The organism is Pseudomonas sp. FIP_A4 (assembly GCF_036701605.1).
GTDB lineage: Bacteria > Pseudomonadota > Gammaproteobacteria > Pseudomonadales > Pseudomonadaceae > Stutzerimonas > Stutzerimonas phenolilytica.
In genome coordinates, this window is the sequence record NZ_JAYDXP010000116.1 from 165544 (window position 1) to 221702 (window position 56159).

Sequence of the window (56159 nt, forward strand, 5' to 3'; positions counted from 1 at the left end):
GCTTCCACCACCGTAGTGCTTCTAGCGTCCTGCTGGCGGAGTATCTGCTCAGTCGAGCGCGTCTTCCGCCTGATTACGGCGTGCTTCGCGCTGCAATTGATAGACAAAACGCTCGACATTTCGCTGGGTAAGACCGTTGATGCGATAGAAGCTCAATCCGCAGAATGTCAGGTCAAGTTTTTCGTCGTATGCGACGTGCCGAAGTTCCGCAGCAGACTGCACGGTGCCGCTCGGGAGGCGTACGGAGAACTGTTCGTATACCTGACCAGTCTGCAGTCGACTTTGCATATCGCCTTTGAAACTCACCTTGCAGCCGGTGGCGGAGATGTCGAGAAGCTTGCCTTCCAGGCTGTTGCGTAGCCTATTACCGCCCAGAGTGGTGGCGATGGGGGCACCTTGCAGTGGTGCGCGATATGCGTTGCGGCGCTGGTGATAGGACAGTTCTGTGGGAATCGGTACCCAATAACAGCGTGCGCCGTCCATCTCGCTCGGGTGGACGGGCTGGGAATTGCTCCAGGCTATTCTCACGCCTTCGTCGAACGCTTCCAGATGAAAGGTTTCGCCCTGAAGCAGTAGGCGCTCGCCGTCATTGGGGATCAGTTCATCCAGCGCAAGCCAGCCTTTCCCACGGTCCAGTTCGATCAAAAAGCTTTGGTAGCGTTGGTTGCGCTCGTCGAAGCGAATCATCACCGGGCTGCGGTTATCGAGCAGCGGTTTGAGGCTCGCATGAATTTCCAGAGGCGAGGTCAGCAGCTTGGGTGGTTGTGGGCCAGCTTCTTCAAGGAAAGGATTTGCCACGTTCCGGGTCTCTCAGCGCAGCTGCATCGCGAACGGTAATGCCCGCGTGTCCGTGTGGGGGGTCAGGCCTGGCTGAGAGGCCTTTGTTGAGTGGTCTTGGCCGTGCCGCCCCGGTTGTCGTACAGATCCGGCGTCGCGTTACTGCCTTGCAGAATCTCCAGCATGCTGCCGACCGCTGCGCGATTGGCGCGAATCAGTCGGCCGTTACGCTCGTTGGCTGCGCGGCAGGCACTCAATGCGGTCTCGAGTGAATCGGCCTGCTCAAGAATGCGGGTGCCCAGCGCGCTCTTCGCGGCGAGTTGTTGCAGGCCGGCGCGATCCGAGCTCAGCCCTTGTTCGCTCAGCCACTGGCTGCGCAGGCCGCCATGCTGTCCGAGCAGTGCAAGCAGAGGTTGCGTCTGCGAGAGGATGCCTTCCAGTTTCGCCAGATCGCGATCACTCAGCGCCTCGAATTCCTGCTCGGCGAGCTCAAGTAATTGATGGGCGATGTCGATATCGCCATTGAGTTGCTGGAGCAGGGCTTCGTCTTGCATGTCTGGCTCGGAAAGGGGCGCTGAGTCGCCTTAGCGCTGGGTTTCAAACGCCAGCAGCTTGGAGGCGACGCGCTGGCTGTCGACCTGATAGCTGCCGTCGGCGATGGCTTGCCGCAGTTTGGCCACGCGCTCCTGATCTACGGACGGCTGTTCATTGAGCTTGTCCATGGCCTGCTGCAGGCGCTGGGCTTCGGGGCTCAGTTGTACGGATTCGCCAGCCGGAGCCGTAGTACTGCTGCTGACTGGTGCGGTATCGCCGCTCGCCGGCTGCGCCGTGGGGCGCTCGTTGCCTTGAACGCTGCCGCTACGCGTAGCGGTCGACCCGAGAGCGCTGTTGGGCCGGTTGAAGTCGATGACCATGATACAAACCTCGAAGGAATCAGGACGCTTGCCCGGTTTTCGGCTGCGTCCGGAAGAACTTTAGCTTTTTTATCCATCATCGTCATGGCCGCGTCTCGCACACGTAGCGGGAGGCTGCGCTACATCGCGACCTCAACCTGTCCGGGGCCGGCGACGCGAGCTTTCACGACTCGTCCCGAGCGCAGGTTCTTTACGCGGATCTGCGTGCCGGGCGCACCGTCGGACATCGCTTCGCCTGGCATGCGGACATTGATTCCTCCGCTGCGCGCGATGATGACTACCTGATCGCCCTTGCGTACCACCTCGGCGAGCTGCAGAAGTGGGGGCGCGAGCACCTGATCGAGTTGAACCGGGCGCGTCAGCTTGTTGCCCAATACCTGGTCGAGCGACGTCAGATAGCCCTGGGTGAGCAACGACACATCTCGTTCGGCCAGGGAGACATCGGCCGCACTGAGGGAGCTGTCCCGCTTGAGCGGGCGGGTGGCGATGATGACATCCCGATACAGACGAACCTGGCCAGGAACGAACAGCGACCACGGCGAGCTGCCTTCGCAGCTGACACGAACCGTGACGCGGCCGATCGGTTGCGCGGGACTCTCGAGCTTGACGGTGAGTGGCTTGTCGCAACTGGCCAGGCGCAGGCGAGGGTCGAGGCGGTTCACTTCGATTTCGTGACGGCCTGCGATGTCGCTACGTCGCAGATAGTCTGTCGTCGCCTGCTCAAGAAACTTTCGAGTCTCGTCGATAAGCTGGTCGGGATGTGACAGAGTTGGCGTCTGCTGCCCCAGAGCAGGGGCGCTAAGCAAGGCCAGACACGCGAAGACGATGAGGCGGCTGTGCGTCGTGTTTGCGGCGTGTCGAAATAATGTCGGTTGAGCATTCATGGCTCGATCCGAAGCAAGGGGCGTGCCCATTGACCCGTTTGGCTTTAGGCAGCGCTGCTGCTAACGCAAGAGGATGACGGCATGGCCGGAGTATTGGATTCGGTTAACCAGAGAACCCAGCTGGTGGGGCAGAACCGTCTGGAGCTGCTGTTGTTTCGCCTCGACGGAGCGCAGCTATACGGCATTAACGTGTTCAAGGTGAAAGAAGTGCTGCAGTGCCCGCGCCTGACCGTCATGCCGCGCTCGACTGCTGTCGTCCGAGGTGTCGCCAATATCCGCGGCAATACGTTGCCGATCCTCGATCTGGCATTGGCCATCGGCAAGCCCGCGCTCGACGATCTGCAGAGCTGCTTTACCATCATCACCGAGTACAACAACCGGACCCTTGGTTTCCTGGTGCGATCAGTCGAGCGCATCGTGAACATGAACTGGGAGGAAATCCTCCCTCCGCCCAAGGGCGCCGGGCGCGACCATTACCTCACGGCAGTGACGCATTTCGACGGGCAGATGGTCGAGATCATCGACGTGGAAAAAGTTCTGGCCGAAGCCGCGCCGGTTTCGGAGACGGTTTCGGCCGCTGTCATCGATGCCGATGTGCAGGCCCGTGCCGGCTCGTGCCGCGTGCTGATCGTCGACGACTCGTCGGTTGCGCGGAGGCAGATCATCCGCTGTCTGCAGAATCTTGGCGTAGAGGTTGTGGCTCTCAATGACGGGCGCCAGGCGCTGAACTATCTGAAGGCAATGGCCGATGAGGGGCGACGTCCGGCCGATGAATTCATGATGATGATTTCCGATATTGAAATGCCGGAAATGGATGGCTATACCCTGACTACTGAGGTGCGTCACGACCCGCGTATGCAGGACATGCATATCCTTTTGCATACCTCGCTTTCCGGGGTGTTCAACCAGAACATGGTCAAGCGGGTCGGCGCGGACGATTTTCTTGCCAAATTCCAGCCGGACGATCTGGCCACTCGGGTGGCGGAGCGGATAAAGCGTGCGGACCGAAACTGAGGCCATGACCTCTCATTACCAGGGCGGGAGCAATTAGTGTCAGGCGATCAGGATTTCGAGCAGTTCCGGATATTTCTTGAAAAGACGTGCGGCATCCTGCTGGGCAGTAACAAGCAGTATCTGGTCTCCAGTCGACTGAACAAGCTGATGGAGCAGCAGCGCATCACTTCGCTTGGTGAATTGGTCAGGAAGATTCAGAGCATGCCGCGCTCGGGCCTGCGCGAGCAGGTCGTCGATGCCATGACGACCAACGAAACCCTGTGGTTTCGCGACACCTATCCTTTCGAGGTTCTCAAGAACCGGGTGCTGCCCGAGCTGCTCAAGAGCGGCGCGGGCCAGCGGCTGCGAATCTGGTCGGCTGCCTGTTCATCGGGGCAGGAACCTTATTCGCTGTCGATGAGTATCGATGAGTTCGAGCGGGCAAACCCGAGCCAGCCGCGACTGGGTGTGCAGATCGTCGCCACCGAATTGTCCGGGACCATGCTGGCGGCCAGCAAAGCGGCCGAGTATGACGGCCTGGCCATCGCCCGCGGCTTGTCCAGCGAGCGACTGCAGCGCTACTTCGATGTAGCCGCGCCGGGGCGTTGGGTGGTCAAGCCGCCTATTCGCGCACGCGTCGAGTTCCGCACTCAGAATCTGCTCGACAGCTATGCCGCGCTGGGCAAGTTCGACATCGTGTTCTGCCGTAACGTACTGATCTACTTCTCCGCCGACGTGAAGAAGGACATCCTTCGCCGTATCCATGCGACGCTCAAGCCAGGCGGCTATCTGTTCCTCGGCGCTTCCGAGGCGCTCAACGGCTTGCCCGAGCTGTATCAGATGGTCCAGTGCAGCCCGGGCATCATTTATCAGGCGCGGTAGCCCTTATCGGCGGCAGAAAACCGTCGTACATCATGACGATACGCGGCAACGCAGCGGTAAAGCCTTGCCGCTTTTGACGCCTAAGCGAATGATGCTCAGAATAAATCCTTTAAAATCAATTGCTTGAATAGATGGCATGGGCTTTGCTCAAGTTTGCGCCAGCAGACTTGTATCCGGCAGAGGTCCAGATCCATGAGCATCAGTTTCGACAAGGCGCTCGGCATTCACGAGAAGGCGCTTGGTTTTCGCGCCCAGCGTGCCGAAGTGCTGGCCAACAACATCGCCAACGCCGATACGCCCAACTACAAGGCGCGTGATCTGGACTTCGGCGCCGTGCTGGCAGCGCAGGCCGCACGCGGTGAGGGTAGCTTCGCCACGCGTACTACCGACGCCCGGCATATCGCCGCCGAGGGGCTGGAGATCGCCGATCCTTCGTTGCGCTTTCGCACGCCGGCGCATGCCTCGCTCGATCAGAACACCGTCGATCTACAGATCGAACAATCCAACTACGCGCAGAACGCCGTGGATTTTCAGGCTAGTTTCACGCTGCTCAACAGCAAGTTTCGCGGGCTGATGAGCGCCCTGCGTGGCGAATAAGGAGCCCAGCCATGTCCCTGAGTAATGTCTTCAACATCGCTGGTAGCGGCATGAGCGCGCAAAGCACGCGCCTCAACACCATCTCCAGCAATATTGCCAACGCCGAAACGGTGTCCTCCAGCGTCGATGAGACCTACCGGGCCCGTCACCCAGTGTTTGCCACCATGCTGCAGCAGGCCAGCGGCGCGCCGAACGAGTCACTGTTCGCGGATCAGGACCAGGCCGGCGTCGGCGTGCAGGTGCTCGGTGTGGTCGAGGACCAGAGCGAGTTGCAGGCCCGTTACGAGCCCAATCACCCGGCGGCCGACGATAAGGGCTACGTCTACTACCCGAACGTGAATGTGGTGGAGGAAATGGCCGACATGATTTCCGCCAGCCGCGCGTTCCAGACCAACGCCGAGCTGATGAACACGGCCAAGACCATGCTGCAGAAAGTGCTGACGCTGGGTCAGTAAGGGAGCCTTTTGATGAGCACAACAAGCGGCGTTGGCGGTACCGGCTCGATACTGGACCAGTACCAGTTCGGCAAGGACCGTGAGGTCAAGGGCGAAGAACTCGGCAAGAACGAGTTTCTCGAGCTGCTGGTCGCGCAGATGAACAACCAGAATCCGCTGGAGCCACAGGAGAACGGCGAGTTCATCGGTCAGCTTGCGCAGTTCAGCACTGTCGAGGGTGTCGAGAAGCTGAACTCCAGCATGGAGACCATCCTGTCCGGCTACCAGTCGTCACAGGCGTTGCAGGCTTCGTCGCTGGTCGGACGCAAGGTCATCGTGCCGACCGACAAGGCGGTGGTCGACACCAGCGAAACCTTCAAAGCCAGCCTGGTGCTGCCAACGTCGAGCAGCAACGTGTTCGTCAACATCTACGACAGCACCGGCGCTTCGGTCGGACGCGTCAATCTCGGGCAGCAGCAGGCCGGCAACGTCTCCTTCATGTGGGACGGCAAGGATGCGAGCGGCAAAACCTTGCCGCCCGGCACCTACAAGTTCGAGGCGCAGGCTACCTACGACGGCGAAACGAAGGGGCTGTACACCCTGCTTCCGGCCAATGTGGACAGCGTCACGCTCGGGCAGAACGGCGGGGAGCTGATGCTCAACCTGGCCGGTATCGGCAGCATCGGGCTTTCCCAAGTCCAGGTCATCGGACAATAACCGCCGGCACCCGGCGAAAGGAGCGATTCAATGTCCTTCAATATCGGTCTCAGCGGCCTGCGTGCCGCGAGCAAGGACCTCAACGTCACCGGCAACAACATCGCCAACGCCGGGACGGTCGGCTTCAAGCAGTCGCGCGCGGAGTTTTCCGATGTGTATGCCGCGTCCGTCATGGGCACTGGCAAGAACCCGCAAGGCAGCGGGGTGCTGATGTCGAACATTTCCCAGCAGTTCAACCAGGGCAACATCAACTACACACAGAACGCGCTGGACCTGGCGATCAACGGCAACGGCTTCTTCCAAGTCAGTAACAACGGCGCCATGAGCTATACCCGCGCGGGCTACTTCGGCACCGACCGCACCGGTTTCCTGGTCGATAACTTCGGCTACAAGCTGCAGGGCTATCCGGTCGATGCGAACGGCAATCTGCAGAGCGGCGTGGTTGGCGACCTGCAGGTGCAGACCACCAACCAGGCGCCGAAGGCGACCAGCCAGATCACCACGGCGTTCAACCTGAATTCGACGCAGAAATCGCCGACGACTTGGCAGGCTGCCTATGATGCCGAGGTGCAGCCGTTCTATGACACGGCCTATAACAACTCGCTGACAGCGGCCGGACAGGCTGCCTACGATGCCGAGCTCGCCGCATCGGGCGACACAACGGCAGCCGATGCCGCTCGCGCTGCAGCACTGGTCGACGCGACGAATATTGCTAATGCCCAAGCCGCGGGGGATGCCGCGAAAGCGCTGCCGGCGAACGTGACAGCGGCGTTGACCGCGGCGAATGCGACGTTCGATCCAACCGACCCCACCACCTACAACAGCTCGACCTCGCTGAACATCTACGATTCGCAGGGTAATGCGCATGTCATGACGCAGTATTTCGTCAAGACGAGTGCGAACACCTGGGACATGAAGGTGCTGATCGATGGGCGCAATCCTGCCAACCCGGCGCAGCAGCCGCCGCAGCCTTACGTCATGGGGCTGTCGTTCAATTCCTCCGGTGCTCTGACGGGCATCGATAATGGTGGCTCAGGGCTGTTCAGCGTCTCGCCGGACCTGAAGGTGACGCTGAATTCCGCCACGGGCAACCCCCCGGCGGGTGGCTGGATTCCGGCGATATCCGACGGTGGTAGCCCAGCCACCTGGTCGGCCAACGGCGCCCTGGCCAACCCGGGTGGCATCGTCCTCGACTTCTCCAAGTCCTCGCAGTACGCCAGTACCTTTGCGGTAAACAGCGTGGCTCAGGACGGTTACACCACCGGCGAGCTGGCCGGCCTGGAAATCGACGACACCGGCGTGATCTTCGCGCGTTACACCAACGGCCAGTCCAAGGTGCAGGGGCAGATTGTGCTGGCCAACTTTGCCAACGTGCAGGGCCTGACTCCGGTGGGCAAGACGCAGTGGGTGCAGTCGTTCGAATCCGGTGAGCCGGTGGTGGGCACGCCGATGTCCGGCACCCTCGGGGCGCTGCAGGCCGGTGCGCTGGAAGACTCCAACGTCGAACTGTCCGACCAGCTGGTCAACCTGATCGTCGCCCAGCGCAACTATCAGGCGAACGCCAAGACCATCGAGACGGAAAGCGCGATCACTCAGACCATCATCAACCTGCGCTGAGGTTGAGAGGCAAGCGGCTTGCCGCCACCGGCAGGATTCCGCCGCTTCCTCGATCGAAGGCCCGCAAGGGCCTTCGTCGTTTCTGAAAAGCGCTTCTGATTCAATGGCTTGGGCGGTTATGGTCGCGGTGGCACGCGCCTTGCTATCTCGATGTCAACAGAATGGCGAGTGTCAATCTCGCGTCTTGGAGTTTGCTGATGGACAAGATGCTCTACGTGGCCATGACCGGCGCCAGCCAGAACGCGCGGGCACAGCAGGCCCATGCGAACAACCTGGCGAACATCTCCACCACCGGATTTCGGCGGGACTTCGAGCAGGCGCGTTCGATGCAAGTGTTCGGCGACAGTTTCCCGGCGCGCGTCTACGCGATGACCGAGCGCCCGGGGACGGACTTTACCGCCGGCGCGCTGCAGGAAACCGGGCGCGATCTGGACGTCGCCATCGAGGGCGAGGGCTGGATTGCGGTGCAGGCGCCCGATGGTGGTGAAGCCTACGTGCGCACCGGCAGCCTGAACATCGATGTGCTCGGCGTGCTGCGTACCGCCGATGGCATGCCGGTGATGGGCAACGGCGGGCCGATCGCCATTCCGCCCGAGGAAAAGGTCGACATCGGTCAGGACGGCACCATCAGCATCCGCGCGTTGGGCGAAGACCCGAACGTAGTCGTCACCGTCGATCGCCTGAAGCTGGTCAATCCCGATCCGCAGCAGCTGGAGAAGGGCACCGATGGCCTGATTCGCATGAAGGGCGGCCAGCCCGTGGAGGCTGACGCAGGCGTGCGCGTGACCTCGGGCTTCCTCGAGGCGAGCAACGTGAATGCGGTGGCCGAAATGACATCCATGCTGGCGCTGTCGCGCCAGTTCGAACTGCACGTGAAAATGATGCGCACCGCCGAGGATGATGCGGCTGCGATGGCTCGCGTCCTGCAGATCAGCTAACACCAGCGCGTCGCGTCCGCTCGACGCACGAGGAGAAAGCACATGCTTCCAGCACTTTGGGTCAGCAAGACCGGTTTGTCCGCCCAGGACATGAACCTGACGACCATCTCGAACAACCTGGCCAACGTCTCGACCACCGGCTTCAAGCGTGATCGTGCCGAATTCCAGGACCTGCTCTATCAGATTCGTCGCCAGCCCGGCGGGCAGTCCAGCCAGGACAGCGAGCTGCCGTCCGGCCTGCAACTGGGTACCGGGGTACGCATCACCGGCACGCAGAAGATCTTTACCACCGGCAGCCTGCAGACCACCGAACAGCCGCTCGACATGGCGATCAACGGGCGCGGCTTCTTCCAGGTGCTGCTGCCTGACGGCACCGTGTCTTACACCCGCGACGGTAGCTTCCACCTGAGCTCCGACGGCCAGATCGTCACCTCCAACGGCTATTCGCTGGAACCTGCCATTGTCGTGCCGCCGGAAACCCAGACTTTCACCGTCGGCGAAGACGGCACCGTCTCGGTGACTATGCTGGGCAATGCGCAGCCGCAGATCATCGGCAATATCCAGACGGCTGACTTCATCAACCCGGCCGGCCTGCAGGCGATGGGCAGCAACCTGTTCCTGGAGACCGCGGCCAGCGGCGCGCCGCAGATCAGTACGCCGGGCCTCAACGGCCTGGGTACGGTGCTGCAAAACACCCTTGAAAACTCCAACGTCAGCGTGGTGGAGGAGCTGGTCAACATGATCACCACCCAGCGCGCCTACGAGATGAACTCCAAGGTCATCTCCACCGCCGACCAGATGCTGTCGTTCGTTACCCAGCAGTTGTAAGTCGCGTTAACCGTTGTTGCAGGGCATGGATAGCTCGCTGTGTCCGAAGTCGTTTCAATGGCCCCGTCCGGGCTGAGGTGTGTATGAGCCGCTTGTTGACCGTTGTTGTTTCGATATCGTCCGCGCTGGCCCTGGCCGGCTGCGTGGCGCCGGCGCCCAAGCCGAACGATCCGTACTACGCGCCGGTGCTGCCGCGTACGCCGCTGCCGGCGGCGCAGAACAACGGTGCGATCTATCAGGCCGGTTTCGAGACCAACCTCTACGACGACCGCAAGGCCTTCCGGGTGGGCGACATCATCACCATCACCCTCAACGAGCGGACCCAGGCGAGCAAGAACGCCTCGTCGCAGATTTCCAAGGACAGCAGCGCCAACATCGGCCTGGGCTCGCTGTTCGGCGGTGGCGTTTCGATGGGCAATCCGCTGACCGGCAACAAGATGACGCTCGGCGCCGAATACGAGGCTGAGCGTGACACCTCCGGCTCCGGTCAGGCGGGGCAGAGCAACAGCCTGTCCGGCTCGATCACGGTGACCGTCTCGGAGGTGCTGCCCAACGGTATCCTCGCGGTGCGCGGTGAGAAGTGGATGACGCTCAACACCGGCGACGAGCTGGTGCGCATCGCCGGCCTGGTGCGGGCCGACGACATCACCACGGACAACACCGTGCCTTCGACACGGATTGCCGACGCGCGCATCACCTATTCGGGCACGGGTGCCTTCGCCGACGCGAGCCAGCCGGGTTGGCTGGATCGCTTCTTCATCAGCCCGCTGTGGCCGTTCTGACCGGAGGCTGTTCCATGATGCGCAAAATCTTCGTGCTGCTCGGCCTGCTCGGCCTGGCCATGACCGCCCAGGCCGAGCGCCTAAAAGACGTCGCCACCATCAACGGCGTGCGCGCCAACCAGCTGGTCGGCTACGGACTGGTGGTCGGCCTGAACGGCAGCGGCGACCAGACTACACAGACGCCGTTCACCGTGCAGACGTTCAACAACATGCTGGCGCAGTTCGGCATCAAAGTGCCGGCCGGCGGCAACGTGCAGCTGAAGAACGTCGCGGCGGTTTCCATTCACGCCGAGTTGCCGCCATTCGCCAAGCCTGGGCAGACCATCGACATCACCGTGTCCTCTATCGGTAACGCCAAGAGCCTGCGCGGCGGCAGCCTGCTGATGGCGCCGCTCAAGGGCATCGACGGCAACGTCTACGCCATCGCCCAGGGCAACCTGGTGGTCGGCGGTTTCGATGCCAGCGGCGCCGACGGCTCACGGGTCACCGTCAACGTACCGTCGGCCGGGCGAATTCCGGGAGGGGCGACCGTCGAACGGCAGGTGCCGAGTGCCTTCAACCAAGGCAACACGCTGACGCTCAACCTCAATCGACCGGACTTCACCACGGCGAAGAATATCGTCGACCAGATCAATGACCTACTCGGCCCAGGCGTGGCGCAGGCGCTGGATGGCGGCTCCATCAGCGTCAGCGCGCCGCTGGACCCGAGCCAGCGCGTGGATTACCTGTCGATCCTGGAGAATCTCGAGGTTGACGTCGGCCAGGCGGTGGCCAAGGTCATCATCAATTCGCGCACCGGCACCATCGTCATCGGTCAGAACGTGCGCGTGCAGCCAGCCGCCGTCACCCACGGCAGCCTGACGGTGACCATTACCGAGGATCCGCAGGTTAGCCAGCCGGAGGCGTTCTCCGCTGGGCAGACCGCGGTGGTGCCCAACTCCCGGGTGCAGGCCGAAGAGGAAGCCAAGCCGATGTTCAAGTTTGGTCCCGGCACCACGCTGGACGAGATCGTGCGTGCGGTGAACCAGGTCGGCGCGGCGCCCAGCGACCTCATGGCCATTCTCGAGGCGCTCAAGCAGGCTGGTGCGTTGCAGGCCGATCTGATCGTGATCTAAGGGTTTAACGGATATGGATACTCGTCTGGGCGCCGGCGGGCGCGGTCTCGACAGCGGCAGCTACACCGATCTCAATCGCCTCAACCAGCTGAAGGTGGGCAAGGATCGTGATGGCGAAGAAAACGTGCGCAAGGTTGCGCAGGAGTTCGAGTCGCTGTTTCTCAACGAGATGCTCAAGTCCATGCGCTCGGCCAATGCCGTGCTGGCCGAAGACAACCCGCTGAACAGCCAGGCCGCCAAGCAGTATCAGGAAATGTACGACCAGCAGCTGTCGGTCAGTCTGTCAAAAGACGGTGGCGGCATTGGCTTGGCCGACGTGCTGGTGCGCCAGCTGAGCAAGCAGACCGAAACCGCCAGCCGTTCGAATCCCTTCGCCCAGGTCGCTGCTACCGAAGGCGCGAGCTGGCCGAGCAAGCCGGCAGCCGCGACCGACGCCGTGCGCGACGATTCGCGACTGCTCAACCAGCGTCGCCTGGCGCTGCCAGGCAAGCTCAGCGAGCGGCAGGTCGCCAATGTTTCGGCTACCAATCCTGCCGCGCCGCAGGCGCTGGTATCCGATGGCAAGCCGCTGGTCGAACTGGACTGGAAGCCCGCCACCGCCTTCGCCGCCCCGCAGGACAAGTCGCTGATCGTCAACGGGGTGCCGGCGAATGCAGCCGCAGCGCCGAGCAAGACGCGCTTCAGCTCGCGCGAGGAATTCATCACCACCATGCTGCCGATGGCCGAGAAGGCCGCCGAGCGCCTGGGCGTCGAGCCACGCTACCTGGTGGCGCAGGCCGCGCTGGAAACCGGCTGGGGCAAGTCCATGATCCGCCACCGCGACGGCAGCAACAGCCACAACCTGTTCGGCATCAAGGCTACCGGCTGGCAGGGCGAGTCGGCCTCGGCGACCACCACCGAGTACGTCAATGGCAAGGCCACCCGCGAGGTGGCGGGCTTCCGTGCCTACGACTCCTTCGAGCAGAGCTTCAACGACTTCGTCAGCCTGCTGGAGAACAACGACCGTTACCGCACCGCCATTCAGGTCGCCAGCAATTCCGGTGATTCCGAGCGCTTCGTCAAGGAGCTGCAGAAGGCGGGCTACGCCACCGATCCGCAGTACGCGCGCAAGATCAGCCAGATCGCGCGCAAGATGCAGACCTATCAGACCGTCGCCGACGCAGGTTCGGCGCCCGCCATGCGGACCAGAGGCTAATTCATGGCTGACCTACTCAATATTGGCCTGTCCGGGCTTTCCGCCAGCAAGACGCAGCTGTCGATCACCGGCCACAACATCAGCAACGTCAACACGCCGGGCTACACGCGCCAGGATGCGACCCAGGCGACACGGCTGGCACAGTTCAGCGGCGCGGGTTATATCGGCTCCGGCACCACGCTGGTCGATGTGCGCCGCAGCTATAGCGAGTTCCTGACCAGTCAGTTGCGCAGCAGCACGGCGCTCAATAGCGACGTCGCGGCCTACAAGAGTCAGATTGATCAGCTCGACTCGCTGCTTGCCGGTACTACCACGGGAATCACCCCGGCATTGCAGAGCTTCTTTTCCGCATTGCAGACCGCGGCCGAGGACCCGGCCAACATTCCGGCGCGGCAGCTGGTGCTGGCCGAGTCCGAAGGTCTGGCACGGCGTTTCAATACCGTCTACGACCGGCTAGCCGAGCAGAATGCCTTCACCAACAAGCAGATGTCCGCAGTCACCGATCAGGTCAACCGACTGGCCAGCAGCATCGGCAGCCTGAACGAAGCCATCGCCGTCGCTGCCGCCAATGGCAAGCAGCCGAACGATCTGCTTGATGCTCGCGAAGAGGCGGTGCGCCAGCTGTCCACCTACATCGGCGTAACGGTGGTTCCGCAGGACGACAGCAGCTTTAACATCTTCATCGGCAGCGGCCAGCCGCTGGTGGTGGGCAGCAGCGTGGCGCGCCTGGAAGTGGTGCCGGGGCAGGGCGACCCTAACCGCCACGAGGTACAGTTCATCAGCGGCGGCTCGCGCCAGGGCATCACCTCGCAGATCAGCGGTGGCGAGCTGGGCGGGCTGATTCGCTATCGCAGCGAGGTGCTGGACTCGACCATGAACTCCTTGGGCCGTCTGGCACTGGCGGTGAGCGATCAGGTCAACAGCCAGCTCGGACAAGGGCTGGATCTGAAGGGCAATGTGGGGACGGCGCTGTTTGGCGATTACAACGATCCGGCGCTGGCCAAGCTGCGCGTCAACGCGTTCTCCGGCAACAGCAGCAATGCGCAGCCGGCGCTTAACATCACGCAAACCAATCTGCTGACCACCAGCGACTATCTGATGGAGTATGGCGCTGGTGGCTATACGGTGCGTCGCCTGAGCGACAGTCAGCCGATGACGGTAACAACCAATGCTGACGGCAGCCTGAGCATCACCGACAAGAGCGGCCGGGATCAGGGATTCCAGATCGTACCGGGAACGCCGGCGCCCGCGGTGGGCGACAAGTTCACCCTGCAGCCCACGCGCCGCGGTGCGACCGACATCACGGCGGTGCTCGATCAGGCGGACCAGTTGGCCTTCGCCGCGCCGATGCGTGCCGAAGGTAATCTGCAAAACAGCGGAACCGGTGTCATCGGTCAGCCTGATCTGGTCAATGGTCCGTCGCCGATCGACAAGACCGTGCTCAGCGCGGCTAGCCTTTCGCTCGAGGTAACACTGAGCGCGGACGGCAAGACCTATACGCTGGGCGATCCGCTGCCGAGCGGCTGGTCGTACGTAGACGATCAGGGTAATCCGCTAGCGGCCGCTCCCAGCTTCACATCGGGCACTGCCAATACTGTGCGGGTGGCTTATACGTCCGGCGCCGAGACGTATCAGCTGGCCTTTGCCATGAGCGGCCGTCCGGCGAATGGTGATGATTTCAGTATCGCCTTCAACCAGAGTGGAGTCTCCGACAACCGCAACGCCCTGAAGCTGGTCGACCTGCAAAGCAAGCAGAGCATCGGTGTCGATAACAACGTGGCGGGTTCCGGTTTCAGTTTCACCGACGGCTATGGCGAGCTGGTCGAGCGCGTTGGCACGCTGACCGCGCAGGCGCGACTGGACAGCGAGGCGAACGGCGCGATCCTCAAGCAGGCCACCGACAACCGCGACTCGCTGTCGGCGGTCAACCTCGACGAGGAGGCCGCCAACCTGATCAAGTTCGAGCAGTACTACAACGCCTCGGCGCAGATCATTCAAGTTGCCCGCTCGCTGTTCGATACATTGATCAGCACCTTCCGCTAACAGGCCCGACCATGCGCATCTCGACCTTGCAGGCATTCAACAACGGCGTCGCCGGGTTGCAACGCAACTACGCCAACGCGACCCGTACTCAGGAACAGATCAGCACCGGCAACCGCATCCTCACTCCGGCCGACGATCCGGTCGCGTCGGTACGCCTGCTGCAGCTGGAACAGCAGCAGAACGTGTTGAGCCAGTACAACGCCAACCTTACGGCGGCGAACAACAGCCTGACCCAGGAAGAGGTCACGCTCAATTCGGTAAACACCGTATTGCAGCGCGTGCGCGAGCTGGCAGTACAGGCCGGCAACGGCGCGCTCGATCCGCAGGATCGCAAGTCCATTGCGGCCGAACTGGGCGAGCGAGAGGATGAGTTGCTGTCGTTGATGAACACCCGTAACGCGCGAGGCGAATATCTGTTCGCGGGCTTTCAGGGCAAGACACAGCCGTTCGTGCGGGGCGCCGATGGCAGCTATAGCTACGAAGGTGATGAGGGGCAGCGCAAGCTGCAAATCGCCAGCTCGTTAAATATTCCGATCAGCGACAATGGCAAGTCGGTCTTTGAGAACGTGATCAATGCCGGGCGTTACCAAAGCGTCTTCACCGCTCAAGCCGGTTCCACGTTGAGCGTTTCGGCTCCGCTGGTGCAGGATGAGGTCGCGCTCACCGCAAATCCGGCGTTTCCCGCTGCGGGCATTGGCGTGCACTTCACTTCGGAAACTGACTACATCGTCTACGATCTCAGCGCTCCGCCAGCTGATTTTGCTGATCCATTTGCCGATCCCAATCTCGTCCTCGCGTCCGGTTCTTTGGACGACAAAACGGACACAAGCGACAAACTCGTTTTTCGTGGTGTGGTCATGCAGTTTAACGGCACGCCTGCGGCTGGCGATTCGGTTGAGGTTACGCTGGACGCTACTCAGCAGAAGCAGGGCATCCTCAGCACCATCGCCAGCCTACGCTCCGCGTTGGAAAACCCTATCACGGGTAATCAGGGGGTTCACGATGCCGTTGCCGTCGCGCTGACCAACCTCGACCACGGCATGGTCAGCGTCGATGCCGCGCGCGGCAATATCGGTGCTCGGCTGAACGTGATCGAAACGACGCAGACCGATAACGAGGACGTGACGCTGGTGAACAAATCGGTGCAGGCCGAGCTGAAAGAGCTGGACTATGCCGAAGCGTTGTCGCGCCTGTCGTTCCAGACCGTCATCCTCGAGGCGGCGCAGCAGAGCTATGTGAAGATCAGTGGGCTCAACCTGTTCAACGCGATGAGGTAACGGCAGGTTGACGGGGTTCGCAAAAAACGCATCCCGTTTTGACTTCGCTAGAACGCTGTCTAGATTAAGCACGCTGCGGAGCAGGAAGTACCGCAGCCTTCAAACTTCATAAGGACGTGAATATGAGCAAAGCATTTCTTTCCGCAGTGGCCTTCGCGCTACTCACCTCGCTGGCCGTGCCAGGCCATGCTGCCAGTAATCCTCAGCAGAGCGCTCCTGCCGCTGTACCAGCAGCGAATGCCGAGATTGCAGTCGTCAAGATCAACAGCGCCGACGCAGAAACCCTGACCCGGGAACTCAAAGGCATCGGCCCGACCAAGGCGAAGGCGATCATCGATTATCGCGACAACCACGGTCCGTTCCAGTCAGTCGACGAGCTGCTGGAGGTCAAGGGCATCGGCGCGGCAACCCTTGAGAAGAACCGCAGCAAGCTCAGTCTGTAACCTGCAGCCAAAGCGAGCCGCAATGGCTCGCTTTGGCTGCAGGCCCCACTTTTCGCCGAACCCTGTCGCTGCGGGCCAGTCAAAAACGCTATCGAAAAAGCGTTGACATATGACGGTTATGCACATTTCAAACGGCCAGTAGACCGTTCGTCTCCGCCTCCTTGTCGTTGCTTGATCAGATGACATAAGTCATTGTTTTTCAATGACTTGGGCGGCTGCGCAAAAAAGGAACGATTTGTCTCGGAGGCCCGTGAGTAGGGCGTTTGACGCAATCATCCATAAACAATTCACAAGGTTATCCACAGCTTCTGTGGGTAACCTCGCTAACCCAGCAAGGACGCTGCCTGGAGGAAACTCTGTATGAAAGCGCCCTGGAATTTCCTGCGATACCTACCCGTTGCCCAACGCGTCATTGCTCGTGGCAGAGTTCCCGCGTTGCTGCTGGCGGTCGCGCGTAAGCGTTCCTCTCACGGCGGGTTGCTGAAAGGTTTGCGTGAGGATCTGTCGCTGTTTCAGGCGTTGTGTGTCGCTTGGTGGCGCGGAGAGTACCGGGTGATCAGCAAGTCGACGCTCGTATCGGTAGTTGCCGCGCTGTTGTACTTTCTGTCGCCGCTGGATGCGCTTCCGGACTGGATTCCCGGGCTCGGCTTCATCGATGACCTGGCGGTGATGGGTTGGGTCATGCGCAAGTGGTCCGACGAGCTTGTGGCGTTTCGTGGCTGGCGCGACGCTCAGCCACCGTCGCGTAAAGCGGCGCTGGAGGTGTTGCCGGCAGCGCAGGAAACCGAGCGACGTTAGAGCGGATGCGCTGCCGTTGCATACAGTGAAATGCAGTGGCAGCGCGATGCTCCATTGCCTGTCCAGACTGTTAAGATTCGGCTATCTAGGCCAAAGAGTTCAGGAAAGAAAGATGAATGTGCAGGTCATCATGCGCGATGGCGCACCCGAATATGCTGTCCTGCCGTGGAGCGAATATGAAGCGCTGCTGAATGCGGTAGGGCGACGGCCCGACGCTCCTCAGCCTGCCCCTGAAGCTGTTTGCGCACCGGCGCTGCGACAGCTGCCACAATTGCGTGAGGCGAAGGGGCTGGATATCGCAGCGTTGGCCCGCTCAGTAGGTATCAGCCCGGCCTATCTCGCATTGATTGAAAGCGGTGAGCGGGTACCCGATACGGCGATCCGCCGCGCCTTGGCCCGTGCCCTCGAGGTACCACGCTGGGAGGACGACGCTTGAACCTGCAACGTCCTGCGGTACGCATCAGTCGGCAGCATTGGCAAGCGCTGCTGCTGGAGTTGGGCGAGGCTCGCCGGCAGCGTCATCTGGTGACCTATCGAGCATTGGTCGAGCGCCTGCAATTGCCGGCTCCGGCCATGCAAACGCTGACCGCTGCGCTGGAGCATCTGGCCGCGTTGGATGCGCGGGCGGAACGGCCTTTGCGCAGCGCACTGGTCATCAGTCAGGGCGCCAGCCGTCTACCCCGTACGGGGTTCTTCGAGTGTGCGACGAAACTCGGGCGCTTCAGTGGACCGTCAGATGGGTTCGCTGCGGCATCCTGGCACGCTGGCGAGGTCGCGCGGGTTTTTGAATTCGACTATCCGGAGGTTCCATGATGCTCTGGAAGCTGCGCGCGAGCGCAGGCTATCTGCTCGCCCGCAAACTGATGGCTGCGCGTTGGGCGGTGCAACAGCCGAAGCTATGGCGCTGGATGGAAGGGCAGTTCTCGCGCAAGGCCAATCTGGGCGATCGTGCCGCGCAGAGTTTCTACGGCCATATGCTCTATTTTCGTGGCCAGGGTCTGGGCGCAAAACAGGAAGGCATACGGCTGTTGCGTTTGGCTGCTCAGGCCGGCGATGCCAAAGCGGCCTACCAGCTGGGCGTGATCAGTCTCAGTGAAGATGCCTCGCGTGGTCCAGATGGCCCTGAGGCTGCGCGCTGGTGGGAGCAGGCGGCAACTGCCGGGCATCCGCTGGCGGCGATGCGGCTAGAGCAGCTTTACCGTGCCGGTGGCTATGGCCTGGCTGCGGATCCGGCAGTAGCCGATCGCTACAAGGCGCTCGCCGCACACCGCGGCATATAAGGTCTGCTGGAGCTGATGAGAATGAAAAAAGGCCGCCTCGTTGGGCGGCCTTTCTGTTAGCGCAGTTCAGTAATCAGTGCTGTGCCATCGCTGAATCGAGACCCAAGTAGTCGAGCAGAATCCGTCCGCTCTCCGCGAGATAGGCGTCGTCCTCCGGCTTGAGTTTCTCGGGCTCGTGAGGCGTACTCGTCTCGTCGTCCTTTTCCAGCTTGGCCAGAGGTTCTTCGCCCTTGGCCTGGCGCAGCGCGTTTTCCAGCGACAGCTGACGTTTCTCGATAGCGGCCTGCTGCGCGCGACGCTTGCTCTCGTTGAGACTTACCGTGGTTTCATGCATCAGCTCTTGGGTTAGAGCCAGGCGATCACGCGTAAACACGAAGTCCGGATTCTGCTCGGTACGCGCCTCGTGGCGCGCCTTGAGTTCGGCGAGGAACGGCTTGAACGGGTTCATATCAGGATTGATCGCGGCGCGGATGCTGTCCCAGGGCATTGCCTCGGGCAGCGCGCTTTCGCCGATCTCCTTGGTATCGACGTCGGCCGGATAGCTGATGTCCGGAATCACGCCCTGGTGCTGGGTGCTCTGCCCGGAAACCCGGTAGAACTTGGCCAGAGTGAGCTTCAGTTCGCCGTGGTTGAGAGGCTGGATGGTCTGCACGGTGCCCTTGCCAAACGTCTGTCCGCCGAGGATCAGAGCGCGGTGATAGTCCTGCATGGCGCCAGCGAAGATCTCCGAAGCGGAGGCGGACAATCGATTGACCAGCACCGCTAGCGGACCTTTATAGAATGCACCGACGTTCTCGTCGGCCAGCACGTCGACGCGGCCGTCGGCGTTGCGCACCAGTACGGTCGGCCCCTGGTCGATGAACAAGCCGGTCAGCTCGGTGGCTTCCTGCAGCGATCCGCCGCCGTTGTTGCGTAGGTCGATCACTACGCCATCAACCTTCTCCTGCTGCAGCTCGGTCAGCAGTTTCTTCACGTCGCGGGTGGTGCTCTTGTAGTTCTGGTCGCCGGCGCGCAGCGCTTTGAAGTCGAGGTAGAAGGCCGGTATCTCGATGACACCGAGCTTGAACTGCTGACCCTGGTGCTCGAGGTTGAGCACCGATTTCTTCGCCGCCTGTTCTTCCAGCTTCACCGCTTCGCGAGTGATCGCGACGATCTTGCTGGTCTGGTCGTTGGGTGCGTTGCTCGCCGGAATCACTTCCAGGCGCACAACCGAGCCCTTCGGACCGCGAATCAGCTTGACCACTTCGTCCAGTCGCCAGCCAATCACGTCGACCATCTCGTCATCACTCTGGGCGACGCCGATGATCTTGTCGGCCGGCGCCAGCTGCTTGCTTTTCTCTGCCGGGCCGGCCGGCACCAGGCGCACGATCTTGACGTGCTCGTTGTCGCTCTGCAGCACCGCACCGATGCCTTCCAGCGACAGGCTCATGTTGATATCGAAGTTCTCCGCGTTATCCGGCGACAGGTATTGCGTGTGCGGGTCGTAGGACTGCGCGAAGGCGTTGATGTAGGTCTGGAACACATCCTCGCCGCGAGTCTGCTCCAGTCGCGCGAGCTGGTTCTTGTAGCGCTTGGTCAGCAGTTCCTGAATGGCCTTGGGCTCCTTGCCGGCAATCTTCAGGCGCAGGACTTCATCCTTCACGCGCTTGCGCCAGAGGTCATCGAGTTCGGCGCGATCCTTCGCCCAGGCGGCTTTCTCTCGATCCACCAGCAGCGTCTCGTCGAGGGTGAAGTCGATCTTGTCGACGCCCTGTTGCAGCAGGCCCAGCGCATAGTTGAGGCGATCTTCCAGGCGCTCGAGGTGACGCTTGTAGATGAGGAAGCCCGGCTCCAGGTTGCCGCGCTTAAGGAAGTCGTCAAACTCGGTGCGCCAGCGATTGAATTCGGCGAGGTCCGATGCGAGGAAATAGCTGCGCGCCGGATCGAGCATCTCTATGTAGCTGTCGAAGATCTTTGCCGAGCGTGCGTCGTTGAGCGGTGGCTTGTTGTAATGGTGGCGCTTGAGTAGCTCGACGACGTTCAGGCTGGCGATGACCTGCTCGCGGTCCGGCTGCAGGTAATCCCACTTCGGTGCGTCGCCAGGCTTGGCCAACGCCAGCGAGGCCTGGAGGCCGAACAGCAGGGTGAAAACGGTGCAGGCAAGCGTGCGTTTCATGGTTTGAGGGCGACGTAAGGCTGAGGAATAACGCATATTAGGCCATCTAGGGTTGGCGCCGGTTCGTCAGGCGTCCGGCGGTATGAAGCACGCGCCCGTCGGTATGGCTGGGAGAGACCAGCGAGTAACGGTTGGGCGCAGGATTGGACTCACTATGGAGGCAGCATGAAGGCATTGCAAGGCGTCGAGGGGGAACTGGAGTGGGCGCAACGACCAGCCCCGGAATGTGGCGAGGGTGAGGTGCGAATCCGCGTTGCGGCCGCTGGGTTGAACCGTGCCGATCTGTTGCAGCGTGCCGGTCATTATCCGCCGCCAGCGGGCGTGACCGATACCCTTGGTCTGGAGTGTGCTGGGGTGGTCATAGAGGCCGGCGCGGGTAGCCGTTGGCAGGTTGGCGATCGGGTCTGCACCTTGCTGGCTGGTGGCGGTATGGCGGAGGAGGTGGTGGTCGATGCCCGGCATGCGCTGCCGGTGCCGGCGGGACTGTCGCTGCGCGAGGCGGCGGTGATTCCCGAGGTGTATGCCACGGCCTGGCTCAATCTGTATCGGCTGGGTGCGCTGCAACCTGGCGAGAAGGTGCTGCTGCATGCTGGGGCCAGCGGTGTCGGTTCGGCGGCGATCCAGCTGTGCAAGGCATTCGACAACCCCTGCTGGGTCAGCGTGGGATCGGCGGAGCGTCTGGCCTACTGCGAGGCGCTCGGTGCACAAGGCGGCGTGCTGCGTGGAGAGGCGCTGGAGGCGCTGCGCGATTTCGCGCCATTCGACCTGATCCTCGATCCGGTCGGTGCCAAGTACGCTGCACTGAACCTGCAGCTGCTGGGGCTGGACGCGCGCTGGGTGATGATCGGCCTGATGGGCGGACGCAAGGCCGAGCTGGACCTGGCGGCGCTGTTGGCCAAGCGCATCCAGCTGATCGGCTCGACGCTACGCAGCCGCGATGCGGACTACAAGGCCGGGTTGCTCGCCGAGATGGAGGAAAATGTCTGGCCAATGTTCGCCGAGGGTAGATTGTCACCGCGTCTGGAGCAGTGCTTCCCGATCGGCGATGCCGAAGCGGCCTTCGCGGCCCTGGCCAGCAATACCGTCTCCGGCAAGCTGGCACTGGTCATCGACGCCGATCTGCAGTGACCATCGATGCGGGGCGCTGGCCGGCGCACCCGCGTCCGTTTCAGGGCAGCGTGCTGCTCGAATAGAAGGCAGTGAGTACTTTCACCAGGTGCGCCAGATCCTGACTGCCGGCCAGTTCGCGGATCGAATGCATGGCGAAGGTCGGCAGGCCGATATCGACCGTGCGCACGCCGAGCTGACCGGCGGTGATCGGACCGATGGTCGAGCCGCAGCCGAGATCGCTGCGGGTGACGAAGCTCTGTACCGGCACCTCGTTTTCCACGCATAGATGACGGAAGAAACCGGCGGTTTCGCTGCTGGTGGCGTAGCGCTGGTTGCTGTTGACCTTGATCACCGGGCCGGCGTTGAGCTTCGGTCCGTGGTTGCCATCGTGTTTGTCGGCATAGTTGGGGTGCACGGCGTGCGCGTTGTCGGCGGAAATCAGCAGGGAACGGTTGATGCAGCGCTGGAAACTCTCATCCTCCGGGAGCACGCGACGCAGCACCTGTTCGAGGAACGGGCCGTCGGCACCGCACATGGAACAGGAGCCGACCTCCTCGTGATCGGTACAGACGAGTAGGCAGGTCTCCTCCGGCGCAGCGTTCAGCAGCGCCTGCAAGCCGGCGAAGCAGGACAACAGGTTGTCAAGGCGGGCGCCGGCGATGAAATCGCCGTTGAGGCCGACCACTGCGGCTGGCTGGGTGTCGTAGAGACTGAGCTCGAAGTCCAGAATCACGTCGGCGATCAGATCGTGCTCGCGGCTCAGCTGTTCGGCCAGCAGCGCACGCAGATCGGGGTTTTCCTCGCCGAGTACCTGGGCGATCAGTGGTGGCAGCTCGTTCTGGGCGTTGATGGCCCAGCCCTGGTTCGCTTCGCGGTTGAGGTGAATGGCCAGGCTGGGGATCACTGCGATGGGCAGCCGGAAGTCGATCAGCTGGCTTTCGATGCGGCCGTCGCGGCTGTAGGTGACGCGGCCGGCGAGCGACAGGTCGCGGTCGAACCAGGGTGCGAGCAGCGCACCGCCGTAGACTTCCACGCCGAGCTGCCAGAAGCCCTGGCGCTGCAGGTCCGGATGCGGCTTGACGCGCAGGCAGGGGCTGTCGGTATGCGCGCCGACCAGGCGCATGCCGTGCTCGACCATCGTTCTGCTGCCGAGCTGGAAGGCAATGAGCGACGAATCGTTGCGCGTGACGTAATAGCGCCCGCCGGGCTGCAGATGCCAGGCGTCGCGTTCCTCGAGCGGAGTGAAGCCGGATGCCTGCAGGCGCTGGGCGAGATTGCGAGTGGCGTGGAACGGCGTGGGCGATGCCTGAAGGAATTCGATCAGGCTCTGGTTGAGTGTTTGCGGCATGACGGGCTCCGGACTGCAATGGCGCGAAGTCTACCGCATCGACCCCGGGCGGTCTGCGCGATTGGCCGGCGCTAGGGGTTGCCCGTTCAGAACGGCGCCGCGCAGTCGAAGCGCAGGCGTTCGCCGGTCTGCGGGTGGGTCAGCGTCAGCATGCTGGCATGCAGGCACAGACGCTCGTGTGCCTGCAGGGCCTGCTCGTGCGCGTAGAGGCGGTCGCCGAGCAGCGGATGGCCGATGGATAGCATGTGTACGCGCAGCTGATGCGAACGACCGGTGATCGGTGTCAGTTCGACGCGGCAGTGATCACCGCAGCGTTCGAGGATGCGCCAGAAAGTCAGCGCGTGTTTGCCCAGCTCGTGATCGACGACGTGCCGTGGCTTGGTCGGCGGGTCGTAGCGCAGCGGCAGGTCGATACTGCCGCTGTCCTGCTCCGGCTGGCCCCAGCATAGCGCCGTATAGGCTTTTTCGGTTTCACGATCGTGAAACTGACGAGACAGCTCGCGGTGACTGTCGGCATCCCGGGCGAGCACGATCAAGCCCGAGGTTTCCCAGTCCAGCCGGTGCACGATGCGCGCTTCGGGGTAGCCGTTTTCCTGCAGACGGGTCACCAGGCAATCGCGATTATCCTCGGCGCGGCCGGGCACCGAGAGCAGCAGGGTAGGCTTGTTGATCACCAGCAGGGCGGCGTCCTGATGGACGATCTCGATGTTGCTTAGCGGCATGTGCTTTTCCACAAACGAAGACGGCGGCCCGAGGCCGCCGTTCCTGAAACAACCGGGTCGCTCAGCGATCCGGCAGGGTGATGTTCAGCTCGAGGATCGAGCAGCTGCCCTGGTCCTCCAGCGCCACCTGGACCTGATCCTGATCGATGTTGACGTACTTGCGGATCACCTCCACCAGCTCCTTCTGCAGTGCAGGCAGGTAGTCCGGCTGGGTGCGCTGGCCGCGTTCATGCGCAACGATGATCTGCAGACGCTCCTTCGCGATGGCGGCGGGCGTTTCCTTCTTCTTGCGCTCGCGAAAGAAATCGAAAAGGTTCATTCGCGGCCTCCAAAGAGTCGCTGCAGGAAGCCGGGCTTCTTCACGTCGAGGAAGCGGTGGGCCACTTCCTTGCCGAGCAGACGGTCTACGGCGTCGCTATAGGCCTGGCCTGCGTCGCTCTGGTCGTCGAGGATCACCGGGATGCCCTGGTTGGAAGCCTTGAGCACCGCCTGGGATTCCGGGATCACGCCGAGCAGGCGGATGGAAAGGATTTCCTCGACGTCTTCGACGCCGAGCATTTCGCCCTTGTTGACGCGCTCGGGGTTGTAGCGAGTCAGCAACAGGTGCTCCTTGATCGGCTCCTGGCCGTTCTCGGCGCGGCGCGATTTGCTGGCCAGCAGGCCGAGCATGCGGTCGGAGTCGCGTACCGACGATACTTCCGGGTTGGTCACGACGATGGCTTCGTCGGCGTAGTACATGGCCAGATGCGCACCCTTTTCGATACCGGCCGGGGAGTCGCAGATCACGTACTCGAAAGTCTTGCTCAGCTCGTCGATCACCTTGCCGACGCCTTCGAGCGTCAGGGCGTCCTTGTCGCGGGTCTGGCTGGCGGCGAGGACGTAGAGGTTCTCCAGGCGCTTGTCCTTGATCAAGGCCTGGCCGAGGGTCGCGTCGCCATTGATGACGTTGACGAAGTCGTAAACCACGCGACGCTCGCAGCCCATGATCAGGTCCAGATTACGCAGGCCGACGTCGAAGTCGACCACGGCGGTCTTGTGCCCGCGCAGAGCGAGGCCGGTTCCGATGGCGGCGCTGGTGGTGGTCTTGCCGACGCCACCTTTGCCGGAAGTGACTACGAGGATCTTGGCCAAGGTGCTTCACCCTAAATGTGAAAAATCGGCCTCGTCGGCCTGAGCGGCGCGGGAAGCCATTTCGGTGCGGAAAAATTCGCGGAAGTATCCGTTAAAGGCGGGTGATGTTCAACACGTCGCCGGCGAGCCGGATCTGCACCGATTCGGCCCACAGCGGCTCGCGGCGCAGGTCTTCGGCCACCTTGTACTGACCGGCGATCGAGATCATCTCGGCGGCCAGTTGCTGGCAGAAAATGCGCGCATTGGCGTCGCCCTTGATGCCCGCCAGCGCGCGCCCGCGCAGCGGACCGTACACATGGATGTTGCCATCGGCGAGAAGTTCCGCGCCGGGGCTGACCGCGGCGAGCACGATCAGGTCGCCGCCCTGGGCATAGACCTGCTGGCCGCCGCGGATCGGCGTGGTCACCACACGCGTCGGGCGATAGACCGGTTCGGCGGGTTTGGCAGGTGTCTTGCTCGCCAGGTCGACCTTGCGCTCGCGTGCGCCGGAGGGCGGCAGCACCGGGATATCGAGCCCCTCGGCAGCGCTGATATAGACCGGCTGGGCGGCACGAACCGCCAGTGTGCGCAGGCCGTGCTTGCGGCATAGCGCGATCAGGGCGGCGAGGTCGACATCCGCACCATCGGCGGGGAGCTTGTCCAGGGCCAGTACCAGCGGTGTGTTGTTGAAGAAGTCTGGTGCCTGCTCGACCTTGGCCGCCAGCTGTTCGTCGAGGGCGTCGAGGTCGTTGCGGACAATCTCCAGCACGGTGATGGCGAGCATGCTGCCCTTGAGCTGGAAGACGGGGGCGTGGGGAGAGGAGTCGGCTTGGCTCATGGTCTGCCTGCGGCGGTAAATGGCGAGGACTTATAGCGGGGTGCGGCGCGGCCTGCAACAGCGAACATGGACTGCCGCCGGGGCCAGCGGCTCGGCTTTGCAGCGTTTTTCCCGATAGAATGCGCGGCTTCACCCGCTTCGAGCTCGCTATGGAACGTCCTCACTTTCGCCCGTACTTCCTGCATCCGCGTTTCTGGCTGCTCTGGCTGGGGCTGGGGTTGCTCTGGCTGCTGGTGCAATTGCCGTATCCGTGGCTGTTGTGTCTGGGGCGTCTGCTTGGCCGGTTGATGTATGCCGTCGCCGGTTCGCGCCGGAAAATCGCGCGGCGCAACCTGGAGCTGTGCTTCCCTGAACTGAGCCAGGAGCAGCGCGAGCGGCTGCTGAAGGAAAACTTCGCTTCCACCGGCATCGCCTTCTTCGAGATGGCCATGAGCTGGTGGTGGCCGCAAGCACGCCTGCAGCGCCTGGCGCATGTCGAGGGGCTGGAACACCTGCAGCGCGCACAGGCGGCGGGGCAGGGCGTGATCCTGATGGCGCTGCATTTCACCACGCTGGAGATCGGTGCCGCGTTGCTGGGCCAGCGCCACACCATCGACGGCATGTACCGCGAGCACAAGAACCCGCTGTTCGATTTCATCCAGCGTCGCGGGCGCGAACGGCACAATCGCGACGCCACCGCCATTGAGCGTGAGGACGTGCGCGCCATGCTCAAGGTGCTGCGCGCCGGCCGCGCCATCTGGTACGCGCCGGATCAGGACTACGGGCGCAAGCAGAGCCTGTTCGTGCCGCTGTTCGGCATCCAGGCGGCAACCGTCACCGCCACCACCAAGTTCGCGCGCCTGGGGCGGGCGCTGGTGGTGCCGTTCACTCAGGAGCGTCTGGCCGACGGCTCGGGCTATCGACTGGTGATTCATCCACCGCTAGAGAATTTCCCAGGCGAGAATGAAGAGGCCGACTGCCGGCGCATCAATCAATGGGTCGAGGAAGCGGTCGGCGCGCTGCCGGAGCAATACCTCTGGGCGCATCGGCGCTTCAAGACGCGTCCAGAAGGCGAGCCGAGCCTCTACGGTCGGCGTAGAAAGCGGCGCGGCTGATCCTATGGATCATTCCGCAATCTGCAGATCACGCGCCCGGCTGTAGACGTAGCGCACCTTTTCATACTCGAACGGTGAGTTGAGCTGGCCGTAGCGGAAGTCGGTGCTGTAGCGGATATCCACCACGCGCAGCGCCGTCAGGCCGAACTGCCCGCCGCTAGCCTCGGCGTAGCCGAAATAGTCCACCTGCCGTTCGATGGCGAAGTCGGTGACCAGTCCGGTGCTGTCGCGCAGGTTGGACGGGCCGAGTGCCGGGAGAATCAGGTACGGGCCGCTGGGGACGCCATAATGCCCCAGCGTCTGGCCGAAATCCTCCGGCTGGCGAGGCAGGCCCATGCGTGTCGCCGGGTCCCACAGGCCGGCGACACCGATGATGGTGTTGAACAGAAAGCGTGCCGTCGCGTTCATCGCCCGCTCGCCCTTGAGCTGCAGCACGCTGTTGGCCAGGGTCGGCAGCTCACCGAGGTTGCTGAAGAAGTTGCTCACCCCGGTGCGCACCAGGCGGGGGGTGACGTAAACGTAGCCGCGCACCACCGGCAGCATCACCCACTGGTCCAGCCGGTAGTTGAAGTGGTACATGCGCCGGTTGAACGACTCGAAGGGGTCATAGACGTCCAGCGCCTTGAAGGTTGCGCGCTCGAACTCCCGCTGGTCGAGACCGGGATTGAATTCGAGATCGCGCAGCGGGTAGGTGAAGCCATCCTCGTCGATGTTCGAGGTTTCGCCCCAGGCCGCGGCACTGGCGAGCAGCAGCGGCAACAGCAATGAGAACCTAGCCACGGAAGAACTCCAGCATCTGCGCGGTGTTAACGCGGTAGTTGAGGTTGCCGCAGTGCCCACCGCGCGGGTACAGCGTCAGCCGCTCGCCGAAGGTGCGCCGCAGAAAGCCGATGTCGCCGGGGCCGAGGATCAGATCATCGGCGTTGTGCATCACGGCAATCTTGTCGGCGCTGCGCAGGTAGTCCTCGAGCGCGTAGAGGCTCACCTGCTCGATCATCTGGGTGAGGCTGCCGCCGTCGTACTGCGCGCGCCACATGGGAATCAGCTGTTCGACGATGTAGCAGTCGAAGTCGCATAGCAGCGCGCGCTTGAGGAACGGTTCCAGGCTGGTGCCTTCGTCGATCGGGTAGTCGGGCGGAGTGATCAGTCCGCGACGGTTGATCAGGTCCGAGGTAAAGGCGATGTCTGCTGCGGAGAAGCGGAACACCGTGCCGATCAGCATCGCCATCTGCTCGTCGCTGAGCCGCAGTGGCGACTGCTGAAAGTCGTAGAGCATGGCTTCGTCGAGGTCGATGTAGCCCTTGTGGCGGTAGTAGCGGGTCAGCTTGTCCAGCACGACCTCGTAGAACGTGGTGTTGTTGTCGATGCCTTCGACCCGGGTCTGCACCAGCTTGTCCAGGTTGCTGATCGAGGTATAGAGGTTGACCGGCGGGTTGAGCAGCAGCACGCGCTTGAAGCCGAAGCTCTGCCGCGTCTCGTCGAGCTGGCTGACGAAGGCGGCGTGCAGCGCGCCCAGGCTGTAGCCGAGCAGGTGGAACTCGGTCACCGGCAATTTGCGCTGTTGTGCACGCACGGCCTGCATGACCCGGTAGAGGTCCTTGGCGTCGTCCTGGCTCAGGCCCGGCGTGGCATAGCGCGAGGCGGCGGCCATGAAGTCGTAACTGGTGGGCGAGGAGAGCTGCACCACGTGGAAGCCGGCGCCGTAGAACAGCCGCTTGAGCGCCTCGGTCTTGCCGTTGGCGTAATGCGCGCCCGTACCGGAGATGATGAAGATCAGGGGCGCTGGACCGGCCTGACGTGCGAGCCGGTAGCCCAGGCGTTTTACTGGCCAGAAGTTGTCCGGCAGCGTGAATTCGCGCTCCGGGCGCAGGCGCAGGCTGTAGTCGGCCTGATCGATCTCGTCGTCGGCCGGCACCGCCGGACGCAGTTCGAGCGGGGTCGTGGCGATGGTCGCCTCGAACGGATTGTCCAGCGGAAAGCCATATTCGGCGGCACCGAGGTCGGCGGCCTGCACTGGCAGTACGCAGGCGACCAGCAGGGCGATGAGCGGCAGCAGCGGCATGCGAATTCTCCATAAAGCGACCTGCGCGGCGGCAGTCATGCGGGGTCGAGCCGTGCAGCCCTTCCTGTGCATCGTTCCGGCGTTTCGTCGTTACCGGTGCGGGCCTGGCTCAGACACGCAGCCCCGCGATTGGTTTGATCTGCGTCGCTAGACATCGTTTCGCCGGTAGCAGCAGAACGGCGTCACCGGGCGTTTGTCGGCGCGTCGCAGCTACCTCGAACGTATACGCCTTTAGGCGACATGGCGTGCCTAAGAATGACTTTAGTCATGTCCAGCAAATACTGTTCCGAAACGCTGGAAGCCCCGTGAAATAAGGCTTGCAGAATGTTTCAGGGTGTTTGGCTGGCTCTAGCTCGCTGCTTTGCGCCGCTCGAAGTCAGACCAAAGTCGGGTGGAATTCAGCCGATCCGGCCCTAAAGTAGCCACCCTGTCCTCATTGGGGGGCAAATGATCGTGGAGACAGTTGCAATGCACAATAACGACAATGCTTACCAGCAGATCTATAACAACCCCCGCTTCCAGGAGCTGGTCGCCAAGCGTGGCCGTTTTGCCTGGATGCTTTCGATCATCATGCTGGCAGCCTATTTTGCCTTCATTCTGGTGATCGCTTTCGAACCCCATCTGCTGGGCGTCAAGCTCAGTGCGCAAACCGTTACCACCTGGGGAATTCCTGCCGGCCTGGGCCTGATCTTCCTGGCCATCGGCCTGACGGGAGTCTACGTGCAGCGCGCCAACGGCGAGTTCGACCGTATCAACCAGGAAATCCTCAACGAGGCCCAAAAATAATGATCGCTCGTTTGCTGTCCGCTGCCGCACTACTGGCAGCCTCCCCGATGCTGCTGGCGGGAGAAGCCCTCACCGGCGAAGTCCAGAAGCAGGCGACCAACTGGACCGCCATCGTCATGTTCGTGGTGTTCATCGCCTTCACGATGGGTATCACCAAGTGGGCGGCCAAGCGCAACACCTCCACGTCCGACTACTACACCGCCGGCGGCAGCATCACCGGCTTCCAGAACGGCCTGGCGATCGCCGGCGACTACATGTCCGCTGCGTCGTTCCTGGGTATTTCCGCTCTGGTGTTCACCAGTGGCTATGACGGCCTGATCTACTCCATCGGCTTCCTGGTCGGCTGGCCGCTGATCCTGTTCCTGATGGCCGAGCGCCTGCGTAACCTGGGCAAGTTCACCTTCTCCGACGTGGCGTCCTATCGCCTCGGTCAGACCCAGATCCGCATCCTGTCGGCGATGGGATCGCTGACCGTGGTGGCCTTCTACCTGATCGCCCAGATGGTCGGTGCCGGCAAGCTGATCCAGCTGCTGTTCGGCCTGGACTACATCGTTGCGGTGGTTCTGGTCGGCGTGCTGATGGTTTGCTATGTGCTGTTCGGCGGCATGCTGGCGACCACCTGGGTACAGATCATCAAGGCTGTACTGCTGCTGTCCGGCGCCAGCTTCATGGCCATCATGGTAATGAAGCATGTGGGCTTCGACTTCGGCACCCTGTTCTCCGAAGCCGTGAAGATCCACACCAAGGGCGAAGCCATCATGAGCCCGGGCGGTCTGGTAACCGATCCGGTTTCGGCGATCTCCCTGGGTCTGGCGCTGATGTTCGGTACTGCTGGCCTGCCGCACATCCTGATGCGCTTCTTCACCGTCTCCGATGCCAAGGAAGCCCGCAAGAGCGTGTTCTACGCCACTGGGTTCATCGGCTACTTCTATATCCTGACCTTCATCATCGGTTTCGGCGCGATCCTGCTGGTCAGCACCAATCCGGAATACCAGGACGCCACTGGCGCCATCATCGGCGGCACCAACATGGTGGCCGTGCACCTGGCCAACGCGGTTGGCGGTAACCTGTTCCTCGGCTTCATCTCCGCTGTGGCCTTCGCCACCATCCTGGCGGTGGTTGCCGGTCTGACCCTGGCAGGTGCTTCGGCCGTGTCTCACGACCTGTACGCCTGCGTGATCAAGAAGGGCAAGGCCAAGGAAGAGGACGAGATGAAGGTGACCAAGCGCACCACCCTGGCTCTGGGCGTGGTCGCGATCATCCTCGGTGTGGCCTTCGAGAAGCAGAACATCGCCTTCATGGTGGGTCTGGCCTTCTCCATCGCCGCCAGCTGCAACTTCCCGGTCCTGTTCCTCTCCATGTACTGGAAGAACCTGACCACTCGCGGTGCGCTGATCGGTGGTTCCCTGGGCCTGTTCACCGCGCTGATCCTGACCATCCTCAGCCCGACCGTGTGGGTGCAGGTGCTGGGCAACGCCGAGGCGATCTTCCCGTACTCCTACCCGGCGCTGTTCTCGGTAGCTGTGGCCTTCATCGGTATCTGGTTCTTCTCGATCACCGACAAGTCGACGATGGCCAGCGACGAGCGTGCCCGCTTCTTCCCGCAGTTCGTGCGTTCGCAGACCGGTCTGGGTGCAACGGGAGCCGTTGCTCACTGACGATCGTCCGTGATGTAAAAAAGAGGCAGCCTGCGGGCTGCCTTTTTCATGCCCGCCGAAAAAGCGACCCGGCTGTTGCCCTTCGCGCGCCGTGCCAGCGATCCGCCTGGCGGTTTGTTCCGGTCATTCAGCGCCCTGATGGATGCCGGGCGGCCAGATGCCTTTCGCTAGACTCGCTGCCATTGAATCGGATAACGAGGGCTGCACGATGAATCAGAACCGCATGATGGTTACCGGAGCGGGCTCCGGGCTGGGCCGCGAGATCGCCCTGCGCTGGGCGCGCGACGGCTGGCGCCTGGCGCTGTCCGACATCAACGAGGCGGGGCTGGCGCAGACCCTGGAAATGGTTCGCGCCGTCGGCGGCGACGGCTTCGTCCAGCGGTGCGATGTGCGCGACTACAGCCAGCTGATCGCCTTCGCTCAGGCCTGCGAAGACAAGCTCGGTGGCATCGACATCGTGGTGAACAACGCCGGCGTAGCGTCGGGCGGCTTCTTCAGCGAGCTGTCGCTGGAGGATTGGGACTGGCAGATCGCAATCAACCTGATGGGCGTGGTCAAGGGGTGCAAGGCGTTCCTTCCGCTCCTGCAGAAGAGTCGTGGCACGCTCATCAATATCGCCTCGATGGCTGCGCTCATGCAGGCGCCGGGCATGAGTAACTACAACGTCGCCAAGGCCGGTGTGGTGGCGCTGTCGGAAAGTCTGCTGGTGGAACTGCGCCAGCAAGAGATCGGTGTGCACGTGGTGTGTCCGTCGTTCTTCCAGACCAATCTGCTGGACTCCTATCGCGGCCCGACGCCACACATGAAGGCGCAGATCGGCAAGTTGCTGGAGGCCTCGCCGATCACCGCGGCGGATATCGCCGACTACATCCACCAGCGAGTGGCCGCAGGCGAATTCATGATTCTGCCGCACGAGGAAGGACGTATCGCCTGGCGGATCAAGCAACAGAATCCGCAGGCGATCTACGATGAAATGGCCGCATTGGCCGAGAAGAAGCGCAGCAAGGTCGGAAGCTGACCGATCGGTTCAAGAGGCTTGTCGGCGCCCGGGGCTGGGAGTAGGGTGGCCTCCCCGGCGCCTGCCATGACTGTTGGAACCGCTGTGAACAGACCCTCCCGCTGGGTGCTAATGGCCGCGCTGCTGCTGGCGGCTGTCAACCTGCGCCCTGGTATCACCTCCTTCGCCCCCCTGATCGAACAGATCGCCATCGAACTCGGCCTCACCCGCAGCACCATCAGCCTGACCACCGCGTTGCCGGTACTGCTGATGGGCCTGCTGGCGCCGCTGGCTCCGCGGCTGGCGCTGCGCTTCGGCCTGGAGCGCAGTATCGGCCTGTGCCTCGGATTGATCGCGGTAGCCTTGCTGCTACGGCTGTTCGGCGAGCAGGCGTCGCTGCTGATTCTGACCGCCGCACTGGTCGGCGCCGGCATCGCGGTGGCGGGGCCGTTGCTGTCGGGCTTCATCAAACGCTACTTCCTCGAGCGGATCGGCCAGGCCGCCGCCTGGTATTCGCTGGGCATGGCCGTGGGTGGCACGCTGGGTGCGGTGGTCACCGCGCCGGCGAGCGAGCTGTTCGGTCACCAGTGGACCTGGGGCTTGGCGCTGTGGGCCTTGCCGGCATTCGCCGCGCTGGCGCTGTGGTGGCGTCTGCCGAACCAGCCGGACGTGGCGCCGGAGCAGCGTGCCGGGCTGCCCTGGCGCGTGCCGCGTGCCTGGCTGATCAGCCTGTACTTCGCGCTGCAGGCCGGGCTGTTCTACGCGCTGGCGACCTGGCTGGTCGCGCGCTATCACGAAGTGGGCTTCAGCATGCTGCACAGCAACGGCTTCTTCAGCGCCTTCATGATGATCGGCCTGCCGAGTTCCTTCATCGCGCCGTGGCTGGCGCAGCGCTTTGGTCAGCGGCACCTGCTGATGTGTGGCTCGGGCGTGCTGGCGACGCTTTGCCTGAGTGCCATCGCCTTGGTGCCGCAGTGGCAGCCGCTGCTGGTCTGCATGCTGCTGGGCGTGGTGCTCAATGCGAGCTTCTCGTTGGCACTGGTGTTGCCCATGTACGAGGCGAGCACGCCGCTGGCGGTCAGCCGGCTGACGGCGATGATGCTCTGCACCGGCTACAGCCTGGCCTGCCTGACGCCGGTGCTGGCCGGGCTCGGGCGCGATCTGTCCGGTGGCTATCGTCTGCCGTTCCTGGTGCTGGCGGGCATGGCAGTCTGCATGGCGGTGCTGGCCACACGGCTCAAGCCGCGTCAGTCCTAGCAGTCGGCTGGCACGGGCTGCGTCTGGCGTAGGCGTTGTGGCACGGTTCGAACTCGCGAGAAGACGCGGATGACCGTCCCGTTACGCTGTGCTAGAAAGCTCGACCTTTCCTGGCCTGCCGCACCGGAGTAACTGCGTGGAGTCCGAATCCATCGTTTATGGCTGCATCCGTGACTGGCCTTCGGCCGACCCGGAGCAATGCCTGCGCCGCCGCGTCAGCAACCGCAAGGTGTTGCGCGCACTGCCGCACGGCGAAGCCTGGCCGTTCATTGGTCGTGAGATGTTCTCCTACTGCAGCGAGGCGGAGCAGGGCCTGTATCAGACCCAGGTGATTCACTTCGGCGCCAGCTATCGCGCCGTGGAGTACGAGTGGGCGCTGTGGGTCGAGCACTTCGAGGCGCTGCTCCGGCAGCTCTACTGGAGCAGCGCGGTGGTCCATTTGGAGACCGAACTCGCCGGTGCGCACACCTTCCGCTGGGAAACCGAGACCGGCAGCCACAACCCGCAGCAGAGCGAACTGCGCCTGCGCTGTGCGTGGGAGCGCGAAAGCTCGCTATTCAGCTGAGCGGCTCATTCGAGCCATTCCCGCGGGACCTCATGGCGCAGCGCCAGCTGGCATTGCTGGCTGTCGGCGTCGAACACGATCACCGCCTCGCCCTTGTCCAGCGCGCGTCGTACGCGGGCGACACGGGTATCCAGCGGGGTCTCGTCACCGTTGTCGGTGCCGTCGCGGGTGACGAAATCCTCGATCAGGCGGGTGAGGGTGTCCGGTTCGAGCAGGTCGTAGGGAATCAGCATCGCGGATCCGATCAGCGAGGGCGGGGCGAGGATTCTACCGGCGGGCTCGTGGCATCGTGCAGGTAATCGTCCAGGCAGGCATAGAGTTGCTGGCTTTCCAGCGGCTTGCCGATGAAGTCGTTCATGCCGGCGGCGAGGCCGCGCTGGCGATGCTCGGCCAGCACATGGGCGGTGACGGCGATGATCGGCACCGTCGGCCATTGCCGTTCGGCTTCCAGCGCGCGGATCTGCCGGCTGGCCTCGTAGCCGTCGACCTCGGGCATCTCGCAATCCATCAGGATCAGGCGGACCGAACCCGGATCGCGCCGATACAACTCCACGGCCTGACGCCCGTTGTCGGCCAGCCGCACTGTGTAGCCACGCTTCTGCAGCAGACCGCGGACGACCATCTGGTTCACCGGATTGTCTTCGGCGACCAGAATGCACGGCGGGTTGCCGGCGACCTCGTCCGGCGCCGGCGTGGCCGGCGTCGGCACGTTGTCCTCGTAGAGTGTCTGCAGCGCATCACGCAACGGCGCGCTCTGCAGCGGCAGCGACAGGCTGGCCATGCGCAGCCCGGCTACGGGCTGCGGCTGTTCCAGTATCGGTGGATAGAGCAGCAGAACCCGCTGGTTCGTCTCCAGATGCGCCGCGAGCTGTTCCAGCCACTGGCCCGGCGTGCCTGGCCACGGCGCCTGCAGCACCAGCAGCGGCGGGGCGCTGTAGTCGCTCAGATAGTCGAGCAGTCGTTCCGGCTCCAGGCAGCGCTCGGTGCGCATGCCCCAGCGTTGCAGCAGCTGGCTCAGCGCATCGACGCCGTTGCCGTCGAGCGAAGCCAGCAGCGCCGGCCGACCGGCCAGCAAGGTGATCATCGGATCGTCGTCCTGTGCGCTGACATGCAGCGGGATCTCGAAGCTGAAGCGGCTGCCTTCGCCCGGTGTGCTCTGCACCTCGATGCGCCCGCGCATCATCTCCACCAGCTCCTTGCTGATCGCCAGGCCCAGGCCGCTGCCGCCGTAGCGGCGGCTGGTGCTGGAATCGCCCTGGGAAAACGACTCGAACAGCGTGGCGAGCACCTCGGCGCGCATGCCTATGCCGCTGTCGCTGACGCAGAAGCGCAGGTACGGCGAGCCATCCGCCTCATGGGTGCAGGATACTTCCAGGCGCACGTAGCCCTGCTCGGTGAACTTCAGCGCGTTGCTCAACAGGTTCATGAGGATCTGCTTGAGGCGGGTCGGATCGCCGCGGACCCGGCGCGGTACATGCGGCTGCAGGCCAACGTGCAGACTCAGCTGCTTGTCCAGCGCCTGCGCCGTGAGCAGGCTGATGGATTCGGAAATCAGCGTTTCCAGGTCGAACTCGATGTCTTCCAGGCTGAGCTTGCCCGAACCGATGCGGGCATAGTCGAGGATGTCGTTGATCACCGTCATCAGCGAATGGCCGGAGCTGGTGATGGTGTCCAGGTAGAAGCGCTGGCTGCGGTCCAGCGGGGTTTCGCGCAGCAGCTGCAGCATGCCCAGCACCCCGTTGAGCGGGGTGCGGATCTCGTGGCTCATCTTGGCGAGGAAGCGGCTCTTGGCTTCGTTCTCGCTGTGGGCCTGCTCGGCGGCCTGGCGCGAACGGAATCCCTCTTCCTTGAGGCGGTTGATGCGGTCGGCCAGGCCCAGCGAGAGGGTGATCAGCTCGAACGTCACCGCCGCCTTGACCACCGAGGCGCCGTACAGCCCGAGCACCTCGAAACCCAGCGATCCGGTGGTCACGATGATGAACGAGGCGAGCAGCACGCCCCAGGCGATCGTGTAGTACAGCCCGTAGCGCACGCCGTTGCGCCAGACGAAGGCGCCGGTGGCGAGCAGGCCGATGGAGGTGACGATCACCACCACGCTAGCCAGGATGCTCCAGACATGCAGGCTCAGCAGCACGCCGGAGGCCAGACTGACGAATGCTGCCAGCAGCGCCACGCGCAAGCCGCGGTCCAGGTGCGGGAAGTGCTCGCGGGTATGCAGGAAATGCCGGCTGAACTGGATCGCCACCAGGCAGTGGCTGTACATCAGCAGATAGATGCCGAAGGTCGAGATGGTGCTGTTGTCCGGCAGCCATTTGATCAGCAGTCCATCGAACGCCAGGGCGAACAGGCCGACGTTGAGGTTGTAGATCAGGTACCAGAAGTACGCCGGCTCGCGCAGCGAGACGAACAGGAACAGGTTGTAGCAGAACATGGCGAACAGCACGCCGTAGAACGCACCGCTCATGCCGAGCAGCTCTTCCTGGGCCGCGGCGCTGGCGGTATAGCTGCTGAAATACAGCGGCACGTACAGGGTGCTGCTGGTCTTCAGACGCAACAGCAGGGTGGTGTTGCCGGTGGGCAGTTCGACCGGAAACCAGAAGTCGGCGATCTTCACCGGACGCTGGGTGAACGGGTAATGGTCGCCGGACAACTGCCGGCTGAGGCTGCCGTCCGGGTACTGCAAGTACAGCTCGATATGGTCCAGCAGCGGGTAGTTGATCTCGATGAAGCCGCCGAGCGCGCCGGCCAGACGATTGTCCAGCTGCACCCGCAGCCACCAGGTCGAATCGTTCTTGCCCTGGTTGACGTGGCGGCCGGTCAGCTGCTGGAAGCTCTCCGTAGGCAGGGCGAGCACCTGCTCGACGCTCAGCTCGCCGTGCGGGTCCTCAAGGAAATAGGTGTGCTCGCCGAGTGCCTGGCGCGCGTCGGCGGAATCCAGCAAGGCGGGCGCGAAAGCCCACGCCAGCGGCGAAAGACAGTAAAGCAGGATCGCCAGGCAGAGACGCGGCAACATGGTCGGATTCCGGGAACGGGCAGCAGGAAAGTGCTGGAAGGCGGCCAACGAAATGGGGGACTGCCGAACTGCCCCAGACCCTGGCTCGGGCCTTCCATCATGCCGCGCGATTGCGGCGCTATCTTTGCCTAGGCGCCGCGCTGCGGCAACCCCGGCGGCACGGAAGCCGGTAGCCGGTCACGCACCGCCGTTCTTTATTGCCGGTGATCGTCTGCGTCACGGCCGACCAGCGAGTCCACCGCCGGCACGCGGGTGTCGTTCTCCATCTGTGCGTCGTGCTCCAGCTGGTGGCTGAAGCGCTCCAGCGAGTCCTGGGCGTGCTGCGCGTCGCTGGCGAACACCGGCGGGCTGAGCAGGTAGCTGCACAACAGGCGACTCAGGGCCGAGAGGCTGTCGATATGGGTGCGTTCGTAGCCATGGGTGGCGTCGCAACCGAACGCCAGCAGCGCGGTGCGGATATCGTGGCCGGCTTCGATCGCCGACTGCGCGTCGCTGTGGTAGTAGCGGAACAGGTCGCGACGGACCGGAATGTCCTGCTCCCCGGCCAGGCGCAGCAGATGGCGCGACAGATGAAAATCGTACGGGCCGCCGGAATCCTGCATGGCCACGGTGACCGCGTGCTCGCTGGATTCCTGGCCCTTGGCAGCCGGGGCGATATCGATGCCGACGAATTCGCTGACATCCCACGGCAGCGCGCCGGCGGCGCCAGAGCCGGTTTCCTCGGTGATGGTGAACAGCGGATGGCAGTCGATCGGCGGCTCCTGGCCGCTATCGACGATGGCCTTGAGCGCGGCGAGCAGGGCCGCGACGCCGGCCTTGTCGTCCAGGTGGCGAGCACTGATATAGCCACTCTCGGTGAATTCGGGCATCGGGTCAAAGGCGACGAAATCGCCGATGTTGACCCCCAGCGCGCAGGTTTCGGCGCGACTGTAGGTATACGCATCCAGGCGCAGCTCGACGTGGTCCCAGCTCACCGGCGCCTCATCCACCGCCGTGTTGAAGGCATGCCCGGATGCCAGCAATGGCAGCACGCTGCCGCGGATCACGCCGGTGTCGGTGAATACGCTGACGCGGCTACCCTCGGCGAACCGGCTCGACCAGCAGCCTACCGGCGCCAGGCCGAGGCGCCCGCTGGGCTGGATCTCGCGGACGATCGCGCCGATGGTGTCCAGGTGCGCCGCCACCGCGCGGTCCGGGCTGTCGCGGCGGCCCTTGAGCGTCGCGCGGATGGTGCCGCGACGCGTCAGCTCGAAGGGAACGCCGAGCTCCTGCAGGCGTTCGGCGACATAGCGCACGATGGTGTCGGTGAAGCCGGTGGGGCTGGGGATGGCGAGCATTTCCAGCAGCACGCGTTGCAGATAGTTGAGATCGGGTTCGGGTGTTCTTGCGGTCATTGAAGGCTCCCGTCGGGGCCGCAGGCGGCCGGATGAATGCCGGCCTCCGCACGCGAGACGTGCGGGCCGGCGCGGGACTCAGGCGTTGTTCTGGCTGAGCGGGAAGAGCAGGTCGATGAAACGCTCGGCTGTCGGTTGCGGCTGATGGTTGGCCAGGCCGACGCGCTCGTTGGCTTCGATGAACACATAGTCGGGCTGGTCCACGGCGGGCACCAGCAGATCGAGCCCGACCACCGGAATGTCCAGTGCGCGCGCGGCGCGCACGGCCGCCTCGACCAGCTCGGGGTGCAACTGGGCGGTGACGTCTTCCAGCGTGCCGCCAGTATGCAGGTTGGCGGTGCGGCGCACGGCCAGGCGCTGACCCTGCTCGAGCACGCTGTCCAGGTCGAACCCGGCGTCGCGCAGGCAGCGGCGGGTTTCCTCGTCCAGCGGGATACGGCTTTCGCCGCCGGTGGCGGCCTGGCGCCGGCGGCTCTGGGCTTCGATCAGTGCGCCGATGCTGTTGCGCCCGTCGCCAATGACTTCGGCGGGCCGGCGAATCGCCGCCGCGACCACCTCGTAGCCGATGACGACGATGCGCAGGTCCTGGCCGGGGTGGAAGCTTTCCAGCAGAACGCGGCTGTCGAACTGGCGCGCCAGCTCGATGGCTTCCTGCATCTCCTCGACGCTGCGCAGATCGACGGCGACGCCCTGGCCCTGCTCACCGTCCACTGGCTTGACCACCACGCTGCCATGTTCGGCGAGAAACGCCGCATTGTCGGCCGCGCTGCCGGCCAGCTGCTGTGCGGGCAGCTGGATGCCGGCACGTGCGAGCGTGCGGTGGGTCAGCGTCTTGTCCTGGCAGAGCGTCATGCTCACCGCCGAGGTCAGGTCGGACAGCGACTCGCGGCAGCGTACCCGCCGGCCGCCCTGGGTGAGGGTGAACAGCCCGGCCTCGGCGTCGTCGATGGCGATCTCGATGCCGCGTCGGCGCGCTTCGTCGACGATGATGCGCGCGTACGGATTGAGCGTGGCTTCCGGCCCCGGGCCGAGGAACAGAGGCTGGTTGAAGCTGTTCTTGCGCTTGACGGTGAAGGTCTGCAGGTCGCGAAAGCCGAGCTTGGCGTACAGCGCCTTGGCCTGCTGGTTGTCGTGCAGCACCGACAGGTCGAGATAGGCCAGCCCACGGCCCATGAAGTGTTCGATCAGGTGACGCACCAGCACCTCGCCGACGCCCGGTCGCGGGCAGCTGGGAGAAACCGCCAGGCACCAGAGGCTCGAACCGTGCTCGGGATCGTTGAACGCCTTGTGATGATCGATGCCCATCACGCTGCCGATGACCTGCCCGGAACTCTCGTCCTCGGCGATCCAGTACACCGGACCGCCTTCCTCGCGCGGCGTGCAGCGTTCCGGGTCGACCGGCATCATGCCGCGCGACTGGTAAAGGCCATTGATCGCCTGCCAGTCCGCGGCGCTCTGTGCGCGACGTACGCCGAAGCCGCGCACGCCCTTGCGTGCCGGGCGGTAATCGGTGAACCAGATGCGCAGCGTATCGGAGGGGTCGAGGAACAGCTGTTGCGGTGCGTGCGCCAGCACCTGATGCGGTGCGGCGACGTACAGCGCGATGTCACGCTCGCCGGCCTGTTCGTTGAGCAGATCGGTGGCGAGTTCCGCCGGATCGGCGTAGGTGTGGCCGATCAGGATGCGGCCCCAGCCGCAGTTCAGGGTCACCGGGCCGCAGGGCTCGGCCTGGCCGTCTTCGGCAAATCGCGCCTGCAGGCGCTGGTAGGTGGGTGCTTGCCCGCGCAACAGGCGCTGACCATAGGCTTGAGACTTCTGCATGGTGCTTTCCCTTGAGGCGTGGCCCACGTCGGCAGCTGGCGTTGCCGCCGGGCGTGCGCATTCTTAGAGGCCTTGCTCACTCAACCAAAGGTTGACCGCCGCGAGCTGCCAGAGTTTTGAGCCGCGCAGCGGCGTCAGCTGGCCATGCGGATCGGCGAGCAGCCGCTCGATGGCCTCAGGGCGGTACAGCCCGCGGTCCTGGCTGGGATCGAGCAGCAGCTGGCGGACCCAGTCGAGAGTTTCGCCCTGCAGATGCTTGAGCCCGGGCACCGGGAAGTAGCCTTTGGGACGGTCGATCACCGCGGCCGGTATCACCTGGCGCGCGGCCTCCTTGAGCACGTGCTTGCCGCCGCCCGGCAGCTTGAAGCGCGCCGGAATGCGCGCCGACAGCTCGGCCACGCGGTAGTCGAGGAACGGCGTGCGCGCTTCCAGGCCCCAGGCCATGGTCATGTTGTCCACCCGCTTGACCGGGTCGTCGACCAGCATGACGGTGCTGTCGATGCGCAGCGCCTTGTCCACCGCGGCCTCGGCGCCGGGTTCGGCGAAATGGCGGCGGACGAACTCGCCGGAGAAGTCGCCCTGATGCCACTGCTCCTGCATCAGCGCGCGGTATTCGTCGTAGTCACGATCGCGGAAGGCGCCTAGGTAGGCCGCCACGGGATCGCTGGCGCCGTCCACCTGCGGATACCAGTGGTAGCCGGCGAACAGCTCGTCCGCGCCCTGGCCGCTCTGCACCACCTTGCAGTGCCTGGCGACCTCGCGCGAAAGCAGATAGAAGGCGATGCAGTCATGGCTGACCATCGGCTCGCTCATGGCCTGGAAAGCCGCCGGCAGCTGCTCGAGAATCTCCCGCTCCTGGATGCGCAGCTGATGGTGACGCGTGCCGTAGTGCTCGGCGACCAGGTCGGAATACTTGAACTCGTCGCCGCGCTCGCCGCCGGCATCCTCGAAGCCGATGGAGAAGGTCAGCAGGTTGTCGGCGACGCCTGCCTCGCGCAGCAGGCCGACCAGCAGGCTGGAATCGACGCCGCCGGACAGCAGCACGCCGACATCCACTGCGGCGCGCTGGCGGATCGCCACTGCTTCGCGCAGGGTGTCGAGGGTGCGGCGCTGCCAGTCCTCGAAACTGTAGTGCTGCTCGTCGTCGCGGGCGCCGTACTCCAGCGTCCACCAGCGGTGGGTGGAGGTCGTGCCGTCGACGCCGACGCGCATCCAGCTGGCCGGCGGCAGTTTCTCGATGCCGGCGATCAGCGTGTCCGGCGCCGGCACCACCGCGTGGAAGCTCATGTAGTGATTGAGCGCCACCGGATTGAGGTCGCCGGCGATGTCGCCGCCCTTGAGCAGGGCCGGCAGCGTCGAGGCGAAGCGCAGGCGTTGCCCGGTGCGCGACAGGTACAGCGGTTTCACGCCGAGGCGGTCGCGGGCGATGAACAGCTGCCCGCTGTCACGCTCCCAGATGGCGAAGGCGAACATGCCGTTCAGGCGCGGCAGCAGCGCCTCGCCCCAGGCGTGGAAACCCTTGAGCAGGACCTCGGTATCGCCTTCGGAGAAGAAGCGGTAGCCCAGCGCTTCCAGCTCGGCGCGCAGCTCCGGGTAGTTATAGATGGCGCCATTGAAGACCATCGCCAGGCCGAGCTGCGGATCGATCATCGGCTGGCCGGAGGCCTCGCACAGATCCATGATCTTCAGCCGGCGATGGCCGAGGGCCAGCGGGCCCTGGCTATGGAAGCCGCACGCATCGGGGCCGCGCGCGGTGAGGTGTTGGGTGATGCGTTCAACCGCGGCCAGATCGGCCGGTTGGTTGTCGAAACGAAGTTCTCCAGCTATGCCACACATAGTTCCTTTCCGGTTGGTGCCGTTGGGAGTGTGACTGACGGGTTTCCGTCGAAGTTCAGCTTTTCTGCCCGCGCGCCTGGCTCGCTACAGGCGGAAGCCCTCGACGATGTACTCGGCCAGCGCCTCGCTCACCGGTGACTGGCTGCGCGGATTGCGCAGCAGCACGATGCTGCATTGCGGCAAGGGCGGCAGCCCTTCGGCTTCGCCAAGAATGCGCAACTGCGGCGGGATCAGGCTGCGCAGTTGCGCGGTCACCCCCAGCCCGGCGCCGACCAGTGCCATCAGCGCCGCCAGGCTCGGGCTGGTGTAGGCGATGCGGTAGTCGATCTCGGCCGCATCCAGCGCATTGCACACCCAGGCGCGGCAGAAGCAGCCGCTGTTGAACATCGCCAGCGGGATCGGCCGTTGTTCGTGCAAGTCGTAGCCGGCGGCCTCGGCCCAGACGAAGCGCTCCTGGCGCAGCAGCTGGCCGATCTCGGTGCCCGGCTCGCGGGTGACGATGGTCAGGTCCATGTCCTGGCGCTGCAGCAACTGGTAGGAAGGCTCGCAGTGCAGCTCGACCTGCACCAGCGGGTAGGCCTGGGCGAACTGCGCGAGGATGCCGGGCAGAAAGCGCATCACGTAGTCGTCCGGCGTGCCGATGCGCACCGCGCCGACCATGTGCGGCTCGCGCAGCGTGGTCATTACCTCGCCATGCAGCTTGAGGATGCGCCGCGCATAACCGAGCAGCACCTGGCCCTCGGCGGTGAGGCTGACCTGCCGGCCGCTGCGCTCGAACAGCGGACGCTGCAGCACGTCCTCCTCCAGGCGCTTCATCTGCATGCTGATCGCCGACTGCGTGCGGTGCACCGCCTCCGCCGCGCGGGTGAATCCGCCATGGTCGGCGATGGCGACGAAGCTGCGCAGCAGCTCGGTATCGATGCCCGGATAGTTGGCCACTCATCAATCTCCAAGATGGGTCGCATCAAGAGTATTCGTTGGATTGATCGTAGTCACGGCAAGAAACTGGCGCCATCCCGATTGGAGGGCCAGAGCATGAAAACCCATGACAACGCATCGATCCTGCGGCACCTGCCGGCGCCGCGCCGTCTCGCCTGGGGCATGTTGCTACGCGACGGCTGGCGGCAACTGCGTCGCTGGCAGGAACTGGCGCGCCAGCGCCGGCAGCTGGCGTCGATGAGCGACGCGATGCTCAAGGACATCGGTTACAGCCGGGCCGATATCGAGCAGGAAGCCAGCCGGCCGTTCTGGGATGACCCGCTGCGGCGCTGAGTCAGTGTCCGAGCAGCAGCTTCTGCACGCCCAGCGACAGGCTGACGGCCACCAGCATCAACGCGAAGATGCGCTGCAGTACGCTGCTGTTGAGATAGTTCGCCAGCCGATTGCCGGCCAGCACGCCGCACGCGCCGCCGGCTGCCAGCCCGCCGAGCAGAGCCAGCGGTGGCTGGGCGTCGCTGAGGTAGAGGAGGAAACCGCCGCCGCTGACCAGCGCGATCACCGCCATCGAGGTGGCCATCGCGCTGAGCAGTGTCAGTGGCGTGAACCAGAGCAGCGCCGGCACGACCAGGAAGCCGCCGCCAACGCCCATCAGCCCGGACAACAGACCGACGCCCAGGCCGATGGCGATCAGCGCAGCGTGACGTATCGAGCCGTTTTCCCGCGCCGGCAGGCTCGCTCCGCGCCACATGCGCCAGGCCGACCACATCACCAGCAGGCAGAAGGCGATGATCAGCGCCTTCTCGGCGATGAATTGACCGAGCCACTGCCCGGCAGCGTTGCCCGGCAGACCGCACAGCGCCAGCAACAGCACCGGCTTCCAGGCCACCTGACCCTGCCAGGCACGCGGAATCGCGCCGATCAGCGCCGACATGGCGACCGCACCGAGGCTGACGCCGATGGCATCGCGCAGCGGCAGATGCAGGCTGAGCAGCAGCGGCAGCGCGACCAGCGAGCCGCCGGCGCCGGTCAGTCCCAACAGCAAGCCGAGCAGCAGACCAATGCCCAATGCCTCAAGCAGCAGCGCCTCCATCAGCAAGCGTCCGCTGTGCGGGTTGGTATGCGCGGGTCACACATCGAGTAGTCCTCGGGTCGCAGACAAAGGGCGATGCTAGCCGATCCCGTCGCTCAGCGGTCCAGCGGGCGGCGCAGGCTGAAGGCGCCGCGCAGATCGCCTTCCTTGAAACCGCGCGCCTGATCCTGCGGATAGTGCTGGTCGAGCAGGGTCAGCAGTTGCGGCTTGATGTTGCTGCCGTGGCACCCCAGGCACGCTTCAGCGGTGCCGATGGCCTGCAGGTAGCGGTACTCGCCGTTCACCACTTCGCCGTGGCGCAGCTGCTCCAGCGGTTCGCCGGCGGCGGCACGCTGGGCGAACTGCTCGAGCACCTGGCGTTCCCAGGTATCCGGCGCGTTGTCCGGGTTGCGCACCTTCAGCGCGGTACGGCCGACCTGCCAGGGCGCCTTGCTGTGCTGCGCGGCGATGCCCGGCGCGAGCAGGTTGCAGGCTTCGACGGCCTTGGCAGGCCCGCCTTCGGCGACGGCCTGCTGGACGGTGGCGAGCAGTTGCTGCTGGAACGGCGGAATCAGCGCCTGCGCCTCGCTTTGCAACTGGGTGGTGTCGACCGCCGGAGCGGCGTGCAGGCCGAGCGGAAGCAGGCTCAGGAGCATCAGGTAGCGGCGTTTCATCGGCGTCTCCGACCAATCGTTTGGATAGGGGGGGGAGTATCATGCGAGGGCTGTTCGAGCGCAAGATGCGCGGCATTGCCGCAGGCGGCGCGGCGGCACTGTTGCGCCGCGACCGAAGCCGCGGCGGCGCATCGGTCAGTTGCCGCGAATCAGCTTGCGCAGCAGGAAGCGGCTGGGGTGGCAGGCTTCGGCGACCTCGCGCGGCAGCGGCAGTGGCTCGCCTTCGACCCATGCGGCCAACAGCTCGCCCGAGAGCAGCGTGGTGATCATTCCACGCGAGCCGTGCGCGGTGTTCACGTACAGGCCGTCGAGCCAGGGGCAGGGGGCGTCCGGCGTCTGTCGGGCGTTCTTGCTCAACGCGGCGTAGGCTTCGGCGAAACCGTCGGCGTCGGCCACCGGGCCGATCAGCGGCAGGTAGTCGGGGCTGGTGCAGCGCATCGCCACCCGTCCTTCGAGTCGACCGGCCTGCGCCGGGTCAGCGTGCAGACGACGGTAGAGATCCTCGGACACTCCGGCTAGCTGTTCCAGATTGGACAGGTGCTCGGCCTCGCTCGGCGCCGGATCGGTCTGCTGGAAGTTGAAGCTCGCCCCCAGCGTGTGCACGCCGTCGCGCGCCGGGGCGACGTAGCCCTTGGCGCAGAGCACGGTGCGCAGCGCAACGCTGTCGGCCGTGGCCGGCAGGCAGGTGATCTGCCCGCGGATGCGCTTGAGCGGCAGCCAGGCGCTTTGGCTGAAGCGCGCCGCCTCGGCGGCACCGGCGAGCACCACCAGCGGCGCCTCGACCAGCACCTCGCCGTTGCAGACCGCCTGCCACTGCTCGCCGTCGCGGCGCAGTTCGAGCACCTCGCGGTGGCGCAGCAGTTCGATGTTCGGCTGCGCCAGCAGCCAGCGACAGACCGCCGGCGGATGCGCCCAGCCGGCGTGCGGATAGAACAGCCCGCCGTTCGGCAGGGTCACGCCGGCCAACCGTTCGGCCTCCGCCCGCGGCAGCGAATGCACCAGATCGGCGGGGAATGCCGACGCCAGCTCCGCCTGACGTGCGCGTTCCTCGTCGTCATAGGCGATCTGCAATACGCCGCAGGCGTCCCAGTCCTGGCCCTGCTGCAACTGGCGCAGCAGCCGGCGGGTGTAGCCGAAACCGGCGACCACCAGCCGCGACAGCGCGGTGCCATGCGCCGACAGCTTGAGATAGAGCACGCCCTGCGGATTGCCGGAGCCCTCCTCGGCGGGGCTGGCGTGGCGCTCCAGCACGCTGACGTGCCAGCCGCGCGCGGCGAGGCTGGCGGCGCTGGCGCAGCCGGCAAGACCCGCGCCGATCACCAGCGCACGACGCTGGCGCGGCTGGAAGTCGGGGCGCGCGTACCAGGGCTTCGCCGTCGCCGTGGCGCTGCCGATGAAGTGTCCGCGGAGGATTTCGCGCTTGTGGCCGAAACCGGGTACGCGCTGCATGTCAAAGCCAGCCTCGCCGAGACCGCGGCGGACGAAGCCGGCGCTGGTGAAGGTGCCCAGCGTCGCACCGGGAGCGGAAAGTCGCGCCAGTTCGGCGAACAGCGCCGGCTGCCACATTTCCGGGTTCTTCGCCGGCGCGAAGCCATCGAGGAACCAGGCATCGACCCGCGCGTCCAGGCTCGGCAGCGCTTCGAGCACGTCTCCGACCAGCAGCGTCAGTACCACCCGACCGCCGCCGAACACCAGTTGCTGAAAGCCCGGATGGATCGCCAGGTATTGCTCCAGCAGCGGCTGCGCCTGCGTCTGCAGTTGTGGCCAGAGTGCCAGCGCCCTCGTGAGATCGGTGTGAGTCAGCGGATGCTTCTCGACGCTGACGAAGTGCAGGCGCGCCCCGGTTGGCGCGACCTCGTCGAACAGCTGCCAGGCACAGAGAAAGTTGAGCCCGGTGCCGAAGCCGGTTTCGCCGATCACCAGATGCTGCCCGGCGGTGAGGGCGGCGAAGCGCCGGGCGAGATCGTTCTGGGCGAGAAATACATGACGGGTTTCTTCCAGCCCCGAGGCGCGTGAGAAGTACACGTCGCCATAGTGGCGCGATTGGGGTTGGCCGCTCGCGTCCCATTCGAGTTCGGCGGGCTGGAAGGTGGGCGTTGCGGAGCGGTCTGGCATGGGGAAATCCGGCTCGGATGAGGGAGGGTCAGCTGGCGACGCGGGCGGCGTGCCCCAGTCGTTCGATGGCGGCGTCCAGCTCGTCGAGGGCCGCCTCGGCAGCCGGGCTGTTCTGCTTGAGCAGCGTCTCGCTCTGCAGACAGGCGTTGCGCAGCTGCGGTACGCCGCAGTAGCGGGTGGCGCCGTGCAGGCGATGCACGCGCTCGATCTGCAGCTGGCGGTCGCCGGCCTGGCGCGCCTGGCGGATCGCCACGCGGTCGGCATCCAGCGAGCCGAGCAGCATGCTCAGCAACTCGCCGGCGAGATCGGCCTTGCCGGCGGCCAGGCGCAGGCCTTCCTCCTCGTCGAGAACCGGGAACACCTGCTCCGGTAGCGCTGGCGGGGCTTCAGCCGGAACGGTGCGCGGCGGACTCGGCGGCTGCGTCTGAGGCTGGCTGCGCAGGGTCAGGCCGGTCCACTTGAGCACCACCTGCGCCAGTTGGCGTTCGCTGATCGGCTTGGTCAGGTAATCGTCCAGCCCGGCTTGCAGCAGGGCGCGTTTTTCGTTGGCCAGCGCATGCGCGGTGAGGGCGACGATCGGTAGCGGCAGCGCGCCGGTATCGTTTTCCCACTGGCGGATCGCCTCGGTGGTCTGCCGGCCGTCCATGCCGGGCATCTGCACGTCCATCAGGACCAGATCGAAGCTGTGCCGCTTGACCGCCTCCAGCGCATCGGGGCCGTTGTCCACGGCGACTACCGCGGCGCCGAGATCGCTCAGCAGCGTTTCCACCAGCAGCAGGTTGGCCGGGTTGTCATCCACGCAGAGCAGCTGCGGCACCCGTCCATTGACCGGTTGAACGGACGGCGCCATCGCTTGCGCCGGGCGCAGCAGCTCCAGCAGTACGCGCTGCAGCTTGCGCGTGCGCGCCGGCTTGCCCTGCAGCTGGGCGTGGCTGTGGTGATCCGGCAACGTGTCGCTGAACAAGGGTTGTTCGGTGGTCGGGCAGAGCACCACGCACTTGCAATCCAGCGTGTCGAATTCGTGGAGTAGCTGGCCCAGCTGCGCCGGCGCCAGTTCGCGGGTGGTGATGCCGAGTACGGCCAGGTCGATCGGCACGTTGCTGTCACGCTGACTGGCGACGCTGCGCTGCAACTGCTCCAGATTGTCGAAGTTCTGCACGCTCAGTCCGCAGCTTTCGAGCTGGTGCTGCAGCGATTGACGCGCCAGCGGATGCTGTTCGAGCAGCGCCACCCGGCGTCCGAGCAGCGCGGCCGGCGGCTGGTCCTCGATGTCGTCGCGTGCTTTGGGCAGGCTCAGGGTGATCCAGAATTCCGAGCCTTCGTCGGGAATGCTGTCGACGCCGATCTCGCCGCCCATCTGCTCGATGAGGCGCTTGGAGATCACCAGCCCCAGGCCGGTGCCGCCGGGCTGGCGCGACAGCGAGTTGTCGGCCTGGCTGAAGGCCTGGAACAGTGCCCGCAGGTCCTGATCGGTGAGGCCGATGCCGGTGTCCTGCACGCTGATGCGCAACTGCGCACGCTCGGCGCTTTCTTCCTCGATCATCGCGCGCACGGCGATGGTGCCTTCGTTAGTGAACTTGATGGCATTGCTGACCAGATTGGTCAGCACCTGCTTGAGCCGCTGCGGATCGCCGACCAGCGACAGCGGGGTGTCGCGGTAGACCAGGCTGACCAGCTCGAGCTGCTTGGTGTGCGCGGCCGGGGCGAGGATGGTCAGGGTGTCCTCGATCAGGTCGCGCAGGTTGAACGGTACGCTGTCGAGTACCAGCTTGCCGGCCTCGATCTTCGAGAAGTCGAGAATTTCGTTGATGATGCCCAGCAGGTTGTCGGCGGATTTCTCGATGGTCGACAGGTAGTCCTGCTGGCGCGGAGTGAGGTCGCTTTTCTGCAGCAGATGGGTGAAGCCGAGGATGCCGTTGAGCGGCGTGCGGATCTCGTGGCTCATGTTGGCGAGGAACTCGGACTTGATCCGGCTGGCTTCCAGGGCCTCCTTGCGCGCCAGGTCCAGCTCGATGTTCTGGATCTCGATGGTTTCCAGATTCTGCTGCACGTCGGCGGTGGCCTGGTCGATGCTCTGCTGCAGCTCCTCGCGGGCGCTGAGCAGGGCCTCGGCCATGCGGTTGATGCCCGAGGCCAGCTCGTCCATCTCGTGGCTGCCCAGCGCAGGCAGGCGCGTTTCCAGATGGCCGTCCTTGAGCTGGGCGACGGCCAGTTGCACGCGCTGCAGCGGCTGGCTGATGGTGCGGCTCATGCGCAGCGCCAGCAGGGCGGTGACGATCAGGCCGGCGCCGACCAGCAGCAGGCTGGTGAACAGGCTGCGATAGCCGCGCAGCAGCGTACCGTGATGCGACAGCTCCAGCTCCAGCCAGCCGATCAGCGCATTACCGTTGCCGCGCGCCTCCTCGCCGAGATTCAGGTGCTGCTGCAGCACCGGCATGAGGATGCGCGTGTAGTCCAGGCTGCTGACCCGGGTCAGGCCCTCCGGGTCGCCGGGCGGCGAGGGGGTGAGCATGCGCGGGCCGACGTGCGCGCGCGCGTTACGTTCAGCGTCGAGGATGGTTACCGCGCGGACGTCGTTCTGGTCGAGCACCTGCGCCAGGATGCGCTGCAGGCGTTTGTCGTAGCCCAGGTTCATCGCCGGAGCGGCCAGCGGCGCCAGTTGTTCGGCGATCAGCACGCCGCGTTCGTCGAGCTGGTGACGCATCTCGGAGAGCTGCATCCAGGTGAAGTAGGCGCCCAGCGCGATGGCGAGCAGGGTGCTCGGCAGCAGCGTGAGCACCAGTACGCGGCCTCGGATTCCTACGTCTTTGAGCACAGTCCATTCCCCCGGGTTGCCAGCCCGCTAGTGTAGCGATTTGCCGGGGACGAATCTGTACGCAGGTCAAGCCGGCGGGCGCCGCCGCGGCTCAGTCGAGGCCGCGAATCTCCTTGCCGTTGAAGTCCGGCAGGCGCCAGCGGAAAGTCATCGCCAGCACACGGAACAGGAAACCGCTGCCCAGCGCGATCAGCGTGGCCAACGCGGTGTTCATCTCCAGCCACAGCAGTCCGACGTAGAGCACGCCGGTGAACAGCGCGACGGTGGCGTACAGCTCGCGCTGCAGCACCATCGGCACCTCGTTGCACAGCACGTCGCGCATCAGACCGCCGAAGATGCCGGTGATGACGCCGGCGAAGACCACGATCGACGGGTGCGCGCCCATGCCCATCGCCACGTCGCAACCGATCACCGTGAACGCCACCAGGCCCAGGCCGTCCACCAGCAGGAAGACCTGGCGCAGGCGATGCAGGTAGCGTGCGATGAAGCCGGTGACGATCGCCGCGCCGATGGTGAAGGACAGGTATTCCGGGTGCGCGATCCAGCCGATCGGATAATGGCCGAGCAGGATGTCGCGGGCCGTGCCGCCACCCAGGGCGGTCACCGTGCCGAGCAGGCAGATGCCGAACAGGTCCATGCCGCGACGCATGCCCATGATGGCCCCGGACATGGCTTCGGCGGTGATCGCGATCAGGTAGATGGTATGCAGCAGTTCCACGACAGACCTCCAGTGCCCGCTGCACCAGACGGCGGGCAGCGCCAAAGGGGCGCGATTATGGAGCACGCGCGGGTTGCGCGCCATGCGAGGCGGCCATCGGGCAGGCGACGAAGCGGCCAGCGCGGCGGCACGTGGAGTCTGCCCGTGGCCAGCGGTTGCCGGTATCATGAGCGCCTTTTTTCCACGCCGTGTGGTTCATGACGTCATGACAATCCACTACCCGACCATTGCCGACTGCATCGGCAACACGCCGCTGGTTCGCCTGCAACGCCTGCCCGGCACCACCAGCAACACCATTCTGGTCAAGCTCGAAGGCAACAACCCGGCCGGCTCGGTCAAGGACCGTCCCGCACTGTCGATGATCAACCGTGCCGAGCTGCGCGGCGATATCCAGCCCGGCGACACGCTGATCGAGGCCACATCGGGCAATACCGGTATCGCCCTGGCGATGGCCGCGGCGATCAAGGGTTACCGGATGATCCTGATCATGCCGGACAATTCCAGCGCCGAGCGCAAGTCGGCGATGACCGCCTACGGTGCCGAACTGATCCTGGTGACCCGCGAGCAGGGCATGGAAGGCGCACGCGACCTGGCGCTGCAGATGCAGGCCGAGGGCCGCGGCAAGGTGCTCGACCAGTTCGCCAACGACGACAACCCCGAAGCGCACTACGGCAGCACCGGCCCGGAAATCTGGCGGCAGACCCATGGCAGCATCACCCACTTCGTCAGCTCGATGGGCACCACCGGTACCATCATGGGCGTGTCGCGCTACCTCAAGGAGCAGAATCCGAACGTGCAGATCGTCGGCCTGCAGCCGATGGAAGGCGCGGCGATTCCCGGCATCCGCCGCTGGCCGCAGGAATACCTGCCGAGGATCTTCCAGGCCGAGCGCGTCGACCGCGTCGTCGACATGTCGCAGGACGAGGCCGAGACGGTGATGCGTCGCCTGGCTCGCGAAGAAGGCATCTTCTGCGGCGTGTCCTCGGGCGGCGCGGTGGCGGCGGCGTTGCGCCTGTCGCGCGAGGTCGAGAACGCGGTGATCGTGGCCATCGTCTGCGACCGTGGCGATCGTTACCTGTCCACCGGCGTGTATGACGCTCCCAACTGAATTCATCGCCGCCTGCCGCCATCCGGTGGCATCGCGGCGCCTTGCCGTTCCCTTGAAGCAGGTTCCAGCCAATGGCCAAACGTAGCGGCGCCTTGCGCTTTCAGCCCAGCGGTGGCGAGCGCAAGCCGCAGGTGCCGGTCGGCAAGAAGCAGACGCTGCTCATCGAGCGGCTGGCCCACGATGGGCGCGGTATCGCCTTCGTCGACGGCCGTACCTGGTTCGTAGCCGGTGCGCTGCCGCGCGAGCGGGTCGAGGCGCGCGTGCTCGGTGCGCGCGCGCAGATCGTCGAGGCGCGCTGTGAGCGGGTACTCGACGCCAGCCCGCAGCGGCGCCACGAACCCTGTCCGCATGCACGCTTGTGTGGCGGCTGCACCCTGCAGCATGCGGCGGCGGACGATCAGCTCGAACTCAAGCAGCGCACCCTCGCCGAGCAGCTGGCGCGCGTCGCCGGCCTCGAGCCGCAGGCCTGGGCCGCGCCGCTCAGCGGTCCGGAGCTCGGCTATCGACGCCGCGCCCGACTTGCCGTGCGCTGGGATGCCAAGGCCGCGCGACTGGCAGTGGGCTTTCGCGCCGCGGCCAGCCAGCAGATCGTCCCGATCGAACAATGCCCCGTGCTGGTACAGCCCTTGCAAAAGCTGTTGCCGCATTTGTTGGCGGTGTTGCAGAAATTGACCCGACCCCAGGCCATCGGCCATATCGAACTGTTCAGCGGTACCGCCGAGGCCGTGCTGGTGCGCCACACGGCGGCGCTGGTGACGGACGATCTGGCGCAGCTGCAGGCGTTCGCGCACCAGCAGGGTGCGCAGCTGTGGCTGCAGGGCGAGGGCGAGCCGGTACCACTCGAAGCGGCACCGCTGGGCTATCGCCTGGAACCGTGGAATCTGGAGCTGGAGTGGCGACCGGGCGATTTCGTCCAGGTCAACGCCGCGGTCAACGAGGCGATGATCGCCCAGGCCCTGGACTGGCTGGTGCCGACTCCCGGCGAGCGGGTGCTGGACCTGTTCTGTGGGCTGGGTAATTTCGCCCTGGCGCTGGCGCGCAGCGGCGCGCAGGTGACCGGCGTAGAAGGCGTCGAGGCGATGGTCGAGCGGGCACGGGGCAATGCGTTGCGCAACGGCCTGGACGGCCTGCACTTTTATCGTGCAGACCTGTCGAAGCCGCTGGCCGATGCACCCTGGGCGCGCAGCGGATTCGACGCGGTGCTGCTGGACCCCCCGCGTGACGGCGCGCTGGAGGTTGTTCGACAAATGTCGGAGTTCGGTGCGCGCCGCCTCGTCTATGTTTCATGCAATCCTGCAACGCTCGCCCGCGACGCGGCCGAGCTGGCCCGCCAGGGCTACCGGCTGTCCCGGGCCGGTGTGATCGACATGTTCCCGCAGACGGCGCATGTCGAGGCGATGGCGCTGTTCGAAATGTCGGACCGCGCTGCCCGGTGATTTCTTGGCAGGCAACCGGCCTGCGATTCAACCGACCGGCACGCAGAATGCCGGCGTGCGGCGCAGTCACTGCGCAGAGGGAAGGTTTAGATGGTACAGGTCAGAGCGCTTCAGCCGGTCAACACCGACGGCAGCATCAACCTCGACAGCTGGCTCGACCACGTGCTGGGCATGGACCCGGCGCTGGATCGCGCGGCACTCAAGGAGGCCTGCGAGTTCGCTCGCGAGGCCGAGCAGCAAGCAAACGCCGCGCAGAATCTGTGGAGCGAAGGCACCTCCAGCTACCAGACCGGCCTGGAGATCGCCGAAATTCTGGCCGATCTCAAGCTCGACCAGGACAGCCTGGTGGCTGCGGTGATCTACCGCGGCGTGCGCGAAGGCAAGATTCAGCTGGCCGAGGTGCACCAGCGCTTCGGCCCGGTGGTCGCCAAGCTGATCGAGGGCGTGCTGCGCATGGCCGCGATCAGCGCCAGCCTCAACCCGCGCGAATCGCTGGTGCTGGGGTCGCAGGCGCAGGTGGAGAACCTGCGCAAGATGCTGGTGGCCATGGTCGACGACGTCCGCGTGGCGCTGATCAAGCTGGCCGAGCGCACCTGCGCCATCCGCGCGGTGAAGAACGCCAGCGAGGACAAGCGCCAGCGCGTGGCACGCGAGGTATTCGACATCTACGCGCCGCTGGCGCATCGCCTCGGCATCGGCCATATCAAGTGGGAGCTGGAAGATCTGTCGTTCCGCTATCTGGAGCCGGAGCAGTACAAGCAGATCGCCCAGCTGCTGCACGAGCGCCGGCTCGATCGCGAACAATACATCGCCAACGTGGTGCAGCAACTCAAGGATGAGCTGACCGCGGCCGGCATCCAGCCGGAGATCGACGGCCGCGCCAAGCACATCTACTCGATCTGGCGGAAGATGCAGAAGAAAGGCCTGCAGTTCAGCCAGATCTACGACGTGCGCGCCGTGCGCGTGCTGGTGCCGGAGGTGCGTGACTGCTACACCGCGCTCGGCATCGTGCACACGCTGTGGCGGCACATTCCCAAGGAGTTCGACGACTACATCGCCAACCCCAAGGAGAACGGCTACCGCTCGCTGCACACCGCGGTGATCGGCCCGGAAGGCAAGGTGCTGGAGGTGCAGATCCGCACCCAGGCCATGCACGAGGAGGCCGAGCTGGGGGTTTGCGCGCACTGGCGCTACAAGGGCACCGACGTCAATTCCGGTTCGGACCACTACGAGGAGAAGATCGCCTGGCTGCGTCAGGTGCTCGAATGGCATGAGGAGCTGGGCGACATCGGCGGGCTGGCCGACCAGCTGCGCGTCGACATCGAGCCCGACCGCGTTTACGTGTTCACCCCGGACGGCCATGCCATCGACCTGCCCAAGGGGGCCACGCCGCTGGACTTCGCCTACCGGGTGCACACCGAGATCGGCCACAATTGCCGGGGCGCCAAGGTCAACGGGCGCATCGTGCCGCTCAACTACAGCCTGCAGACCGGCGAGCAGGTGGAGATCATCACCAGCAAGCAGGGTTCGCCGAGCCGTGACTGGCTGAACCCCAACCTGGGCTACATCACCACCTCGCGCTCGCGGGCGAAGATCGTCCACTGGTTCAAGTTGCAGGCGCGCGACCAGAACGTCGCCGCCGGCAAGGCGCTGCTGGAGCGGGAACTGAACCGTCTCGACCTGCCGCCGGTGGATTTCGACAAGGTGGCGGAGAAGGCCAACCTCAAGACTGCCGAAGACATGTTCGCCGCGCTCGGTGCCGGCGACCTGCGCCTGGCCCATCTGGTCAATCTGGCGCAGCAGCTGGTCGAGCCGGAGCGCGGCTACGACCAGCTGGAGCTGATTCCGCGGCGCTCGACGCCGCACAAGCCGGGCAAGCGCGGCGATGTGCAGATTCAGGGCGTGGGCAACCTGCTGACGCAGATGGCCGGTTGCTGCCAGCCGCTGCCGGGCGATCCCATCGTCGGCTACATCACCCAGGGCCGGGGCGTCAGCATTCACCGGCAGGACTGCCCGTCGGTGCTGCAACTGGCCGGCCGCGAGCCGGAGCGGATCATTCAGGTCAGCTGGGGGCCGGTGCCGGAGAAGACCTATCCGGTGGAAATCTTCATCCGCGCCTACGACCGTTCCGGGTTGCTGCGCGATATCTCGCAGATGCTGCTCAACGAGCGCATCAACGTGCTGTCGATGAACACCCGCTCGAACAAGGAAGACAGCACCGCGCAGATGACGCTGACCATCGAGATTCCCGGGTTGAATGCGCTCGGGCGGCTACTGAGCCGGATATCGCAGCTGCCGAACATCATCGAGGCCAAGCGCCAGCGGGCCACGTAAGGCACGAGGCCGGCGGTGGCGCCGGCCGCGTCACGGTGGATGGCGGAGCGTCATCCACCCACGATGCACTAGGTTCCGGAGCGCTTGGCCCGCGACCGAACCCTAGGCTGGATGTCGTTTTTTACATCCACCGTGATGCCATCAGCATCCCTCACCAGCCCTCGATTCGCTGAGGAATTCCATGTACCAACTCCCCGACCTGCTGCACCTGATGGCCCGTCTGCGCGACCCACAGCATGGCTGCCCCTGGGACTTGCAGCAGAACTACGCCAGCATCGTGCCGCATACGCTGGAAGAGGCCTACGAAGTGGCCGATGCCATCGAGAGCGGCGATTTCGACCATCTGCCCGGCGAGCTGGGCGATCTGCTGTTCCAGGTTGTCTACTACAGCCAGCTGGCACGGGAGGAGGGGCGCTTCGACTTCGCCACGGTGGTCGATGCGATCACCCGCAAGCTGGTGCGCCGTCATCCGCATGTGTTTCCCGATGGCGATCTGTACCGTTCGCCCGAGCTGCCGCGCCTCGACGAGGCCGCGATCAAGCAGCGCTGGGAGGAGATCAAGGCCGAGGAGCGCGCCGAGAAGGCCGCCGCGCCGGAACAGCTGTCGCTGCTCGACGACGTGCCCGCCGCATTGCCGGCGCTGAGCCGCGCGGCCAAGCTGCAGAAGCGCG

General features: G+C 64.5%; 53 protein-coding genes (1 of these 53 running past the window's edge). 30 read left to right on the forward strand and 23 right to left on the reverse strand.

Annotation, left to right across the window (positions count from 1 at the left end; translation table 11 throughout):
- Window positions 1-48 precede the first annotated feature (48 nt).
- The 4 genes from U8L64_RS04600 to flgA all read right to left on the reverse strand — a co-directional run bounded on the left by U8L64_RS04600 (window position 49) and on the right by flgA (window position 2575).
- The gene (locus tag U8L64_RS04600) at window positions 49-798 is read right to left on the reverse strand and encodes a flagellar brake protein (protein ID WP_043299240.1); all 750 of its coding nucleotides are present in this window, start codon (window positions 796-798) and stop codon (window positions 49-51) included.
- A gap of 62 nt (window positions 799-860) precedes the next feature.
- Complete coding sequence (locus U8L64_RS04605; RefSeq protein ID WP_333394423.1) at window positions 861-1331, reverse strand: flagellar protein FlgN; 471 nt, start codon at window positions 1329-1331, stop codon at window positions 861-863.
- A 30-nt stretch (window positions 1332-1361) separates the two neighbouring features.
- Window positions 1362-1691: a flagellar biosynthesis anti-sigma factor FlgM gene (flgM, locus tag U8L64_RS04610; RefSeq protein WP_043299243.1), complete on the reverse strand. Its 330-nt coding sequence runs from the start codon at window positions 1689-1691 to the stop codon at window positions 1362-1364.
- A gap of 119 nt (window positions 1692-1810) precedes the next feature.
- Window positions 1811-2575: a flagellar basal body P-ring formation chaperone FlgA gene (gene flgA, locus U8L64_RS04615; protein WP_333394426.1), complete on the reverse strand. Its 765-nt coding sequence runs from the start codon at window positions 2573-2575 to the stop codon at window positions 1811-1813.
- Window positions 2576-2656: 81 nt separating this feature from the next.
- Between flgA and U8L64_RS04620 the strand changes: the two genes are divergently transcribed.
- The 18 genes from U8L64_RS04620 to U8L64_RS04705 all read left to right on the forward strand — a co-directional run bounded on the left by U8L64_RS04620 (window position 2657) and on the right by U8L64_RS04705 (window position 18514).
- Window positions 2657-3589, forward strand: a complete 933-nt coding sequence (locus U8L64_RS04620; protein WP_043299245.1) for a chemotaxis protein CheV — start codon at window positions 2657-2659, stop codon at window positions 3587-3589.
- A gap of 36 nt (window positions 3590-3625) precedes the next feature.
- On the forward strand, window positions 3626-4450 hold the full coding sequence (gene cheR, locus U8L64_RS04625; protein WP_043299247.1) for a protein-glutamate O-methyltransferase CheR: 825 nt from the start codon (window positions 3626-3628) through the stop codon (window positions 4448-4450).
- Window positions 4451-4642: 192 nt separating this feature from the next.
- Entirely contained in the window at window positions 4643-5047 is a 405-nt protein-coding gene (gene flgB / locus U8L64_RS04630; RefSeq protein WP_008570750.1) for a flagellar basal body rod protein FlgB, read from the forward strand.
- An 11-nt stretch (window positions 5048-5058) separates the two neighbouring features.
- A complete protein-coding gene (gene flgC, locus U8L64_RS04635; protein ID WP_008570749.1) occupies window positions 5059-5502 on the forward strand; it encodes a flagellar basal body rod protein FlgC in 444 nt (147 codons plus the stop codon).
- 12 nt (window positions 5503-5514) lie between these two features.
- The gene (flgD, locus tag U8L64_RS04640) at window positions 5515-6198 is read left to right on the forward strand and encodes a flagellar hook assembly protein FlgD (RefSeq protein ID WP_054095128.1); all 684 of its coding nucleotides are present in this window, start codon (window positions 5515-5517) and stop codon (window positions 6196-6198) included.
- 30 nt (window positions 6199-6228) lie between these two features.
- On the forward strand, window positions 6229-7815 hold the full coding sequence (locus U8L64_RS04645) for a flagellar hook protein FlgE (protein WP_077683834.1): 1587 nt from the start codon (window positions 6229-6231) through the stop codon (window positions 7813-7815).
- Between the two features lie 197 nt (window positions 7816-8012).
- Window positions 8013-8753 (forward strand): flagellar basal-body rod protein FlgF, encoded by a 741-nt coding sequence (gene flgF, locus U8L64_RS04650; RefSeq protein ID WP_008570746.1) that lies wholly within the window; start codon window positions 8013-8015, stop codon window positions 8751-8753.
- A 42-nt stretch (window positions 8754-8795) separates the two neighbouring features.
- Entirely contained in the window at window positions 8796-9581 is a 786-nt protein-coding gene (flgG, locus tag U8L64_RS04655; protein WP_008570745.1) for a flagellar basal-body rod protein FlgG, read from the forward strand.
- Between the two features lie 83 nt (window positions 9582-9664).
- Complete coding sequence (gene flgH, locus U8L64_RS04660) at window positions 9665-10363, forward strand: flagellar basal body L-ring protein FlgH (RefSeq protein ID WP_043299257.1); 699 nt, start codon at window positions 9665-9667, stop codon at window positions 10361-10363.
- Window positions 10364-10380: 17 nt separating this feature from the next.
- Window positions 10381-11478 (forward strand): flagellar basal body P-ring protein FlgI, encoded by a 1098-nt coding sequence (locus U8L64_RS04665; protein ID WP_043299416.1) that lies wholly within the window; start codon window positions 10381-10383, stop codon window positions 11476-11478.
- Between the two features lie 13 nt (window positions 11479-11491).
- Entirely contained in the window at window positions 11492-12673 is a 1182-nt protein-coding gene (flgJ, locus tag U8L64_RS04670; protein WP_333394435.1) for a flagellar assembly peptidoglycan hydrolase FlgJ, read from the forward strand.
- Between the two features lie 3 nt (window positions 12674-12676).
- Window positions 12677-14716 (forward strand): flagellar hook-associated protein FlgK, encoded by a 2040-nt coding sequence (gene flgK, locus U8L64_RS04675; protein ID WP_333394438.1) that lies wholly within the window; start codon window positions 12677-12679, stop codon window positions 14714-14716.
- 11 nt (window positions 14717-14727) lie between these two features.
- Window positions 14728-15993, forward strand: coding sequence for a flagellar hook-associated protein FlgL (flgL, locus tag U8L64_RS04680; protein ID WP_333394440.1), 1266 nt, complete (start codon window positions 14728-14730; stop codon window positions 15991-15993).
- Between the two features lie 122 nt (window positions 15994-16115).
- The gene (locus U8L64_RS04685) at window positions 16116-16436 is read left to right on the forward strand and encodes a ComEA family DNA-binding protein (RefSeq protein WP_054095124.1); all 321 of its coding nucleotides are present in this window, start codon (window positions 16116-16118) and stop codon (window positions 16434-16436) included.
- Window positions 16437-16796: 360 nt separating this feature from the next.
- Window positions 16797-17234, forward strand: a complete 438-nt coding sequence (locus U8L64_RS04690; protein WP_333394442.1) for a YkvA family protein — start codon at window positions 16797-16799, stop codon at window positions 17232-17234.
- 112 nt (window positions 17235-17346) lie between these two features.
- Window positions 17347-17670, forward strand: a complete 324-nt coding sequence (locus tag U8L64_RS04695; RefSeq protein ID WP_077683838.1) for a helix-turn-helix domain-containing protein — start codon at window positions 17347-17349, stop codon at window positions 17668-17670.
- Window positions 17667-18047: a hypothetical protein gene (locus U8L64_RS04700; RefSeq protein ID WP_043299270.1), complete on the forward strand. Its 381-nt coding sequence runs from the start codon at window positions 17667-17669 to the stop codon at window positions 18045-18047. Before U8L64_RS04695 ends, U8L64_RS04700 begins: the two co-directional genes overlap by 4 nt.
- The gene (locus U8L64_RS04705) at window positions 18047-18514 is read left to right on the forward strand and encodes a sel1 repeat family protein (RefSeq protein WP_333394587.1); all 468 of its coding nucleotides are present in this window, start codon (window positions 18047-18049) and stop codon (window positions 18512-18514) included. Before U8L64_RS04700 ends, U8L64_RS04705 begins: the two co-directional genes overlap by 1 nt.
- Before the next feature lie 73 nt (window positions 18515-18587).
- Here U8L64_RS04705 and U8L64_RS04710 read toward each other — a convergent pair whose 3' ends face one another.
- Window positions 18588-20669, reverse strand: coding sequence for a carboxy terminal-processing peptidase (locus U8L64_RS04710; RefSeq protein WP_077683839.1), 2082 nt, complete (start codon window positions 20667-20669; stop codon window positions 18588-18590).
- Window positions 20670-20834: 165 nt separating this feature from the next.
- On the opposite strand from U8L64_RS04710, the gene U8L64_RS04715 reads away from it, so the two are divergent.
- Window positions 20835-21797, forward strand: a complete 963-nt coding sequence (locus tag U8L64_RS04715; RefSeq protein ID WP_333394446.1) for an NAD(P)H-quinone oxidoreductase — start codon at window positions 20835-20837, stop codon at window positions 21795-21797.
- Between the two features lie 40 nt (window positions 21798-21837).
- On the opposite strand, the gene U8L64_RS04720 is transcribed toward U8L64_RS04715, so the two are convergent.
- The 5 genes from U8L64_RS04720 to minC all read right to left on the reverse strand — a co-directional run bounded on the left by U8L64_RS04720 (window position 21838) and on the right by minC (window position 25797).
- The gene (locus U8L64_RS04720; protein ID WP_043299275.1) at window positions 21838-23127 is read right to left on the reverse strand and encodes a M18 family aminopeptidase; all 1290 of its coding nucleotides are present in this window, start codon (window positions 23125-23127) and stop codon (window positions 21838-21840) included.
- Between the two features lie 86 nt (window positions 23128-23213).
- Window positions 23214-23849 carry an RluA family pseudouridine synthase gene (locus tag U8L64_RS04725; protein ID WP_008570735.1) on the reverse strand — a complete coding sequence of 212 codons (636 nt, stop codon included), beginning with the start codon at window positions 23847-23849 and terminating at the stop codon, window positions 23214-23216.
- 61 nt (window positions 23850-23910) lie between these two features.
- Window positions 23911-24168, reverse strand: a complete 258-nt coding sequence (minE, locus tag U8L64_RS04730; protein WP_003287467.1) for a cell division topological specificity factor MinE — start codon at window positions 24166-24168, stop codon at window positions 23911-23913.
- A complete protein-coding gene (minD, locus tag U8L64_RS04735; protein WP_008570733.1) occupies window positions 24165-24980 on the reverse strand; it encodes a septum site-determining protein MinD in 816 nt (271 codons plus the stop codon). Before minD ends, minE begins: the two co-directional genes overlap by 4 nt.
- A gap of 91 nt (window positions 24981-25071) precedes the next feature.
- A complete protein-coding gene (gene minC, locus U8L64_RS04740; protein ID WP_333394450.1) occupies window positions 25072-25797 on the reverse strand; it encodes a septum site-determining protein MinC in 726 nt (241 codons plus the stop codon).
- Between the two features lie 149 nt (window positions 25798-25946).
- Here minC and U8L64_RS04745 point away from each other — a divergent pair, with 149 nt between their 5' ends.
- Window positions 25947-26891 carry a lipid A biosynthesis lauroyl acyltransferase gene (locus U8L64_RS04745; protein WP_043299282.1) on the forward strand — a complete coding sequence of 315 codons (945 nt, stop codon included), beginning with the start codon at window positions 25947-25949 and terminating at the stop codon, window positions 26889-26891.
- 9 nt (window positions 26892-26900) lie between these two features.
- On the opposite strand, the gene U8L64_RS04750 is transcribed toward U8L64_RS04745, so the two are convergent.
- On the reverse strand, window positions 26901-27656 hold the full coding sequence (locus U8L64_RS04750) for an MlaA family lipoprotein (protein WP_333394589.1): 756 nt from the start codon (window positions 27654-27656) through the stop codon (window positions 26901-26903).
- A gap of 7 nt (window positions 27657-27663) precedes the next feature.
- Complete coding sequence (locus U8L64_RS04755; RefSeq protein WP_167137288.1) at window positions 27664-28953, reverse strand: serine/threonine protein kinase; 1290 nt, start codon at window positions 28951-28953, stop codon at window positions 27664-27666.
- A 468-nt stretch (window positions 28954-29421) separates the two neighbouring features.
- Between U8L64_RS04755 and U8L64_RS04760 the strand changes: the two genes are divergently transcribed.
- From U8L64_RS04760 to U8L64_RS04780, 5 genes are all read left to right on the forward strand, one after another.
- A complete protein-coding gene (locus U8L64_RS04760; protein WP_003287476.1) occupies window positions 29422-29739 on the forward strand; it encodes a DUF485 domain-containing protein in 318 nt (105 codons plus the stop codon).
- The gene (locus tag U8L64_RS04765) at window positions 29739-31397 is read left to right on the forward strand and encodes a cation acetate symporter (protein ID WP_043299287.1); all 1659 of its coding nucleotides are present in this window, start codon (window positions 29739-29741) and stop codon (window positions 31395-31397) included. The genes U8L64_RS04760 and U8L64_RS04765 overlap by 1 nt, the downstream gene beginning before the upstream one ends.
- A 208-nt stretch (window positions 31398-31605) precedes the next feature.
- On the forward strand, window positions 31606-32415 hold the full coding sequence (locus tag U8L64_RS04770; protein ID WP_043299289.1) for an SDR family oxidoreductase: 810 nt from the start codon (window positions 31606-31608) through the stop codon (window positions 32413-32415).
- 111 nt (window positions 32416-32526) lie between these two features.
- Window positions 32527-33651: an MFS transporter gene (locus U8L64_RS04775; RefSeq protein WP_043299290.1), complete on the forward strand. Its 1125-nt coding sequence runs from the start codon at window positions 32527-32529 to the stop codon at window positions 33649-33651.
- 136 nt (window positions 33652-33787) lie between these two features.
- Window positions 33788-34216, forward strand: a complete 429-nt coding sequence (locus U8L64_RS04780; protein WP_043299291.1) for a hypothetical protein — start codon at window positions 33788-33790, stop codon at window positions 34214-34216.
- Window positions 34217-34221: 5 nt separating this feature from the next.
- On the opposite strand, the gene U8L64_RS04785 is transcribed toward U8L64_RS04780, so the two are convergent.
- The 6 genes from U8L64_RS04785 to U8L64_RS04810 form a co-directional block, all read right to left on the reverse strand.
- Entirely contained in the window at window positions 34222-34449 is a 228-nt protein-coding gene (locus U8L64_RS04785; protein WP_043299293.1) for a YheU family protein, read from the reverse strand.
- 11 nt (window positions 34450-34460) lie between these two features.
- A complete protein-coding gene (locus tag U8L64_RS04790; RefSeq protein WP_054095114.1) occupies window positions 34461-37229 on the reverse strand; it encodes a hybrid sensor histidine kinase/response regulator in 2769 nt (922 codons plus the stop codon).
- 194 nt (window positions 37230-37423) lie between these two features.
- A complete protein-coding gene (locus U8L64_RS04795; protein ID WP_273527118.1) occupies window positions 37424-38623 on the reverse strand; it encodes an osmoprotectant NAGGN system M42 family peptidase in 1200 nt (399 codons plus the stop codon).
- Between the two features lie 78 nt (window positions 38624-38701).
- On the reverse strand, window positions 38702-40444 hold the full coding sequence (ngg, locus tag U8L64_RS04800; protein WP_234302637.1) for an N-acetylglutaminylglutamine synthetase: 1743 nt from the start codon (window positions 40442-40444) through the stop codon (window positions 38702-38704).
- Between the two features lie 63 nt (window positions 40445-40507).
- Window positions 40508-42280: an N-acetylglutaminylglutamine amidotransferase gene (locus U8L64_RS04805; RefSeq protein WP_333394461.1), complete on the reverse strand. Its 1773-nt coding sequence runs from the start codon at window positions 42278-42280 to the stop codon at window positions 40508-40510.
- Between the two features lie 84 nt (window positions 42281-42364).
- Window positions 42365-43219 carry a LysR substrate-binding domain-containing protein gene (locus U8L64_RS04810; RefSeq protein WP_043299303.1) on the reverse strand — a complete coding sequence of 285 codons (855 nt, stop codon included), beginning with the start codon at window positions 43217-43219 and terminating at the stop codon, window positions 42365-42367.
- A gap of 96 nt (window positions 43220-43315) precedes the next feature.
- Between U8L64_RS04810 and U8L64_RS04815 the strand changes: the two genes are divergently transcribed.
- Complete coding sequence (locus tag U8L64_RS04815) at window positions 43316-43552, forward strand: DUF1127 domain-containing protein (RefSeq protein ID WP_043299305.1); 237 nt, start codon at window positions 43316-43318, stop codon at window positions 43550-43552.
- A gap of 1 nt (window position 43553) precedes the next feature.
- Here the strand turns inward: U8L64_RS04815 and U8L64_RS04820 are convergent, their stop codons facing one another.
- The 5 genes from U8L64_RS04820 to U8L64_RS04840 all read right to left on the reverse strand — a co-directional run bounded on the left by U8L64_RS04820 (window position 43554) and on the right by U8L64_RS04840 (window position 50610).
- A complete protein-coding gene (locus U8L64_RS04820; RefSeq protein WP_043299306.1) occupies window positions 43554-44309 on the reverse strand; it encodes a sulfite exporter TauE/SafE family protein in 756 nt (251 codons plus the stop codon).
- 95 nt (window positions 44310-44404) lie between these two features.
- Entirely contained in the window at window positions 44405-44962 is a 558-nt protein-coding gene (locus U8L64_RS04825; RefSeq protein WP_054095108.1) for a Tll0287-like domain-containing protein, read from the reverse strand.
- Between the two features lie 135 nt (window positions 44963-45097).
- The gene (gene mnmC, locus U8L64_RS04830; protein ID WP_333394466.1) at window positions 45098-47077 is read right to left on the reverse strand and encodes a bifunctional tRNA (5-methylaminomethyl-2-thiouridine)(34)-methyltransferase MnmD/FAD-dependent 5-carboxymethylaminomethyl-2-thiouridine(34) oxidoreductase MnmC; all 1980 of its coding nucleotides are present in this window, start codon (window positions 47075-47077) and stop codon (window positions 45098-45100) included.
- A 28-nt stretch (window positions 47078-47105) separates the two neighbouring features.
- Window positions 47106-49892, reverse strand: a complete 2787-nt coding sequence (locus U8L64_RS04835) for a response regulator (protein WP_054095106.1) — start codon at window positions 49890-49892, stop codon at window positions 47106-47108.
- A gap of 91 nt (window positions 49893-49983) precedes the next feature.
- Complete coding sequence (locus U8L64_RS04840; RefSeq protein WP_008570712.1) at window positions 49984-50610, reverse strand: trimeric intracellular cation channel family protein; 627 nt, start codon at window positions 50608-50610, stop codon at window positions 49984-49986.
- Window positions 50611-50815: 205 nt separating this feature from the next.
- Here U8L64_RS04840 and cysM point away from each other — a divergent pair, with 205 nt between their 5' ends.
- The 4 genes from cysM to mazG form a co-directional block, all read left to right on the forward strand.
- Complete coding sequence (cysM, locus tag U8L64_RS04845; protein ID WP_077683850.1) at window positions 50816-51718, forward strand: cysteine synthase CysM; 903 nt, start codon at window positions 50816-50818, stop codon at window positions 51716-51718.
- Window positions 51719-51789: 71 nt separating this feature from the next.
- On the forward strand, window positions 51790-53154 hold the full coding sequence (rlmD, locus tag U8L64_RS04850; RefSeq protein ID WP_333394469.1) for a 23S rRNA (uracil(1939)-C(5))-methyltransferase RlmD: 1365 nt from the start codon (window positions 51790-51792) through the stop codon (window positions 53152-53154).
- Window positions 53155-53244: 90 nt separating this feature from the next.
- The gene (gene relA / locus U8L64_RS04855; protein ID WP_102828843.1) at window positions 53245-55488 is read left to right on the forward strand and encodes a GTP diphosphokinase; all 2244 of its coding nucleotides are present in this window, start codon (window positions 53245-53247) and stop codon (window positions 55486-55488) included.
- Window positions 55489-55669: 181 nt separating this feature from the next.
- Window positions 55670-56159 carry the 5' portion of a nucleoside triphosphate pyrophosphohydrolase gene (gene mazG, locus U8L64_RS04860; RefSeq protein ID WP_138300239.1) on the forward strand. The gene runs 341 nt beyond the window's last position, so 490 of the gene's 831 nt are visible here — the first part of the coding sequence; the start codon lies at window positions 55670-55672; the stop codon falls past the right edge of the window.

Excerpts from the sequence above, each read along its gene's own strand:
- flgK (WP_333394438.1), top strand. The coding sequence starts at position 12,677 with ATGGCTGACCTACTCAATATTGGCCTGTCCGGGCTTTCCGCCAGCAAG.
- U8L64_RS04665 (WP_043299416.1), top strand. The coding sequence starts at position 10,381 with ATGCGCAAAATCTTCGTGCTGCTCGGCCTGCTCGGCCTGGCCATGACC.
- U8L64_RS04805 (WP_333394461.1), bottom strand. The coding sequence starts at position 42,280 with ATGTGTGGCATAGCTGGAGAACTTCGTTTCGACAACCAACCGGCCGAT.
- flgH (WP_043299257.1), top strand. The coding sequence starts at position 9,665 with ATGAGCCGCTTGTTGACCGTTGTTGTTTCGATATCGTCCGCGCTGGCC.
- mnmC (WP_333394466.1), bottom strand. The coding sequence starts at position 47,077 with ATGCCAGACCGCTCCGCAACGCCCACCTTCCAGCCCGCCGAACTCGAA.
- U8L64_RS04770 (WP_043299289.1), top strand. The coding sequence starts at position 31,606 with ATGAATCAGAACCGCATGATGGTTACCGGAGCGGGCTCCGGGCTGGGC.
- U8L64_RS04710 (WP_077683839.1), bottom strand. The coding sequence starts at position 20,669 with ATGAAACGCACGCTTGCCTGCACCGTTTTCACCCTGCTGTTCGGCCTC.
- U8L64_RS04725 (WP_008570735.1), bottom strand. The coding sequence starts at position 23,849 with ATGCCGCTAAGCAACATCGAGATCGTCCATCAGGACGCCGCCCTGCTG.
- U8L64_RS04605 (WP_333394423.1), bottom strand. The coding sequence starts at position 1,331 with ATGCAAGACGAAGCCCTGCTCCAGCAACTCAATGGCGATATCGACATC.
- U8L64_RS04705 (WP_333394587.1), top strand. The coding sequence starts at position 18,047 with ATGCTCTGGAAGCTGCGCGCGAGCGCAGGCTATCTGCTCGCCCGCAAA.
- U8L64_RS04745 (WP_043299282.1), top strand. The coding sequence starts at position 25,947 with ATGGAACGTCCTCACTTTCGCCCGTACTTCCTGCATCCGCGTTTCTGG.
- U8L64_RS04690 (WP_333394442.1), top strand. The coding sequence starts at position 16,797 with ATGAAAGCGCCCTGGAATTTCCTGCGATACCTACCCGTTGCCCAACGC.
- U8L64_RS04695 (WP_077683838.1), top strand. The coding sequence starts at position 17,347 with ATGAATGTGCAGGTCATCATGCGCGATGGCGCACCCGAATATGCTGTC.
- U8L64_RS04620 (WP_043299245.1), top strand. The coding sequence starts at position 2,657 with ATGGCCGGAGTATTGGATTCGGTTAACCAGAGAACCCAGCTGGTGGGG.
- U8L64_RS04785 (WP_043299293.1), bottom strand. The coding sequence starts at position 34,449 with ATGCTGATTCCCTACGACCTGCTCGAACCGGACACCCTCACCCGCCTG.
- flgL (WP_333394440.1), top strand. The coding sequence starts at position 14,728 with ATGCGCATCTCGACCTTGCAGGCATTCAACAACGGCGTCGCCGGGTTG.
- U8L64_RS04685 (WP_054095124.1), top strand. The coding sequence starts at position 16,116 with ATGAGCAAAGCATTTCTTTCCGCAGTGGCCTTCGCGCTACTCACCTCG.
- flgJ (WP_333394435.1), top strand. The coding sequence starts at position 11,492 with ATGGATACTCGTCTGGGCGCCGGCGGGCGCGGTCTCGACAGCGGCAGC.
- flgC (WP_008570749.1), top strand. The coding sequence starts at position 5,059 with ATGTCCCTGAGTAATGTCTTCAACATCGCTGGTAGCGGCATGAGCGCG.
- U8L64_RS04755 (WP_167137288.1), bottom strand. The coding sequence starts at position 28,953 with ATGCCGCTGCTGCCGCTCATCGCCCTGCTGGTCGCCTGCGTACTGCCA.
- U8L64_RS04720 (WP_043299275.1), bottom strand. The coding sequence starts at position 23,127 with ATGCCGCAAACACTCAACCAGAGCCTGATCGAATTCCTTCAGGCATCG.
- flgF (WP_008570746.1), top strand. The coding sequence starts at position 8,013 with ATGGACAAGATGCTCTACGTGGCCATGACCGGCGCCAGCCAGAACGCG.
- minE (WP_003287467.1), bottom strand. The coding sequence starts at position 24,168 with ATGAACCTTTTCGATTTCTTTCGCGAGCGCAAGAAGAAGGAAACGCCC.
- U8L64_RS04795 (WP_273527118.1), bottom strand. The coding sequence starts at position 38,623 with ATGACCGCAAGAACACCCGAACCCGATCTCAACTATCTGCAACGCGTG.
- U8L64_RS04815 (WP_043299305.1), top strand. The coding sequence starts at position 43,316 with ATGAAAACCCATGACAACGCATCGATCCTGCGGCACCTGCCGGCGCCG.
- U8L64_RS04760 (WP_003287476.1), top strand. The coding sequence starts at position 29,422 with ATGCACAATAACGACAATGCTTACCAGCAGATCTATAACAACCCCCGC.
- U8L64_RS04790 (WP_054095114.1), bottom strand. The coding sequence starts at position 37,229 with ATGTTGCCGCGTCTCTGCCTGGCGATCCTGCTTTACTGTCTTTCGCCG.
- U8L64_RS04825 (WP_054095108.1), bottom strand. The coding sequence starts at position 44,962 with ATGAAACGCCGCTACCTGATGCTCCTGAGCCTGCTTCCGCTCGGCCTG.
- ngg (WP_234302637.1), bottom strand. The coding sequence starts at position 40,444 with ATGCAGAAGTCTCAAGCCTATGGTCAGCGCCTGTTGCGCGGGCAAGCA.
- relA (WP_102828843.1), top strand. The coding sequence starts at position 53,245 with ATGGTACAGGTCAGAGCGCTTCAGCCGGTCAACACCGACGGCAGCATC.
- flgM (WP_043299243.1), bottom strand. The coding sequence starts at position 1,691 with ATGGTCATCGACTTCAACCGGCCCAACAGCGCTCTCGGGTCGACCGCT.
- flgB (WP_008570750.1), top strand. The coding sequence starts at position 4,643 with ATGAGCATCAGTTTCGACAAGGCGCTCGGCATTCACGAGAAGGCGCTT.
- U8L64_RS04775 (WP_043299290.1), top strand. The coding sequence starts at position 32,527 with ATGGCCGCGCTGCTGCTGGCGGCTGTCAACCTGCGCCCTGGTATCACC.
- U8L64_RS04765 (WP_043299287.1), top strand. The coding sequence starts at position 29,739 with ATGATCGCTCGTTTGCTGTCCGCTGCCGCACTACTGGCAGCCTCCCCG.
- U8L64_RS04645 (WP_077683834.1), top strand. The coding sequence starts at position 6,229 with ATGTCCTTCAATATCGGTCTCAGCGGCCTGCGTGCCGCGAGCAAGGAC.
- cysM (WP_077683850.1), top strand. The coding sequence starts at position 50,816 with ATGACAATCCACTACCCGACCATTGCCGACTGCATCGGCAACACGCCG.
- flgA (WP_333394426.1), bottom strand. The coding sequence starts at position 2,575 with ATGAATGCTCAACCGACATTATTTCGACACGCCGCAAACACGACGCAC.
- flgD (WP_054095128.1), top strand. The coding sequence starts at position 5,515 with ATGAGCACAACAAGCGGCGTTGGCGGTACCGGCTCGATACTGGACCAG.
- rlmD (WP_333394469.1), top strand. The coding sequence starts at position 51,790 with ATGGCCAAACGTAGCGGCGCCTTGCGCTTTCAGCCCAGCGGTGGCGAG.
- minC (WP_333394450.1), bottom strand. The coding sequence starts at position 25,797 with ATGAGCCAAGCCGACTCCTCTCCCCACGCCCCCGTCTTCCAGCTCAAG.
- U8L64_RS04820 (WP_043299306.1), bottom strand. The coding sequence starts at position 44,309 with ATGGAGGCGCTGCTGCTTGAGGCATTGGGCATTGGTCTGCTGCTCGGC.
- U8L64_RS04715 (WP_333394446.1), top strand. The coding sequence starts at position 20,835 with ATGAAGGCATTGCAAGGCGTCGAGGGGGAACTGGAGTGGGCGCAACGA.
- flgG (WP_008570745.1), top strand. The coding sequence starts at position 8,796 with ATGCTTCCAGCACTTTGGGTCAGCAAGACCGGTTTGTCCGCCCAGGAC.